The organism is Citrobacter sp. Marseille-Q5395 (assembly GCF_947057495.1).
GTDB lineage: Bacteria > Pseudomonadota > Gammaproteobacteria > Enterobacterales > Enterobacteriaceae > Citrobacter > Citrobacter murliniae.
Window position 1 is genome coordinate 115,343 of the sequence record NZ_CAMSEL010000011.1, and the last position, 57,671, is coordinate 173,013.

The window sequence follows — 57,671 nt, forward strand, 5'->3', positions numbered from 1 at the left end:
CGTCGTGGCCGTCGTTGCCACTTCCGGCAAACTGGCGTAACGACCATTAAAGGCAATAACCCGTGATGCCAGTTCAGGCTCGGCTTTGATGCTTTCAAGCGACATAATAGCCCCCTGCGAAAAGCCTATCAGTGCAGTTGCCCCAGGTGCGACGCCGCTCTGTTTTTGCCAGTAGCGAACGGTTTCGATAAATACCGGCATGATAGCGTCAACACGTTCCTGACGGTTCTCTTCCGTTACGCCCTGAACGGAAAACCATTGACGCCCGGAGGTGGCAGCATATGGCTCAGCACCGCCGATACTCACTATCAGCGCATCCGGAAACAAAGGTGCAAACCAGGATCCTATCTCTCCCATGGCAACAGGGTTATCGCCTACACCATGAAACAACAGCAGCAACTGTTGCGCGGGTTTATCGGGGCTTTGAACAACAAAATGGTCATGTTTCATGGCGATCTCCTTAACTGATGAGCGTCATTCTACGCCGCTTAATCGCAATGACCATGCCAGGAAATTGAAGAAGTTAGTGAAAAAATTACCATTGCATAATGCGATTATGTAGCCGTTGTTCGCGTTCATTATCCAGTTGCGCTAACGCCTGCGCCGCCTCTGCACGCTGAAGCAGTAACAATGCTTTACGACCAGAAACGTTCAGTCGCTCGCACAGTTGTGCGTCAGTGCATTGCTCTTGTAAACGTCCTCGCAGCGCCGGGAGAGGAAGCGTACTGTTCTGAAGCAGGCGACTCAGACAACCCAATGAGGTAAGTAGTGGCCGATGTGCAAAGGCAAATCCCGCCAGTTCTTCCCAGTCATCATCATTAAGCGTAGTTTCTTTCAGTGGGGATACCGGAATGGCCTCGTCATTCCACTGAGCCAGAATCACAGCGTCACGACGCAAGCGCAGGTTCTCCCTCTCAGCGAGACGCCTCCCCGCCTCACTGATGGGCAGTAAAGCCATTGCGGTGTAGCACCCGCTGCTGGCTTCCCGGTGGTTCCCCATACGAACCAACACAAAGCCACAACGCTGCCAGAAACGCCATAGCTCTTGCGTATAACCAAAACTGACGGAGAGGTAATCACACTGCGTGGAATAGCGATGGGCCTGCATAATCAGCTGTTGCCCTATACCTTCCCGCTGGCGCGCGGGGTGAACCGCGATACGGCTGACCCGACGTCCAGTGAGCGTCGCCGCCAGCGGATAACATCCGTGGGCAGCCAGAGACTGAGCCACCAGATTCCCTCTTGGTCGACGGTGCCCGGCAAAGACAGCCTGACTTAATTCTGCGGATAATCCTCCTTCGTCCACCAGCCAGACGGCACCAGCCACCGAGTCCGAGGCCGATGCCTGAAGAAAATGCTGACCTGGCGCATCCATCATCCGGCGAAGATCCAGCGGTGAGGTGCGATAATGCGCCCCGGAAAGCAACTGATATACCGCCAGCGGCAGATTCGGCCTGGTGCGCCAGGCATTCGCTTCAAACGTGGAAAAACGGATCTCTCCCCGAGGCGAATGCATAAAAGTTTCGTCATCGAATACCAGTGCATCGCTGACGACTTTTTCCAACGGACACCCCTGCGCCCACCGGACGGGCTGCTGTAACTCATATCGGCGCAGCGCCGGGAAACGGGCGCAGAATTTTAACAAGAACCCTCTGCCGGTTCCCTCATAACCCTGAACCGTAGTCGTTAACAACGTGCGGGGAAAACGCGAAACCAGTTGATGCAGCAACGGTGCGGGAATGGCAGCGGCCTCATCAACAACAAGCCAGTCTGCGGTTTCAGTCCCGGCTAACAGCGCATCCGGGGCCATAAAGCGGTAACGCTCACCGGCAAAGCGTGCCAGCACATCGGTTGCCGCTTTAGCGGGCGCAGTAACAATTGCCGTTCCCTTCATGCGTGAAATCAACTGCCCTGCTAAGGCTGATTTACCCCGACCACGTGCTGCAGTCACTGTTACCACACCACAGGGCATAGCCAACAGATGTTGTAAAATCGCCGCCTGCTCAGGTTGAGGCTCCCCATTCGCGGCTTGCCAGTCAGCGCGTTCAGGGAAATGTGGGCATGAAAATAACTGATTCTGCTGCCAGTGCAGAGCTTGTCTGTCGCGAGTGATGACCCGTTTGAAGTGTTCGACAAAGTGTGGCGTAGGGATGGGTTGTGCGCAGTCACTCCAGCGCAGCGAATCTACATCCGGATATGTCTGCCAGCTGTTCCAGGGGGGCGTCAGCAGCACCAGCCAGCTCCCGGCATACAGCGTACCACTTAATGCGGCAAACGCTGCGGCGTCAAACCCAGACCGCGCATCAAAGACTGCATGACGAAATTCACGTCCCAGTAACGTTTGCAACGCCTGTGGCGTACAGCCCGGCTCTGAGGGAGGCTCTGCACCAACCCACAGCCAGTCGCCGGGTAATGTATCGCGCAGCGCTAACGCCTGCTCCTGACACCAGAGTCCCTCGCCACTGATAATCAGCAAACGGCGGATCCCTTCCCGGGTCATTTGTTCAGTTAGCGCACGCAGCGCGATGTAGTCAGACATCCCTGCCTCAATATCTTACATGCCTTTACCAAAGGTATTGCATTGCGCCGGATCGCCGCTATCAAAGCCACGCTTAAACCAGGTAAGACGCTGTTCAGAGCTCCCGTGCGTAAAGCTGTCCGGCACCACCCGTCCTTGCCCCTGCTGCTGCAGGCGATCGTCGCCAATGGCCTGTGCGGCGTTCAACGCTTCTTCCAGATCACCTGATTCCAGCACACCTTGCTGTTGCATACTGTGCCCCCAGACGCCGGCAAAGCAATCCGCCTGCAGTTCCATACGCACGGAAAGTCGATTCACTTCAGCCTGTGAGGCGTTCTGTTGCATCTGGCGAATCTTTGGCTCGATACCCAGCAGTTTCTGCACATGGTGACCCACTTCATGCGCAATGACATAGCCCTGAGCAAAATCACCATCAGCGCCCAGCTTATTTTTCATGTCGTCATAGAATGAGAGGTCGATATAAACAGTACCGTCAGCCGGGCAATAAAACGGTCCCATAATGGACTGACCCACTCCGCAACCGGTACGCATGGAACCACGATACATCACCAGCCTGGGTTGCTGATAGGTACGGCCCATTTTTTCAAACTGCTGCCCCCAGGTATCTTCCGTTGTCGCCAGAATCACCGAGGTAAATTTGGCTGCTTCATCATCGTTGGGACTGATGGAGCGCGTTGATTGTTCTTGTGAAACGGGTTGGCCTGTCATTAATCCGGTGAGATCCACGCCGTAATACCCTGCCACGAGCACCACAATCAGCAGGATGATGCCGCCTTTACCACTTGGCAAACGAAAACCTGGCCCGCCCATAGAAGGACCGCCACCAGAGCTATTACGTCTGTCTTCTACATTGTCACTTTCACGACGCCCTTGCCAGCGCATAATCACCTCAACTTTTTATTCATTATGATGATGATCGTAGGCGGTTCGGAACAGGATTACCATAAGAAACAGTAATCAAATAGGTATGATTGATGAGCCGGTGAGCGATCGCCGGCTCGAAGGAGGGATCAGTCTAACTTCACGCCCAGGCGATGCGCGACGGCTTCATAGGCTTCGATCAGGCCGCCCAGACTCTGGCGGAAGCGATCTTTATCCATTTTATCCAGGGTTTCTTTATCCCACAGGCGGCTACCATCCGGAGAGAATTCATCACCCAGAACGACTTCGCCTTTATACAAGCCAAACTCAAGTTTGAAGTCGACCAGAATCAGGCCTGCGTCATCAAACATTTTCTTCAGCACGTCATTGGCCTTGTAGGTCAGCTCTTTCATACGTGCCAGATTCTCTTTGCTCACCCAACCAAAAGTTTCGCAGTAAGAATCGTTAATCATCGGGTCGTGCATTGCATCATTTTTCAGGAACAGATCAAACAGAGGCGGATTCAGTTCAATACCTTCCTCAACGCCTAAACGCTTCACCAGAGAACCTGCCGCACGGTTACGCACCACGCACTCAACCGGTACCATCTCCAGTTTTTTCACCAGACATTCGGTATCAGAAAGCAGTCGCTCCATTTGGGTAGGAATACCCGCTTCTTCCAGCTTAGTCATAATGAAATGGTTGAATTTATTGTTCACCATACCTTTACGATCAAACTGTTCAATGCGCGCGCCATCCCCTGCTGACGTATCATTGCGGAATTCGAGCACCAACAGGTCCGGGTTTTCCGTGCTGTATACGGTCTTCGCTTTACCACGATACAACTCAGCTTGCTTTTGCATCTTTATTACTCCTGGGTGTGAATTAACGATAAATATTGCGCTTTTCTGCTGACGCACACGTTTGCGTATCATATCAGAAAAAAAGGCTGGATTACTCCAGCCCTTTATTTTTACTTACTGAAAGCTGCCTGGAAGACGGCAACCAGCGCGTCGTTCTGGCTTTGCGTCAGGGTGTGTCCCTTCGGATCGATAAACTGCATACTGCTGCGGTTGTCTAAATCACCGACCTGCAGTTTGTAGTCACCGGATACCAGACCCGGATCGGTTGCGCCCAGTTCCTGCCAACCGCTGTCAGACAGTGGTTTGTAGGTCACGGCGAAACTGCCCTGAGAACGGGTGCTGTCGGTCACTTTCATGCCCACTTTCTCAAGGGCCGCCGGCAGACGTTGCCACACCACGTTGAACGGTCCACGAACGACCAACATCGGTAACCCGGTGTCATCGGCAGCACTCTGGACATCCATAGTTGCTGCAGAGCGGTTCTGCGCGGCATTCGCAGCATCGGTGGCGTTCTTATCCAGACCCGCAGAAATGACGTTCATCATCTCAGCACTATAGCGCTGCATTGACGCCGCATCTGCGACTGGCTTACCGGCCTGTTCGAGGTTAACCAGCTTCACCGTCACCGCTTGCTGATAGCCCTGCGGTTTAACCGAGATTTGATAACGTCCACGGTACTGTTCGTCTTCATCCAGACGGTTCCAGTCAACCCAATCGGTAGTCAGCGTCTGGCTGGCATCATCGCGTTTGGTGATAGTGTAATTTTTAGACTGAATCACGCTGACAACCTGCGGCCACAGAGTGTTGGCACGGCCATTTTCCACCAACAATGTTGCCGTATCACCCGCAATCTGGGTACGTGCGCCACTGACTAATGCTAACGGCTGAGCCGGTGGGCGAATATCCAGCGCTTTACCTACGGCACCACTGCCGTTAGTAACCGGGATATTATAGTCACCTGCGGTTATCGGCAGAATCATCCCAGCTGGCGCGTGAAGCTCAGCAAGCGGTGCAGCCTCCAGATAGGATTCGTCACCGCTCACCTGGCGCTTATAGCGCGAATCAGAACTACAGGCCGCGAGCAACATAACAAGCGAAACACCCGCAACCTTGACCAGGCGCGACTTTTGTACTGAGTAAGCCATCAAATCTCCCTAAACTTTACAGCAAACCGGCATGCTTAAGCGCCGCTTTGACGATATCACGAGCATTGTCCGTGATTGGCGTCATCGGCAGACGCAGTGTATCGGTCGCCACAAGTCCCAACTCCTTACATGCCCATTTCACCGGGATAGGATTGGGTTCGACAAATAGTTTGTTGTGTAACGGCATCAGACGCTGATTGATCACCCGCGCCTCGGCAAAGTGCCCTTCTGCCGCCAGTTTGCACATTTCAGCCATATCACGTGCCGCTACGTTAGACGTAACAGAAATCACGCCATGACCACCAAGCTGAATAAAGTCCAGCCCGGTCGCGTCATCACCGCTGAGCAGAATAAAATCGTCTGAAACCAGCTCTTTGATCTGGTGAACACGACTTAAGTTCCCTGTGGCCTCTTTGATAGCGACAATATTTTTTACTTTCGCCAGACGACCAACGGTTTCCGGCAGCATATCGCAGCCAGTACGGGACGGCACATTATACAGAATTTGCGGCAGGTCAGTATGTTCAGCGATGGCTTTGAAATGCTGGAACAGGCCTTCCTGGGTTGGGCGGTTGTAGTAAGGCGTCACCGTCAGGCAGCCGACAATACCACTGTCGTTGAAACGCTGCGTCAGACTAATGGCTTCTGCGGTCGCATTGGCGCCGGTTCCGGCAATCACCGGAATACGCCCGTCGGCCAGCTCCAGCGTCATCATTACCACGTCGCCATGCTCATCATGACTCAACGTGGCGGACTCACCGGTGGTGCCAACCGAAACGATCGCCGAGGTGCCGCTGGCGACATGATAATCAATCAGTTTTTTCAGGCTCGACCGGCAGACTTTACCTTTCTCATCCATCGGCGTAATAAGCGCGACAATACTTCCCGTGAACATGGGCCATCCTCTGTGCAAACAAGTGTCTCAATGGTACGTTTGGTACGACAATAAAAGCAAGCGACCATAGCCCTTCTGATTGTTGTATGCATGTTTTTTTTATGCTTTCCTTATGATTACCTCACCTCTCAAAGGAAGAACAGGTTTGACACCGTCATCGCAACACTATCTGGTCATTACTGCGCTGGGTGCTGATCGCCCGGGAATTGTGAACACCATCACTCGTCATGTCAGCAGTTGTGGCTGTAATATTGAAGACAGCCGACTGGCCATGCTGGGTGACGAGTTTACTTTTATTATGCTGTTATCCGGTACCTGGAATGCCATAACCCTGATTGAATCAACCTTGCCGTTGAAAGGTGCAGAGCTGGATTTATTGATTGTGATGAAGCGAACGACTGCTCGCCCCCGTCCGGCGATGCCCGCCACGGTATGGGTGCAGGTCGATGTCCCCGACTCTCCCCATCTGATAGAACGCTTTACCGCACTTTTTGACAGTCACCAAATGAATATCGCGGAACTGGTTTCTCGCACACAACCGGCTGAAAACGGAAAGTCTGCACAACTGTTTATCCAAATCACGGCACATAGTCCCGCGTCACACGATTCGGCAAATATTGAGGATGCCTTTAAAGCACTCTGTACAGAACTCAATGCGCAAGGCAGTATTAACGTCGTCAATTACTCACAGCATGATGAACAGGATGGAGTTAAGTAATGAACCCACTGAAAGCCGGTGATATCGCACCGAAATTTAGCTTGCCGGACCAAGACGGAGAACAAGTAAATTTAACCGACTTCCAGGGACAGCGTGTTCTGGTTTATTTCTACCCGAAAGCCATGACGCCGGGCTGTACCGTGCAAGCCTGTGGCTTACGCGATAACATGGATCAGTTAAAAAAAGCAGGTGTTGAAGTCCTGGGGATCAGCACCGATAAACCTGAAAAGCTTTCCCGATTTGCTGAAAAAGAAGTGCTTAACTTCACGCTCCTGTCCGATGAAGATCATCAGGTATGCGAGCAGTTCGGTGTCTGGGGTGAGAAATCGTTTATGGGAAAAACCTACGATGGCATCCATCGCATCAGCTTCCTGATTGATGCCGAGGGTAAAATCGAACACGTGTTTGATGATTTCAAAACCAGCAATCACCACGATGTGGTCATGAACTGGTTGAAAGAAAACGCCTGATGTACATTGTGCCGGATTAGGCTTTTACACCGCCATCCGGCACAACCGCTATCTACTCAAATGTACCTTTAACGCACGCTTTCTTCTCTCTCACTACCGCAACCCCCTTCGCCCAGAGGTGATAAACTTCCAGCTCGTCGTTTAGTACCAGAATATCCGCATCACATCCGACCGCCAGACGGCCTTTATGCTCAAACCCAAGGAACTCCGCTACTGTGCGTGTCAGCGGACGTAGCGCCAGCTCCAACGGTATGGCATGAACCTTCACCAATTGGCGCACCGTATCAGCAAGTGATTCGAATCCGGCTACACCAATCCCCGTCAGATTACCGTGTTCATCAAATTCCGGCTGGCTGCCATTACCATCTGAACTCAGGGTAATACGCGACAGTGGAACTTCATGGCGCAGCGCGGTAGCAATAGCCATTGCCGGGGAGACAGGCTCATCAATACTGCTGGTGATGTCGATATAACCGCCTTTGCGGGCATACTCTAACGCGGCCTGAAACAGCGGCTCCGCACGGTTAACATGCGTTGGCAACAGCTTGGTGACAGGTACATCACTGCTGTTCAGAATGTCATACAACGGCTCCAGCATGCGCGGACTGTCACCCATATGGAATACGCTGATCCCTGGTTTTTGTCCCAGCAATCCGCCTACGCGCGACTGAGCCGCCATATTCGCCAGCACTGCTGTATTCGGGGCAGATGATCGATGGTCGGAAACTGCACATTTCACCCCAATCACTTTATCGATCAATGCCACATCGCGTTCAATACTGCCGGTAATAGTCGGCGAAGGTAAAGAGTAAGCGCCGGTTAGCATCCAGGCGCTGATGCCTTCATACTCCAGAGCTCGGGTTTTAGCCAACAGCGACTCCGGGTGGCGGGTGATGCCGTCAGTTCCCAGTAATCCCACAACCGAAGTAATACCTGCTTCAACCAGGCGCGACAGACGCACCTCCGGCGTGCGGGTATGTGGCCCAGCTTCCCCGCCGCCACCGATCAGATGGACGTGCTGATCGATAAACCCCGGACAAACAATAGCACCATCAAGATTGATACACTGGCAGCCAGGAAAATCTTCTGCAGCGATTGTGGGCGCAACAGCAACAATTTTGCCATCAGAAACCAGTATATCCTGTAGTCCCAGATCTTCAGGTGCGTAAACGTGTCCACGTTGGAACAGCGTCAGATTAAGAATCGAACAGTTCATAACCTTCCTTGTCATGCAGCAACCTGCATAATTCAAATAGAGAATATGGATACCCGGCGGCATTGCGCCGCTACAGCATCCTGATTAGGATTCGTCAATCGTCTGACCATCCGGCCAGGCATGAACTACCGCTTTAATTAGCGTCGCCAGCGGAATAGCAAAGAATACGCCCCAAAAGCCCCACAGACCGCCGAAAATAACCACTGACAGAATAATCACCAACGGATGCAGATTTACAGCCTCGGAGAAAAGTACAGGGACCAGCAGATTGCCATCCAGCGCCTGGATTATCAGGTACACGGCAAAACAGCTCCAGAATTCGGTCCCGAGACCAAACTGGAACAGTGCCACACCAACCACCGGAATCGTCACCACAAAGGCGCCGATATACGGGATCAGGACTGAGAACCCGACCAGCACCGCCAATAGCAGAGAATAGTTGAGGCCAAACAGCAGGAAGCCAAGCCAGGTCGCAACCCCCACCACCACCATTTCGAGCACTTTGCCACGAATGTAGTTAGTGATTTGCTGATTCATCTCTTTCCAGACCTGCCCCGCCAGCCCGCGATTACGCGGCAACACCCGACGCACAGCATTCAGCATCTGCCCTTTATCTTTCACCAGGAAGAACACCATCAACGGCACGAGAACCAGATAAACCGCCAGTGTCAGTAATCCGACCAGGGAGGCCACAGAATATTTCACCACCGAGTCGCCCATCGTGAGCATCCGCGAGCGCATATTCTCCGCCATCGCATCAATAATGCCAGCGTCCATCAGCGCCGGATAACGTCGTGGTAAGGTTGCGGCAAAGTCAGAAAGCTTATTCAGCATGCCGGGCATATCACGTATCAGATAAATCCCCTGCTGCCACGCGACAGGCATCACCACGAACGCCATCAGTAGCAAGATACCGACAAACACCACCAGCACAATGGATGTCGCCCAGGGTCGGGAACAGCCGATATTTTCCAGACGCACTGTCGGCCATTCAAGCAGGTAAGCCAGCACAATCGCGACCAGCAGCGGTGCTAACAGACCGCTAAAGAAAAAAAGAATACCAAAACCGGCAACCAGGATAACCAACAAGGCAATAGCCTCTGGGTCGCTAAAGCGGCGGCGATACCATTGCATCAGCATTTCGAGCATAAAACCCTTCCATGAACCTCAATAGCGGGATTGCGATCCCGAATTGTATCGAAATGTCACAAAAAAGACTTCGCTTTTTATGACTCATTCCGCAAAGTGAAAAGACATTCTTCCTGGGTGTTCATCGCAGGATTTCGCAGTTACACTCCGAATGCTGCCGGAGTGTGAACGATACTTCGCAGCACGGGTCAAAATGGCTATCTCCATGAATACAGGACAGAGGTTATGTTCAGGCAGTTGAAAAAAAACCTGGTTGCTACCCTCATTGCTGCACTAACTATCGGTCAGGTCGCGCCCGCATTTGCTGATACTGCGGACACGTTACCCGATATGGGGACCTCAGCAGGGAGCACACTCTCCATCGGTCAGGAAATGCAGATGGGCGACTATTACGTGCGCCAACTGCGCGGCAGTGCGCCGTTAATTAACGACCCGCTGCTGACCCAATATATTAATACTCTGGGGATGCGCCTGGTATCCCACGCAGACTCAGTAAAAACCCCGTTCCATTTCTTTTTGATTAATAACGACGAAATTAACGCCTTTGCTTTTTTTGGCGGCAACGTTGTTCTGCACTCCGCACTCTTTCGCTATTCCGATAACGAAAGCCAACTGGCCTCGGTAATGGCGCACGAAATCTCCCACGTCACGCAGCGCCACCTGGCGCGCGCCATGGAAGATCAAAAACGTACCGCCCCGCTGACATGGGTAGGCGCACTGGGTTCAATTTTATTAGCAATGGCCAGTCCGCAGGCGGGGATGGCAGCCCTTACCGGCACCCTGGCGGGAACGCGTCAGGGGATGATCAGCTTCACCCAACAGAATGAACAGGAAGCGGATCGTATTGGTATTCAGGTACTGCAGCGCTCAGGTTTTGATCCGCAGGCAATGCCAACGTTCCTGGAGAAACTGCTCGACCAGGCTCGTTACTCCACACGTCCACCTGAAATTCTGCTGACTCACCCCCTGCCAGAAAGTCGTCTGGCGGATGCACGTAACCGAGCTAACCAGATGCGTCCAGCCGTGGTGCAATCGTCTGAAGAATTTTATCTGGCAAAAGCACGAACCCTGGGGATGTATAATTCTGGCCGCAACCAGCTAACCAGCGACCTGCTGGACAACTGGTCGAAAGGCAATGTCCGTGAACAACGGGCTGCACAATATGGTCGGGCGCTACAGGCGATGGAAGCCAGTAAATATGACGAGGCGCGTAAAGCGCTGCAGCCTCTGCTGGCTGCAGACCCTAACAATGCCTGGTATCTCGACCTGGCTACGGATATCGATCTCGGTCAGAAGAAAACCAGCGATGCCATTAATCGCCTGAAAAATGCGCGCGACCTGCGCGTAAATCCGGTATTGCAACTCAACCTGGCGAATGCGTATTTACAGGGCGGACAAGCCAAAGAGGCCGCAACCATCCTCAATCGTTATACGTTTAACAATAAAGATGACGCTAACGGCTGGGATTTGTTAGCACAAACGGAAGCCACCCTGAATAACCGCGATCAGGAGCTGGCGGCACGTGCGGAAGGCTATGCCCTGGCGGGGCGCCTTGACCAGGCCATCTCTATGCTCAGCAGTGCAAGCTCGCAGGTGAAACTGGGAAGCCAGCAACAGGCCAGATACGACGCCCGTATCGACCAGCTACGCCAGTTGCAAGAGCGATTTAAACCGTATACGAAGATGTAACAGGAAACCACAATGTCAGACGCGATTAAAATCTACCATAACCCACGCTGCTCAAAGAGCCGCGAAACGCTGGAGTTACTGAAGTCCAACGGTGTAGAACCGGAAGTGGTGCTTTATCTGGAGACACCTGCTGACGCAGCAACCCTGCGTGAACTGCTGCAGATGCTGGGAATGTCCAGCGCTCGCGAATTAATGCGCCAGAAAGAAGATCTCTACAAATCACTTAACCTGGCGGACAGTAGTTTGAGTGAAGATGCGTTGATTGAGGCGATGGTGAAAAACCCGAAATTGATGGAGCGCCCGATTGTGGTGGCAAACGGTCAGGCGAGAATTGGTCGTCCGCCGGAGCAGGTACTGGAAATCATCGATTAACATCAAATAACACCGCAGCTTTTCCGGTTGCGGTGCTTACAGTTTTAAAATCTCTTTGACGAACGGAATAGTTAGTTTGCGCTGAGCGGTGATCGATGCGTGGTCGAGTTGATCCAGTGTCATAAACAAAGTGCGCATTTCCCGATCCAGTCGTTTTAACAGAAAGCGCCCCACATCTTCCGGAAGTTCGAACCCGCGTAATCTGGCACGTAGTTGCAAAGCCTGAAGCTTGTCTTCATCCGAGAGCGGCTGCAGCTTATAGATTTGTCCCCAGTCCAGGCGCGAAGCAAGATCCGGTAGTCCCAGATTCAGCTGTCTTGGCGGGCGATCGCCGGTGATCAGCAGCCGGGTTTTCCCTGACTCAAGAATACGGTTGTAGAGATCAAAAATAGCCATTTCCCACAGGGAGTCCCCGGCAACGCATTCGATGTTATCAATACACACCAGTGACAGATGCTCCATACCGTCAAGCACTTCCGGTACGAACCAGGTACGTTTGTCCAGTGGTACATAACCTACCGCATCGCCGCGCTGAGACAACTCGGCGCATGCTGCATGCAGCAAATGGCTACGGCCCGCGCCTTCGCGCGACCAGAGATAGATATACCCGCTATGTTCCTGACGCAGCACGTTTTGCAGTGCAGCCAGTAGAGAGGAGTTATCCCCCGGCCAGAAACTCGCGAAAGTTTCATCGTCAGGAAGATAAAGTGGCAGAGAGAGCTGTGCCGGTGTGTTCAGAGATACCTCAACCCAGGATTTCATAAAATCGCGTTGAGTTTACCACAGAAATACGTCGTGATAGAACCGGGCAGCGTCGCTGCCCGGTCAAAGACTTAGTGTTGCGGGGTGTCTTCTGCATCTTTGGCGTCGAGGACAACTTCCTCCGGACGCAGCAAGCTAATCGCTTTGAAGATCAGGCTCAGGCATACGCCGACAATGGTCGCCAGTGCCATCCCTTTCAGTTCAGCGGCACCAATGTGAACCTTTGCACCACTCACGCCGATGATCAAAATAACCGACGTCAGGATCAGGTTTTGCGCTTTGTTGTAATCAACTTTAGATTCGATCAACACGCGAATACCAGATGCGCCGATAACTCCGTACAGCAGCAGCGACACACCGCCCATCACCGGTAGCGGGATAATCTGAATCGCGGCAGCCAGTTTACCGACGCAGGAGAGCAGAATGGCAAAAATAGCCGCACCGCCAATAACCCAGGTACTGTATACACGGGTAATGGCCATCACGCCGATGTTTTCGCCGTAAGTGGTGTTAGGCGTGGATCCAAAGAAACCGGAGATCACCGTCGACAGACCGTTGGCGAACATCGAGCGATGCAGTCCAGGATCGCGAATCAAATCTTTTTTCACGATATTGGCCGTTACCACCAAATGCCCTACGTGTTCAGCAATAACTACCAGTGCCGCAGGCAGGATGGTCAGAATGGCAACCCATTCAAAGCGTGGTGTGTAGAAGGTCGGCAGAGCAAACCAGTGAGCCTGAGCAATCGGCGTGGTATCCACAACGCCCATCACAAAGGAGAGCGCATAACCCGCCAGTACACCAATCAGAATGGGGATAATGGCCATAAAGCCACGGAACAGTACTGAACCAAAAACAGTTACCGCCAGCGTTACCATAGAGATGATAATTGTTTTGGAATCTGGCATTTGCCCCTCTGCAGGAAGCAAACCAGCCATACCAGCTGCAACGCCAGCCAGTTCCAGACCGATAACGGCAACGATTGCGCCCATGGCCGCAGGCGGGAACATCACATCCAGCCAGCCGGTCCCTGCTTTCTTAACGATGAAAGAAACCAGGCAGAACAGAACGCCGCACATAATAAAACCACCGAGCGCCACTTCATACCCAAGCGGTAGCAACAGCAATACCGGAGAAATAAACGCGAAGCTGGACCCCAGATAGGCAGGAATTTTGCCTTTACAAATGAAGAGATACAGCAGTGTACCAATACCGTTAAACAGCAGGACAGTTGCCGGGTTGATATGAAACAGGACAGGCACCAGTACCGTTGCACCAAACATGGCGAACAGGTGCTGCAAACTAAGCGGGATCGTCTGTAAAAGCGGCGGTCTTTCACTCACCCCGATAGCACGGCGCGTCATAGTGTTTTCCTCTGAGTGTTGTTTGTTATTAGTGATTAGGTTGTTTTATTCAAAAAAAAGCCGACTCTTAAAGTCGGCTTCTTTTTATTTATTCATTTACTTAGTACCAAAAATCTTATCGCCAGCATCGCCGAGTCCCGGAATAATGTATCCTTGCTCGTTCAGCCCCTGGTCGATAGATGCGGTATATAGCTCAACATCCGGGTGCGCTTTTTCCAGTGCCGCGATACCTTCCGGTGCGGCTACCAGCACCAGTACTTTAATGCTGCTGCAGCCCGCATTTTTCAGCAGGTCGATGGTGGCGATAACGGAACCGCCAGTGGCCAGCATCGGGTCGACGATCAGCGCCATACGCTCATCAATATTAGAAACCAGCTTCTGGAAGTACGGTACCGGCTCCAGAGTCTCTTCGTTACGGTACATGCCAACTACGCTGATACGCGCACTCGGAACGTTTTCCAGTACGCCTTCCATCATACCCAGGCCCGCACGCAGGATTGGTACAACAGTGATTTTTTTACCTTTAATTTGGTCTACTTCAACCGGGCCATTCCAGCCTTCGATGGTTACCTTTTCGGTTTCCAGACCAGCGGTTGCTTCATAGGTCAGCAGGCTGCCAACTTCCGAGGCGAGTTCACGAAAGCGTTTAGTGCTGATGTCATTTTCACGCATCAGTCCCAGCTTGTGTTTGACGAGTGGGTGTTTGACTTCCACGATCTTCATACTCTTCTCCTTTCCTCAGACGAGTGGCAACCACAAAAAAAATCGCCGGATTATACCGCTTTTCCTCTCTGGCGCAACACTGCATACGCTTGATATGGATCAACCAAAGTCATTTGCGTTCGGGAGATGAGTATAAAACAAGGCCACAGTCTTGACGGAAAATAGTATCAATGTATTGAATTATATAAGCATTATCTTCTGGTCTGTATGACGTATTGAAGCCACAAAAAAGATTTTCTGAATATTGTTCATCAGACTCACCCCCGTTAACACGTATCCGGCATCGTCGGGTTGCGGTTTATTGTGCTATTGAAAAGGTCAAACGCTGAAAAAAACAGCAGAAAAAAGTCGTTGCAGAGCAGGCTCGCAAACGTTTGCTTTCCCTGTTAGAATTGCGCCGAATTTAATTGCTACCGCAAGTTAACGCGTGGGGACCCAAGCAGTGACCGATAAAACCTCTCTTAGCTATAAAGATGCCGGTGTTGATATTGACGCAGGTAATGCTCTGGTTGATCGAATCAAAGGCGTAGTGAAGAAAACTCGTCGCCCGGAAGTTATGGGTGGATTGGGTGGCTTCGGCGCGCTGTGCGCATTGCCGCAAAAATATCGTGAACCTGTACTGGTTTCCGGCACTGATGGCGTAGGTACAAAACTGCGTCTGGCAATGGATCTAAAACGCCATGACACCATTGGTATTGACCTGGTGGCGATGTGCGTTAACGACCTCGTGGTTCAGGGCGCTGAACCGCTGTTTTTCCTCGATTACTACGCTACCGGCAAACTGGATGTGGATACCGCTGCCAGCGTGATTAACGGTATTGCTGAAGGATGTCTGCAGTCTGGTTGTGCGCTGGTCGGCGGGGAAACCGCTGAAATGCCGGGGATGTATCACGGCGAAGATTACGACGTGGCCGGCTTCTGCGTTGGGGTAGTAGAGAAATCAGAAATTATCGACGGTTCAAAAGTAGCTGATGGCGATGTGCTGATTGCACTCGGCTCCAGCGGCCCACACTCCAACGGTTATTCCCTGGTGCGTAAAATCGTGGAAGTCAGCGGTTGTGACCCGGAAACGACCGAACTGGAAGGAAAACCACTGGCCGACCACTTACTGGCGCCGACACGCATCTATGTGAAATCCATTCTGGAACTGATCGAGAAGGTCGATGTGCATGCTATCGCACACCTGACCGGCGGCGGTTTCTGGGAAAATATTCCGCGCGTACTGCCAGATAACACGCAGGCGGTCATCGACGAATCCTCATGGCAATGGCCAGCCGTCTTCAACTGGCTGCAAACCGCAGGTAACGTCAGCCAGCACGAGATGTATCGTACCTTCAACTGCGGCGTAGGTATGGTCATTGCCTTGCCGGAAACTGAAGTGGAAAAAGCACTCGCCCTGCTGAATGAGAAAGGTGAAAACGCTTGGAGAATCGGTATCATCAAAGCTTCTGATTCCGAACAGCGTGTGGTTATTGAATGAAAAACATCGTGGTGCTCATTTCCGGCAACGGAAGCAATTTGCAGGCGATAATTGACGCCTGCAAACAGAAAAAAATCAATGGCACCATACGTGCAGTATTTAGTAACAAGGCCGACGCGTTCGGCCTTGAACGTGCACGAGAGGCAAATATTCCGGCACATTCGCTGGAAGCAGGCCAGTTTGCCAGCCGAGAAGCATTCGATCGGGAACTGATAAAAGAGATAGATGCTTATGCACCGGATGTGGTGGTGCTGGCCGGATATATGCGCATCCTCAGCCCGGCATTTGTCGATCACTATGCCGGACGTTTGCTGAATATCCACCCTTCCCTGTTACCTAAATATCCCGGCCTGCATACCCACCGTCAGGTGCTGGAAAACGGTGATGAAGAACATGGAACCTCCGTTCATTTCGTGACCGATGAACTCGACGGTGGCCCGGTTATTCTGCAAGCGAAGGTTCCGGTTTTTGACGGTGACAGCGAAGATGATGTTACTGCCCGCGTTCAGGCGCAGGAACACGCCATTTATCCGCTGGTGGTGAGCTGGTTTACCGACGGTCGCCTGAAAATGCGCGATAACGCGGCCTGGCTGGACGGCAATCGCCTTTCACCACAAGGCTATGCCGCTGACGAATAAAAGTCCCCCACATGGCCGGATAAGACGCAATGATGTCACCATCCGGCCATGAAGCCCCAGCTTGCCCGATGGCGCATCTACTCTTCCCCTTTCTCTTTGCTACCAGACGGTTTATTGTCATACTTTTCTGGCACAGTTGGACATCTGAGAGCAAAGCTCGCCATAATAAATCGGTAGTGTCCCGTGAATGAAACGGAGTAAAAGTGGTAATGGGTCAGGAAAAGCTATACATCGAGAAAGAACTCAGCTGGTTAGCGTTCAATGAACGTGTACTCCAGGAAGCTGCTGATAAATCAAACCCGTTGATTGAACGGATGCGTTTCTTAGGCATCTATTCCAATAATCTTGACGAGTTTTACAAAGTTCGTTTTGCCGAACTGAAGCGCCGTATCATTATTAGCGAAGAACAGGGTTCAAACTCCCACTCCCGCCATCTGTTAGGCAAAATCCAGGCCCGCGTATTGAAAGCCGATCAGGAATTTGACGGCCTGTACAATGAATTACTGCTGGAGATGGCGCGCAACCAGATCTTCTTAATCAATGAACGCCAGTTATCAGTGAATCAACAGAGCTGGTTACGCCATTACTTCAAGCAATACCTTCGCCAGCACATCACGCCGATCCTGATTAACCGCGAGACAGATTTAGTTCAGTTTTTGAAAGACGACTATACCTATCTGGCCGTGGAGATTATTCGCGGCGATACCATTCGTTATGCTCTGCTGGAAATTCCGTCCGACAAGGTTCCCCGCTTTGTGAATTTGCCGCCGGAAACGCCGCGCCGCCGCAAACCAATGATTTTGCTGGATAACATCTTACGTTATTGCTTGGATGATATTTTCAAAGGGTTCTTTGATTACGATGCGCTGAATGCCTATTCGATGAAAATGACCCGCGATGCCGAATACGATTTGGTGCACGAGATGGAATCCAGCCTGATGGAACTCATGTCATCCAGTCTGAAGCAGCGTCTGACCGCAGAACCCGTGCGCTTTGTGTATCAACGCGATATGCCGAATGCGCTGGTTGAGGTTCTGCGTGAAAAACTGACCATTTCTCGCTATGACTCGATAGTTCCCGGTGGTCGTTACCATAACTTCAAAGACTTTATTAACTTCCCTAACGTTGGCAAAGCCAATCTGGTGAACAAACCGCTGCCCCGGCTGCGCCATATCTGGTTTGATAACGAGAAATTTCGTAACGGCTTTGACGCGATCCGTGAACGCGATGTTCTGCTTTATTATCCGTACCACACTTTTGAGCACGTACTTGAATTACTGCGACAGGCCTCCTTCGACCCGAGCGTGCTGGCGATAAAAATTAACATCTATCGCGTGGCAAAAGACTCTCGCATCATCGACGCGATGATTCATGCCGCTCACAACAGTAAAAAAGTCACCGTGGTGGTGGAATTGCAGGCGCGTTTTGATGAAGAAGCTAACATTCACTGGGCCAAGCGTCTTACCGAAGCAGGCGTACATGTTATCTTCTCCGCGCCAGGGCTGAAAATTCACGCCAAGCTATTCCTGATCTCACGTAAAGAAGGCGATGAAGTCGTGCGCTACGCGCATATCGGGACGGGTAACTTCAACGAAAAAACGGCACGATTGTATACCGACTACTCTTTACTGACTGCCGATTCGCGCATTACCAACGAAGTCCGCCGGGTATTTAACTTTATTGAAAATCCGTATCGTCCGGTAACTTTCGATTACCTGCTGGTTTCCCCGCAAAACTCACGACGTCTGCTGTACGGAATGATCGATAAAGAGATTGCCAATGCACAGCAAGGTAAGCCTTCCGGCATCACGTTAAAACTGAATAACCTGGTTGATAAAGGCCTGGTTGACCGCCTCTATGCGGCATCAGGCTCAGGTGTGCAGGTCAATTTGTTGATCCGCGGTATGTGCTCCCTGATCCCGAATCTGGAAGGTATCAGTGACAATATTCGCGTCATCAGTATCGTTGACCGCTACCTTGAACACGACCGGGTCTATATATTCGAAAACGGCGGTGATAAACAGGTTTACCTCTCCTCCGCAGACTGGATGACGAGAAACATCGATTATCGTATCGAAGTTGCCACACCGCTTCTCGATCCACGCCTTAAGCAACGCGTGCTGGATATTATAGAGATCCTGTTCAGCGATACGGTGAAAGCCCGTTACATTGATAAAGAACTAAGTAATCGCTACGTGCCACGTGGAAACCGCCGTAAGGTTCAGTCACAATTGGCGATTTATGACTACATCAAATCACTCGAGCAACCTGACACTAGCCTAAATAATTCAAGTTGTGGGAAGGCGGCAAATGAGAGAGTCCCCGGGAGCTTACGCCGGTAAGTGACTGGGGTGTACGAAAGCAGCCAACACAAACACAACTTGAAGTATGACGGATAAACGCTATGCCAATACACGACAAGTCACCACGACCGCAGGAGTTTGCTGCGGTCGACCTTGGTTCAAATAGTTTTCATATGGTCATTGCCCGGGTGGTCGATGGTGCGATGCAAATTATCGGACGCCTGAAACAACGCGTACATCTGGCAGATGGGCTCGGCGAAGACAACAAGCTGAGCGAAGAGGCGATGGAGCGCGGATTAAGCTGTCTGTCATTATTCGCGGAACGTCTGCAGGGCTTTCCACCATCAAGCGTATGCATTGTGGGAACTCACACTTTGCGCCAGGCGCTGAATGCGACTGATTTTCTGAAGCGAGCAGAAAAGGTCATCCCCTACCCGATTGAAATTATCTCCGGTAACGAAGAAGCCCGACTGATATTTATGGGCGTTGAGCACACACAGCCGGAGAAAGGTCGCAAGCTGGTTATCGACATCGGCGGCGGTTCGACTGAACTGGTTATTGGGGAAGACTTCGAGCCGAAACTCGTCGAAAGCCGCCGTATGGGCTGCGTCAGTTTTGCTCAAATGTATTTCCCTGGCGGCACAATCAGCCGGGAAAATTTCCAGCGCGCGCGCATGGCGGCCGCGCAAAAACTTGAAACGTTAACCTGGCAGTTTCGTATTCAGGGCTGGAACGTGGCGCTGGGAGCCTCAGGCACGATCAAAGCGGCGCACGAAGTGCTGCTGGAAATGGGTGAAAAAGATGGTTTTATCACCCCCGAACGTCTGGACATGCTGACCAGCGAAGTGCTGAGACATTCCTCATTCGAAGCGCTCAGTATGCCTGGGTTATCCGAGGACAGAAAAGCTGTTTTTGTACCGGGCCTGGCTATCCTGTGTGGCGTTTTTGATGCGCTGGGTATCCGTGAACTTCGACTTTCTGATGGCGCACTGCGTGAAGGCGTGTTGTATGAGATGGAAGGACGTTTTCGCCATCAGGATGTACGTAGCCGCACCGCCAGCAGCCTGGCGAACCAGTACAATATCGACAGCGAACAAGCTCGTCGCGTGCTGGAAACCACCATGCAGATGTACGACCAGTGGCATGCACAGCAGCCCAAACTGGCCCATCCGCAACTGGAAGCATTGCTCAGATGGGCAGCCATGCTGCACGAGGTTGGGCTGAACATCAATCACAGTGGCCTGCACCGTCACTCGGCTTACATTCTGCAAAACAGCGACTTGCCGGGTTTCAACCAGGAACAGCAGTTGATGATGGCGACGTTAGTTCGCTACCATCGTAAAGCCGTAAAGCTGGATGATTTACCACGCTTTACGTTGTTCAAGAAGAAACAGTTTCTGCCGTTGATCCAACTATTACGACTGGGTGTATTGCTGAATAATCAGCGTCAGGCGACTACAACGCCGCCGACACTTACGCTGGTAACTGACGAAAATCACTGGACATTACGCTTCCCGCACGACTGGTTCAGCCAGAACGCGCTCGTCCTGCTAGATCTGGAAAAGGAGCAGCAGTACTGGGAAGCCGTAACAGGCTGGCGTCTTAAGATCGAGGAAGAAAGCTCACCCGATATCGCAGCGTGAATTTTCAGCAGGTGTCAGCGCGTCTGACACCTGTTCCTCCAGAATCTCATTCAGCGGCAACGGTTTGCCAATCAGATAGCCCTGCATGTAATCAATGCCCAGAGAAATCACAGCGCTGCGAAGCTCTTCGGTTTCGACATACTCCGCAACCACCATCATTCTTTTCATCCGCGCCAGATGACAAATCGAAGCAACAATTTGGTAATCAAGGCTGTTCGAGACAATATTACGAATGAAGCTGCCGTCAATCTTCAGGATATCGGCACTCACGTCTTTAAGCCGCGCATAGCTGGCATAACCAGTACCAAAGTCATCAATCGCAATCTGACACCCCAATACCTGTAATTGCAGCAATGTTGCCTGGGCCTGTTCCGCATTGGTTAGGGCGTTACTTTCCGTTATCTCAAAAACCAGTTGCCACGCTTCAATCTGATATTTCTCCAGCAATTTAGCGATATCGGATGGAAGGCGGGCACGACACACTGATGTTGGAGACAAATTGATAGCAAAACGACGGGCTGGAATGCTTTCCCGATTTTGAGCCATAAATTTCAGTGTGTTTTCAATTACCCAAAGGTCAATACTGGATGACAGCCCAAACTCATGAGCTGCGGGTAAAAAACAATCAGGAGGAATGGTTTCCCCCTCCTCCCCCTTAAGCCGTAGCAAGATTTCATGATACATATCACCGCGTACACCCAAAATCGGCTGCGCCATCAGGAAAAAGTGATCATGCTCCAGCGCCTGCTGAAGTCGGTTCATCATTGCTACTTTATCTTTCAGGTCTCGCTGCAAATTCATGGCACCACGTCGCTGCAAATTTTCAGGCGCATTGGTGACAAGGGAGAAATCGGCAATGGTACTCAGTTCGCCTAATAGCAGGTAGATATGACTGACCGGAGAGCGTACATAACAGTAGCTCATCCCGACCTGCGGCTGTAGAGCCATACCATCCCAGATAAAGCGGAATTGCTTAATATGCTTATCAAGTGCCTCAATACGTCGCTGGTGTGATTCGGTAGTAAGACGCAAAACAAGGTCGTGTCCGGACATCTGGTATACACATTCATCGGGTGCCAGTTGTTCGGTGATCCAGTGAGAAAGCTTCTGCTTGTACTGGATGCGGAGCATAACGCCATAGTTTTTCCCGAGTAGCTCTAACCCCGGCACGCGCAAATAGCAGAGTGCTGACCATGGCGTACTCTTTAACGCCCGATTTAAAGCTCGAAGATTAGGGATATGTACTACAGGATCCAGATAAGCAAGACGGCGGGCCCGAGCGCTGACAATTCGCTGACGTGTCGCCAGCACTGCCATGTAACATACGATAAAAGAAAAAACCAGGTAGCTCGAGGAGGTGATCGCAAGCTGTGTATCGTAGCCGGGATACCAAGGCATATAGCGCTGATAATAATGAATTGCGGCAATCAGTATTACAGCCCAAGCTAACGAAATAAATCTATAACCGTAACGCATTGCCCCCCACAACATAACAGGCAATAAGAGCGACAGGGTATAATTCGTGCTAAATATTGAGCTATTATCATTTAATGGCATACACAGCAATACCATTAACGCAGCCAATATTATCAACCAGATAGCGAACTCTTTTTTTGATACTTTAGTATCAAATTGCAGCTTTAACTGAGAAAAATAGCTACGCAAATACAGTGGATTACGCGCAGTTCGGATAATAAAATAACACATTGGAACACCGATGAGATTCCCCACCAGCAATGCCTGATAGTTAATGAGTGTCGTAATATTAAAAGGCATAACTCCCATCATGCCAGATTTACTTTCATACACGCCAACAAACGCAGCAAACTGAAAGAGTATCAGGAATAACGTAGCCGGGCAGAAAACCTGCCAAAACATGCGCGGGAGCATCAGATGAGAGTCACCATGAGCAACATTGTTGCGTCGTGGGGAAAACACCCGATACCCACCCCAACTGAGTACAACTGTGATTATAAAGTGCGTGATAATTGAAAACGTTTCAGACAGACCTAACTGTGAATATTTAGACCAGAAAATAGCAATGATAATTCCCGGCAATGCTGCCAGGCCAAAAAATAGCATCAGACTAATCATCAGTGCTAAAGGCAGATAAAAAAGGACAATATTACCGGTACTAATATGTGCGTAAGTATTTGCTGAGCTCAATAAAGGCAGCAGCAAGGAAGGTAAGATGAGAGGTAATGCCCACCATTTATCTCTAATGCGAATATAGTTTTTATTGAGTTTCATAGATGCTCAGTAGGATCCTTCACATCCTGAAGGAGTTTCAGACAGGTATCCCACCTGACTTTAAAAAATGATGTTTAGTTCATCACAGCGGCCCTCAATTTTAGTTATCGCTTACGGATGGCATTTGATATGTATCAAAAAAAATATCCCTCATTAATCATTTATTACTTTTTTTCTTTTTTATTTTCGTTAATTCATTATTAATGCAAATAATAAAATTATGTTCCATAACATAAAAAGATAAAACAACCGATGCGTTTTTACATTTTACATAATGATGAATTGACCATTCCCTCACAGTGTGCCTTAATGTAAGTATCGCCCACACTGTTGGGTACATTTGAAGGAACCTTTTGTGAGTCAGGCTACCAGTATGCGAAAACGACATCGATTTAACAGTCGCATGATCCGTATCATATTGCTTATCAGTTTTCTCTTCTTCTTCGGACGCTTCGTCTACTCTGCCATCGGTGCCTGGCATCATCACCAGGATAAAAAAGAAGCGCAACAGTCTTCACTCTCCGTAGAAACGCCTGCTCAACGCTAACTTTTGTTGACTGCCCCCGTGAGAAAATTGGCGGCTTAATACCGCCTGAACACTTTTTTGTTACGCCTTTCAGCCTCAACCAGCACCAGACGTCAGCGTTACTAAATGCTCACCCCCTGTGAATCTACTCCTCATATTTCGATGTGGCGTTGCTCTTACGACGGCAACGAAGCCGTGCTGAAATTAAAAAGCCCTCTGTAAAAACAGAGGGCTTTAAGCGTGTTACTACCTGTTCAGAATCAGGTAAAAGTAGGTGTTATTCCCACTCAATCGTAGCTGGCGGCTTACCGCTAATGTCATACACTACGCGGGAAATACCGTTCACTTCGTTGATGATACGGTTGGAAACACGGCCTAAGAAATCATACGGCAGGTGCGCCCAGTGAGCGGTCATAAAGTCGATAGTTTCAACAGCACGCAGGGAAACAACCCAGTCGTACTTACGGCCATCGCCCATAACGCCAACCGAACGAACCGGCAGGAACACAGTGAACGCCTGGCTTACCTTGTTGTACAGGTCAGCTTTGTGCAGCTCTTCAATGAAGATAGCATCCGCACGACGCAGCAGGTCGCAGTACTCTTTCTTCACTTCGCCCAGTACGCGCACGCCCAGACCTGGCCCCGGGAACGGGTGACGGTACAGCATGTCGTACGGCAGACCCAGCTCCAGACCAATCTTACGCACTTCGTCTTTGAACAGCTCTTTCAGCGGTTCAACGAGGCCCATTTTCATCTCTTTCGGCAAACCGCCCACGTTGTGGTGAGATTTGATAACGTGTGCTTTACCGGTTGCAGAAGCGGCAGATTCAATCACGTCAGGGTAGATTGTCCCCTGCGCCAGCCACTTCACGTCTTCCAGACGCAGGGCTTCTTCGTCAAACACTTCGACGAATACGCGACCGATGATTTTACGTTTAGCTTCTGGATCGTTCTCGCCTTTCAGCGCGCTCAGGAAGCGTTCTTCTGCCGGGACGTGAACGATATTCAGACCAAAGTGGTCACCAAACATGTCCATCACCTGCTCAGCTTCATTCAGGCGCAGCAGGCCGTTATCAACAAATACGCAGGTCAGGTTCTTACCGATTGCACGGTGCAACAGCATTGCGGTAACGGAGGAGTCAACACCGCCGGACAGGCCGAGGATCACTTTATCGTCGCCAACCTGCTCACGAATACGGGCAACGGCGTCATCAATGATTTTTGCCGGCGTCCACAGAGCTTCACACTGGCAGATGTCGCGAACAAAACGCTCCAGCATACGCAGGCCCTGACGAGTGTGGGTAACTTCCGGGTGGAACTGCACGCCGTAAAAACGTTTTTCTTCGTTTGCCATAATAGCGAACGGACAGGTTTCAGTGCTGGCAACGGTGACGAAGTCAGAAGGAATTGCCGTCACTTTATCGCCGTGGCTCATCCACACGTCCAGCAGCGGTTTGCCGTCTGCTGTCAGGGAGTCTTCGATGCCGTGGATCAGGGCACTGTCGGTTTTCACTTCCACCTGCGCATAGCCGAACTCACGCTCGGTTGAGCTTTCTACATGACCGCCAAGCTGCATCGCCATGGTCTGCATACCGTAACAGACACCAAATACCGGTACACCAGCTTCGAACACGTACTGCGGCGCGCGCGGACTGTTGTCTTCGGTAGTGCTCTCAGGCCCGCCAGAAAGAATAATACCGCTTGGGTTGAATTCGCGAATTTGTGCTTCCGTAACATCCCATGCCCACAGTTCACAGTAGACGCCCAGTTCACGTACGCGACGAGCCACCAACTGAGTGTATTGCGATCCGAAATCCAGGATGAGAATGCGATGTTTATGAATATTGTCTGTCATTGACGCTAATTCCGAGGCAAGTGAAACAAATTCGCCTGGCATATAGCCAGGCGCGGAAACATATCAGGAGCCCATGCGGTAGTTAGGGGACTCTTTGGTGATGGTCACATCGTGAACGTGACTTTCCTGAATACCGGCACCACTGATGCGTACAAATTCTGCTTTAGTGCGCAGCTCGTCGATAGTACCACAACCGGTCAGGCCCATACAGGAGCGCAGGCCGCCCATCTGCTGGTGGATGATCTCTTTCAGGCGGCCTTTATAGGCTACGCGACCTTCGATACCTTCCGGAACCAGTTTGTCAGCGGCGTTATCGCTCTGGAAATAACGGTCGGAAGACCCTTTGGACATCGCACCCAGAGAACCCATACCACGGTAAGATTTGTAAGAACGGCCCTGGTACAGTTCAATCTCGCCCGGAGATTCTTCAGTACCTGCCAGCATGGATCCAACCATGACAGCAGCAGCACCAGCGGCGATAGCTTTGGCGATATCGCCAGAGAAACGGATACCGCCGTCGGCGATAACCGGAATACCAGTGCCTTCCAGCGCTTCAACCGCGTCAGAAACCGCAGTAATCTGCGGAACACCTACGCCGGTAACAATACGAGTAGTACAGATAGAGCCAGGACCGATCCCTACCTTCACTGCGCTTACGCCAGCCTCTGCCAGGGCGCGTGCACCTGCGCCAGTCGCTACGTTACCGCCGATGATTTGCAGATTCGGGTATTTGGCACGCGTTTCGCGAATACGCTGCAACACACCTTCAGAATGGCCGTGAGAGGAGTCAATCAGCAGAACGTCAACGCCCGCGGCAACCAGCGCGTCAACACGCTCTTCGTTACCTGCGCCAGCACCTACTGCAGCACCTACACGCAGACGACCATGCTCATCTTTACAGGCGTTAGGTTTACGCTCAGCTTTCTGGAAATCTTTTACGGTGATCATGCCAATCAGGTGGAAACCATCGTCAACAACCAACGCTTTCTCAACGCGTTTTTCGTGCATTTTGGCAAATACAACATCACGCGCTTCACCTTCGCGCACAGTCACCAGACGCTCTTTCGGCGTCATGTAAACACTAACTGGCTGGTTGAGGTCGGTTACAAAACGCACGTCGCGACCGGTAATGATACCGACAAGTTCGTTATCTTCAGTCACAACCGGGTAGCCCGCAAAACCGTTACGCTCAGTCAGTTCTTTCACTTCGCGCAGAGTTGTGGTTGGCAATACAGTCTGAGGATCAGTCACTACGCCTGATTCATGTTTCTTCACACGGCGAACTTCTTCCGCCTGGCGCTCAATGGACATGTTTTTGTGGATAAAACCGATGCCGCCTTCCTGTGCCAGTGCAATTGCAAGGCGCGCTTCAGTCACGGTATCCATGGCTGCGGAGAGCATAGGAATATTCAGACGAATGGTTTTCGTCAGCTGCGTGCTGAGATCAGCAGTATTCGGCAGAACGGTGGAATGAGCGGGAACGAGGAGGACGTCGTCAAACGTCAGGGCTTCTTTGGCAATACGTAGCATGGGCAATATCTCGACCAGAGTGGTTAATAAATATTGCCGTGGCATTATACAGAGCGTAACCGATTGCATCCACACTTTTTTGCAAAAAAACCTTGCGATCCCCTGTGGGCGGGTTACTATCGATTGAATAACCTGCTGATTTAGAATTTGATCCCGCTCACATGTTATCCTCCCAGACCTCTTCAATTTTTACCGTAAGTCGCCTTAACCAGACGGTGCGTCTGCTGCTCGAGCAAGAAATGGGGCAGGTATGGATCAGCGGCGAAATATCTAACTTTACCCAGCCCTCATCAGGTCACTGGTACTTCACCTTAAAAGACGATGGTGCCCAGGTACGCTGTGCGATGTTCCGCAACAGCAACCGCCGTGTAACCTTTCGCCCGCAGCACGGACAGCAGGTGCTGGTTCGCGCCAACATTACGTTGTATGAACCGCGCGGCGACTATCAGATTATTGTTGAAAGCATGCAGCCTGCGGGTGAAGGCTTGTTACAGCAAAAATATGAGCAACTCAAAGCCAAACTTCAGGCTGAAGGGCTGTTCGATCAGCAGCATAAGCAACCTCTGCCCTCTCCGGCCCATTGCGTCGGCGTGATCACCTCGAAAACCGGGGCCGCATTGCACGATATTCTCCACGTGTTGAAACGACGCGATCCTTCCCTGCCCGTTATCATCTATCCGACTGCCGTTCAGGGTGATGAAGCGCCTGCTCAAATTGTTCGCGCCATTGAACTGGCGAATGCGCGTAGCGAGTGCGACGTATTGATCGTTGGTCGGGGCGGCGGTTCGCTGGAAGATTTATGGAGCTTTAACGACGAACGTGTAGCACGGGCAATTTTTGCCAGCCGCATTCCGGTAGTCAGCGCCGTCGGCCATGAAACCGATGTAACCATCGCCGATTTTGTTGGTGACCTGCGTGCGCCAACGCCGTCAGCCGCTGCCGAAGTGGTAAGCCGCAACCAGCAGGAATTACTACGCCAGGTGCAGTCCGCACAACAGCGTCTGGAAATGGCGATGGATTATTTTCTCGCTAATCGCAGTCGTCGCTTTACCCAGATTCATCACCGCTTACAGCAACAACACCCTCAGCTACGCCTGGCACGTCAGCAAACCACGCTGGATCGCCTGCAAAAACGCATGAGTTTTGCGCTGGAAAACCAGCTCAAACGTGCCAGTCAGCAACAGCAGCGACTGGCACAGCGACTGAACCAGCAAAACCCGCAGCCGCGTATTCATCGCGGGCAGACGCGTATCCAACAGCTCGAGTATCGTCTGGCAGAGCTCGTCCGCGCACAAATGAGTGCAACACGCGAACGTTTTGGCAATGCGGTAACACATCTGGAAGCCGTCAGCCCACTGGCAACGCTGGCGCGAGGATACAGTGTCACTACCGCAACGGACGGAAAGGCTCTGACAAAAGCGAAGCAGGTAAAACCCGGCGAAACGCTCACAACACGCCTTAGCGATGGCTGGGTGGAAAGCGAGGTGAAAAAAATCACCCCGCTCAAAAAACCACGTTCGCGCAAAGTAAGCTAAATTCACTGACCGTAAACGTTACTGTATGCAGGTGGCGAAACCTTTGTCCGTTGCCGGATGAACAATGCAGTTCTCCGTCCCGTTGGATTCATTGTATCCACAGAAGTAACTCGAACTCGTCGTATTAGATAAATAGAGATAGCTCGGCGTTGTTGGCCAGCCAGTGCTACTCATCTGGTTGTGCAAGGCGTTCAAGTCGTTGATATCAGGTGCATCGCTCAAGCTGCCACATTGCGCAGCCAAATCGTACTGACCGGTATTGTGGGTATAGGCCAGCACCCAGTGCTCATTATCCAGATTCAGGCTGAGCGGTGCGGTAAAGCCTGAGCGCATTTCAGACGTCAGTAATGGCCGATGCAACTGTTTGCCATTTACTGTAACCGTATCCGGCATGTGTCCCCAGAAATTTGCCGACGCTACGTTCGGGCTGGTGACCACGGTAAAAATGGCGTCCAGCGTCGCGTTAATACTGGCGTTATTATCGAGCGTAACTTTCAGCGTCGTTTTATACCCCGGCGTATTGTTCTGCTTAATCGTAAAGGTCGCCGTACCGTCTGCTCCGGTAGTACCTTTTACTGAGTTACCGCTGTCGGCAAGTGTAACCGCAGCACCGGATGGCGGCTGAACGGTGAGATCATCCATCGCATCTACGTCGCCGTACAGCGTTTCTCCCACATTCCGGGGCAAGGCATCACCACGCGTCAGAGTAAAGGCGACATTTGGCACCGTTTTCCCGGCACTATCTTTCACCGTTACGGTGACGGGCAGAGCGTCTCCTTTTTTCGCTTTCGCAGCCTGAGTACCTGTATCAAACGCCGTCGAGGTCAGTTCAATCATTTCCGCTTTAGGATGTGGATCCACCAGACAAAGAATCAGGTTTGTGATTGTCGTACTGACATCCTGTCGCCACTTACCGTCAATGAAACTGATAGACTGGTTATCCCATTTACTTCCCGATTGCACCTGGTCATACGCCCACCAGTTAGCCCCAGAGAGAAGCGGCAACCCCAGGTCTGTTTCTATCTTCGAGTTCGGGTGATCGTTATACAAAACCTGTAGTTCACTGCGCAGCGGCTGATACTCCTCGTTACACCCTGACTGGCTGCTGTCTGATTTATTGACTCCCGACGGCTTCACCCAATCCTCACGATTAATAGTGATAAAGGATGCCCCCGACAGTTCAGCTTTGAGCTGCGGACGTCGGAACTTCACGCCAGCGCTACTGGTGAACGTTTCCGGCATATGGCCCCAGAAGTTCGCTTCTGGGGTGTCCGGGCTTGTGAGCGTGGTAAAAACGGCGCTTAGTGTTTGCGATGCAGTACTTCCATCATCCAGTGTCGCCTGCAGTGGTATTCTGACACCCTGCCCCCTGCCAGTCTGGTAAACGTCCAGCATGACGGTACCGTCGGGGCCGGAAACACCGTAAAAATTATCATCGGTCATCAACCCCCCACCCTGACTGGCATTATCTGTGACCCAAATCAGCACTGACTGATAATCATGCCATTCAATGCCCTGGCGGTTTACCGTTACGCCATGATTAATCATGAAGGGCGCATTTCCCAAAAGGTTGCCCTTACTGTCACGCGTGGTCACCTTAAAGATTGCGCGCTCATGGTTGTCTGGTTCATCGGTTTTGACTTTAACCACATCGTAGCCGTCAATTTTAACCGTATCACTCGAAGTCAGCTCAACCTTTGCCACCATCAAATTAGCTGTGGTCTGGCAGGTCATATATCTCATGTCACTTGCAGACAGGACGGTACTGGTTGCATTACTGAGCTGGACGCTTTTGTATCGTCGATCCCCTGAATTTGCGGGATTCGCAGAGCTGGAGCCATAGTTTTTCAGGACAGGCCAGCCATCAACCTCATGCCCTCTCCAGCTACCTGATAAACCTGACAGCGAATCCACATTGGGAATATATGCCGCCCCGCAGCCACCATTGCTGCTCTTCTCCGCCTGCGCTTCGGTAAACAGCGCCCAGATTTCGTTATCTTCCTCCGGCCCTTTACGTTTATTGCCGGGATTACCCGTAAGTTCAGCAAATAAGATTGGGCGCTTAAAAGTTATACCGTCTGCCACTAACGTTTGCGGCATATGGCCCCACATTTTCGCTTTACTGGTATCCGGGCTGGTGGGCACGGTGAAAATAGTATCTATGGAGGCTTTTTTGGTCGGATCAGAGTAAAGCGTAGCAGTGATAGCCGTTTTGGTGCCGTGGGTGTCTGGCCGGGTAATAGTAAGAATTTTGCTGCCATCATTGCCAGTTATGCTGGTGTAGAGCGTTGCAACATCGTTCAGCGAAGTTCCTTCCACCACCACCGGAGCAACAATGCCGTCACCGCTACCGGCAATGTGTTTTTCATTGGATCGGGTATATCCATCGCCACGATTAAGGGTAAATGGCATATCCGGCATCGGATTGCCTGCCGCATCTTTTATCGTCACCTTCACCTGTAACGTTTCGCCCTTTTTTAGCTTCGCGGCGTTCAGTGAACTACTCCACTGCGCCTGATCCACCACCTCCAGGGTGATGTTCTGAGCAGAGGGATTCGCGGTGGTCAGACAGCTCATATAGACGGGTGAGCTGTTGTTATTTACCAGCGTGCCGTTGTTCAGCCAGGTGGCGTAGAGATGCGGTACTTTATCGGCTGGTGTGCTACTCCAGTATTCCTCGCGTTGGGTCGGCCAGCCGTGTACGGCCTGAATGGCGTTATTGCTGTTGGCATCGTATAGCGCGGCCAGCTGCGTTCTGCCCGGTACCTTATTCGGTTCGCAACCGCCTGCAGAGATATCGTCGATATCTGCCTGCGCAACACGCGCCCAGATTTCATTATTTTCGGTTAGCGAACTCTGCTCGCCTGCCACTTCTGAGGCTAATTTCGGGCGTTCAAAGGTCAGGGAGCCGACATGAATGGTGTCATCCATATGCCCCCACATTTGCGCGCCGGAAACATCCGGGCTGGTTGGGACGGTAAAAACGACGGAGTAATTAACGGTATTCGGCAGGGAGGAATTGACCGGCATAACGGTAAGCGGTGTTCTTAAACCCACCCCCTGCGGCTGTTCAATTTCTATCGTAGCGATCCCCTGCGCATCTGTGGAGCCGGAATAGACTGTTGATGTCTCCCCGGTACCGTACTGTGTGCCGTTCACGGTGATAACACCACTGGTCGGATCGGTGTAGCCTGACGCCTGACCAGCCCGATCAAGCCCCATTCCTTTGGTAATCGTAAAAGCCGCATTAGGGACTGGCGCATTATTGGCAGCATTGACGGTATGCACCGTCATAGTGATTTTTTCACCGACCTTCGCTTTGGCAAGTTTTGAGTCCGGCGCAGTATCTTTGTCGGTATCGACGACCACTTTCGCTATCAGCTCGTCGGCAGAACAGGTGAGGTAGTTTGGCTTAAGCCCTGAATAGGAATCGACCGCCCCGCTCCCCAGGTCAACGGAGACATGCGTGTCAGGTTGCGCCACGGCCGTCAGATAATCCTGCTTTGCCGTCGGCCAGCCGTGTTCGGTACTGATGGTGTTTTCCTGGTGGTCTGCATATAAGCTTTCCAGAGAGCGTTGTTCAGGAATATGTCCGGCACCGCATTCTGTCTCCATGCTGGTGCCTTGATCAAACAGCGCCCAGTCCTCGTTATTTTCACGCACCGAACCGACTTCGTTAGTCGTTTCATCCACCAAACGTGGGCGTTTGTAGAGATGACCCGCTTCCATAATCCCATTGCTCATATGTCCCCACATTCGGGCATATGAGCTGTCCGGGCTGGTGACGACGGTGAAGATCACGTCTTTTACGTCCGTGGCGGTAAAGTTGCTGCGCATCTTCGCCCTGATATGCGTTTTTACCCCAGCGCCACCGGCGTTCGTCAGCAGCACAGTCGCCTGGCCATTGACGTCGGTCATCCCCTCATAGTTGTGCTCGTCCATCTTCCGCAAATTACTGTCGCCCGTGAGCTGTACCGGGTGAATCTCCCAGTCCGGACTGGTTTCGCCCTTGCGGTTGACGCCATCATCCAGATGCAGCGAGAAGTAGTAGTATGACAGCGGCTGATTGTTATCTTTCTTATCGGTAATGGACAGACGCATGGCAACCTGTTCGCCCACCTGCACTTTCGTCGCCTGTAGACTCTTATCATACTGTTCCAGCGTCAGCGTAAGCTCCGGCTCGACATCAGGCTCCGTTTTATCCACGCAGCTCACGATAAACTTTGTGCTGTCCGGCTTTTGCGCTTCGCTGCGGTCAGACACGTCTGCCGCATGATGCTGCCCGGTAATACCAGCCAGAGATGACCAGTAGTAGTTACCCTGCATCGGCCAGCCTGCGACTTCCTGAATGGAGGTTAGAACCACCGTTGCCAGCGCGCCGAACTGGCGCATCCCTGGCAGAATAGCGCAGTGTTTATCAGCCCCGCTCCAGATAAATGTCGACCAGGTTTCGTTGTGATCCTCAACCGTACCGTCTTCATTGCTCACTTCAGCCGCCAGTTTCGGGCGGGTAAAGGTGTACTGCTGCGTCGTCAATGTGTCTTCCATATGGCCCCACATGTTAGCCTGCGATACATCGGGGCTGGTAAGGACGGTGAAGATCACTGCAGTTTCGCTGGTCTGTGCGATCCCCGGCAAATGGACAGTCAGAGATGTTTTAACCCCCGGACCATTCTGCTGCGTCACCTTCACCATCGCCACACCACTGGCATTGGTAGTGCCATGATATTCCGTCTCGGAGGTGGTCAGCTCCGTGGTCTCCAGCATTACCGGCCCGGCATTGTTCACCACACCCTGACGGTTTTTTGCATCACCGCGCTTGATGATAAATGGAATATTGCCCGCGGGATTTCCCTGGCAATCTTTCGTGGTGACGATCAACGTAATGGCATCACCGACTTTGGCTTTCGCAGCGTTAAGCGTGTCGTCATAGCCAGCAACGTTCACGGTAACCAGATCGCCCTGCGCTGGCGCAATATTCAACGTCACCAGCTTTTCGCTGAGTACAACCGGACCTTGATTTGGTGTACCGGTCAACGTGAACAGATCCAGTGAGGGTAAGCTTTCATTCGGATCAAACTGTGGGATCGCTGCCAGTTTATGTCCTGCCAGATTTTGTGCACAGAAGGAACGATCCGGCCGGGGTTGCGGGTTGAGCGGTACATCCGGCGTAGCGGCTTCAGTCCAGACCAGTGAAACAGCGGGCAGAGTCTGATTTGCCCAACGTAGCATGGGTGGACTACCGAAGATGTCGCCCTCCGTATCGCGCGGGTTAATAAGCACCATACTGGTAGCTGTTGCATCCACGCTAAAGTCCCTGGGCATTGCATCAAAAGCGACCGCGTGCTCTGTGGTGGGATCAAGTTGGACGCTGCCCTGATAGACCGGCACGCTGGCACTATCGGCAAAGGGGCTGGTGCCGTTGATCACCCCGGTTGAAATCCCTGGTTGTATCCATTGCCCTCCTTTTAACGCCGCCTGTGAAGGGAATATCACCGCAGGAGTAAGCAACAAAAAAATCATCCATTTAGCAAGCTTCTGATACCCATCCATGAGTAAAAACCACCTTTTCATCATCTTTTTTCAATACGTTTTGATTAGAGGCTTTCGCTAAGCAAAACGTATGGAAAATGCCATCCCATAAGGGATGACATTTATTGATGTTACTTGCGCTGGAAATCGATAGACAAACCGTAGCCCTGAACACCGTCGTTGCCAATGGTGATGCCATCTCCGGTATAATCGAAAGCTGCCTTCGCTTCGGCATTGGTAAGCGGAATAACCAGATCCTGGTTGTTGTTGCCTGGATTGACCAACCCACCCGCTGTACCCAACTGCAAGCTGGTGCCGGTGAACCGCCAGCGATAGTTATACTGGTTGGTAACCTCTTCGCCCGTATCGTATTTATCAGGCGTTCCCCCCGCTTTATCTTTCCACAGCAGGACCTTATAGGTGGTATTGGTTTTAAGTTTGGTGGTTGTGCCAAGCAGATTGGTGGTTGAGCCGGTTTCATAGATAACAGCATGCACTGCATCATCAAATACCGGGCCCTCTGGGATATCATCGCTGTCCGATCCCCCCCCCGTATTGGCTGACAAATCGTTCAGCAAAATCTCCTGTGCCACATTAGGATCGCCGGTGGTTGTTGTCGGTGTTATTTTGATACCGATATAGCGATCTGCATCCGCGTCTACAATCGTGTAGCTATCGCTGCCTTTCGAACCGATCTCCTGAGGATCTGCACCAGACTGATCGCTGTAACTCATCCACTGCACGGTTGCTTTTGTCGCTGTGTTATTGTTATCCAGGTCACCCTGCTCATCGCCAATGGCCCAGTTTATCGTCACTTTGTCGCCGACATGGAACTGCCTGTCACCTTCAGAGCTGACTGTACGACTGCCGCGATCAACAGTAACAGTGACATGCGCTTTATCAGTATCGGCAATATCTGTCGCGCTTCGGGTGATCCACGGCACCGTCCCTTGAATGCTCCCGGTATTCTCTGTCACTGACTGCCATTGCCCGGCTTTCAGTTGCCCATCTGCCGCTATCGCTGGCACTGCACAATAACCCGCTAAAGCCAATGCCAGCGCGACTTTGGTCAAATGCTGTTTTGTTTCCTGCTGCATATTTACTCTCCTTAGTTAAACTTCAGCTGCTGGCCGATCGGCCATTACGCCCATTTCATCTCTTGCGATACATGACGCGCAGCCCATAGCCTTGCACCCCATCACCGGCCCCCGCACCAAACATCTGTGCTGCCTCTCGATTGCTGGCAGGAATAACCATATCTTTATTATCGGTATTAGCCTGGGCTCCCGTTTCACCATGCGCGCTCTGTCCGGTGAATTGCCAACGGTAGTCATATTGCGCCATTTCGTTGTCGCTTAATTTTTCTGACTGCTGGAAGTGACTATCTTTGTTGGCATCGCGCCAAAGAATAAAACGGTAGGTACTATCGAGAAGAAGAGGCTCTTTACTGCCGATTAAATTCACAGGTTTAGCCGCGCCAATCCGATAAATAAGCGCATTTAATTCCCCTGAGCCGGCATCAAAAAACGTCACATTGATATAGTTACTGTCGTTGTAAGGCTGTGCTTTAACTTTCCAGCGGAAAGTACCCGCCAGCGTACTGGCCAGCGTGAGAGTACCTTTCTCTTTATCTTGTGCCGCAATAAATACACAGAGCGTTTCACCTGGACAGGATTTCTTCGCCAGGCTGATTTTTTTATCGTTCGCGTCATACAGTTCCGGACTAAGGTTATCATCCGGCAAAGGATTCCCCTTGCTGTCAGTGCCATCACCAAAACTGTCGGTAACGTCAAGATCAACCACTACGCCATCGACACCATCTGCCTGAGCACGGGCATCATGGTTGTGATTGTTCTCATCCGGTACGCTGGAAATATTATTGACGATAAGTTCGATTTTGCGATCCTGTTGAACGGTTATGTCAACCACGCCGGAGTTTTGTCGGTTGCCCTTTTCATCTTCCAGCGTCAACCGTACTCGCCAGGTATTGATCCTCTGCTGTTCCGCTTCGTCAGAACTGTACTGCCAGGCAGGCAGCGTCAAATTCCAGTGGTTATTGTTACCTTCGGTGATCGCCTCTTCTTTGATGACTGGCATAACCAACGTACGCGCGGCGTTGTTTTTCGCTTGCCAGGATGCAGCTATGATTTTGTAGTGATGGCTAATAAGCGCGTTGATCGTCCATTTGCATTTCTCCAGCCCGATGGCTTCTTCCGGGGAATCCTTAATCACACACTCCGGATGCGCATTAGTTGCATCAGCTTTCAGCCATAGCGTGACGTCTAGTGGTGCTTTCTCACGATATTCCAGCACAATAAAATTGTTACGTTCGACAAAATCATGACGGCTCCCCTTTAGCGAATGCGATGCTTTCACATTGTCTGCATTGAGTTGATCTTTTAGAGGCACGCCGAACTGGTAGCTCAGTGCAGCATTGATGGCGAGATCGTTGTTGTCACCCGTACCGGCTTTGTAATCCGTACTGATGGTCAGTAATGGAACAGGCTGATAGTTCAGGCCCAGCGTAATAGCCTGAGGATCCTTTTCTAAATTGTCGCTCCCGAAAAGGGCAACTTCATTACCGTAGTACTGCTCATAAACAATGTTGCCGCCAAACTGAGGATACGCGGGCAGCCAGGCTTCTGCGCGAACATCCCAGCCACGCGCCGGTCGCTCTTCATAGAAATCCAAATCTTCAGAATCTTTCCAGTCTGAAAGCGGGTGATAATAATTTCCGGAGAGTTTTAAATAATCTGCCCATGCTTCTGCGCCTAAACCAAGTCGACGATGCCCACGGGTAAAATCATAATCATAAAATATATTTGCACCCAGCAGCCATTCATTTAAATCATGTCTTACACCAAACCCCATATTTCCAATAGTACGATCATCTTTTCGCTGGGTTGAAAATTGACTGAAATAAACAGTACGCCGGGTCTCATACCAGGGAACGAAATAATCGATTGAAGAACCGTCCAGATCACCGCCTTCTCCAACAGACAAATTGGTTCGCACCTTACCATAAGGAGACATCAGCCCCTCAAGAGAGGATTGAGCCGTTGAGGTTATCTGCCCTTGCAGATAGCTTCTGGCCTGCGACTCCAGTGCTTCAGGAGTAAGGTTCGTAAATCCCTGTGTCGCAGACCCCATGACATAGTCGGCACTTTGCTCTTTAAGTGAACTTTTTTTGTGTTCTTGTTCTTCCTGCGTGGATTCACTTGCCAAATCGGGAAATGAATTATCAGAAGAGGACTCACCCTTGTTCGCAGATGTCTCCGGTACTGCATATGCCGCACCAGAAATGAGCATAAAAATAATAAAGCGCATCCATTGCACCATAATATATCCCTATGAATTAAGGCTTCCATTATTAATATGAAATTAATCAGCCTCATTAATATTATATTATGGAACTACGAAAACATGCACTTCAGAAAACCTAAATTAATTCTTAAAAATAACTAAACACGTTTTTTAAGATTATATTCATCCTTGTCCCGAAATATTCATAAAATGAATATTTCGGGACATAATGACATCTGATTAAAATCATTCAGTCAACGTGCAATAAACTCCACACGTTTTTTAGAGATGAGCCCATGGCCATTCTGGCAAAAATAATCCACTGCACCGCAGGCTTTTAGTACCTGGAGTGGCTGATGGCACTCCGGGCAATGCGCCTCCAGTTGGACATCTTTATTGCAGCGCTCACAGTGTGCCACACCGTTTTGTGGTTCCAGTTGAGCATGACAATCCGGGCAGTTAATCGACATGGAGACTCCTTACAGGGAATTCATTATTGCTTTGATATTAACACGATACACTTAATGTGGCCCACGCAACTGTTGCTGCAACGTTAGCAAGTGCTCGACTTCTTCAAGCCTGCGTTGTGTCGTGCGCCCCACCTCTTGCGGGCTGCGTTCAAACAGACTTTGCGCCCCCAGAATGTGCTCTGCCAGGCAATGAGCGTAAATCGTACCTGGAAGACTCCAGCGCAGCACAGTGTCACCATCAATAAGTTCAAGTGCATCTTCTACGCCACGTCGGTCATAGCTGATGATTCGTCCATCACTTAAATGAAGTCGCAAACCTTTTTGTCCACCAGCCGGACCCGCGTATTTGTTTAGCCAGATATCCAGCGCAATACCGCTAATTTGCCCCTGGAGATGAGCCTCTCCCTCTGCGGTGTGCAGATCGCCCTGGCTAATATCACGTCCAGGACGGTCTTTGGCCTTCATAACTTGCAACGTGATGTCGTCATTTCCCCCCAGGTAACGCACTGTTTCACGCAGCATCGCCAGCACATGCGTACCAATATCCAGTATCACGCCATCCGGATGGCGAAGTTCGCGTGTATCCGGCTCACCAGTAGCAAAGTTGAGCGCTATTGGCTCCCCTGTTGCGTTAAATCCACTCGGCTCCTGCAAAAAACCTTCGATTCTGACGATGTCGGAAAAACGAGAGATAAGAGCCTGCGGGCGGTTATCACCGCGCCACTGCGGATCGAGTTTCCCCAATGCCAGTTGCATCGCGCCGGTGCGTGCCATCCAGTGATCGAGCGCCAACACACGAGACGCGACGCCGGGCACCGCAAGTAACGTTTTCAGTTTTTCTATTTGAGGAAGCGTAGCGACAATCGGTTTTTCGACCACTATGCGTGATATGGGTGAGGCCAGCGCCAGTTCAAGAACTTCAAGATGGTGAAGGGATGCGGTCGTGACAAACAACGTATCAAGAGGCTGGGTTAAAAGTTCAGCGAGTGACGAGCAGCGTGTCACACCTTCTGGCTGCTTTACAGGTTGCACATCAAATCCGAGACAACTGGCTGAATTCCCGAAGAGGTTTCGTATTGTGGGCAAATATGCCGTTTCAACCACTGCGCCAAGCCCAACAAACCCTAACAGCATGTACTCACCTCATCGATTGAATTGCCGGGGCATAACACCTGCCCCGACAAAGTTGAGGTTTTATCAGGTGTTGGTTGCCGGTTTAGTCTGCACATTCTCCAGCATGCGGCGTACCGGAACAATGAGAACAATCAGTACTGCGGCACAGATAAGCAGCGCAATGGAGCAGCGCGCAAACAGATCCGGCAGCATATCTAGCTGATCGGCCTTCACGTGACCACCAATCAGGCCCGCCGCCAGGTTACCCAGCGCACTGGCGCAGAACCACAGTCCCATCATCTGACCACGCATTCTTTCTGGTGCCAGCAGCGTCATAGTAGCCAGACCAATCGGACTCAGGCACAGTTCGCCGAGAGTCAGCATCAGGATACTGCCCACCAGCCAGAAAGGTGAAACGCCCGCACCGCCGTTACTCAGCACGTTTTCCGCCGCCATCATCATCAGACCAAAGCCCGCCGCAGCACAGAGAATGCCAATAACGAATTTGGTGATACTGCTCGGGCGAATGTTCATGCTGGCCAGCTTCGGCCACGCCCAGCTGAACACGGGTGCCAGCAGGATGATAAACAGCGCATTGATCGACTGGAACCAGACTGCCGGGATTTCAAAATCGCCAATCATACGGTTAGTGTAGTCGTTGGCGAACAGGTTGAATGAGGTTGGCTTTTGCTCGAACGCCGACCAGAAGAATGCAGCAGAAATCAGCAGAATAAAGCAAACCAGCAGTCTGGCACGCTCTTTACGGTTCAATCCGGCAAAGAAGAACAGGTAGATAAAGTAGAGGGCAACGGATGCCGCAATCACGTACACCAGCATGCTGGCTACTGCGACCGGGTTAATCACAATCACGCCCTGGGCGATCAACGTAACAACAATTGCCACACCTGCTGCCAGTGCCAGCAACCACGCGCCCACACCTTTTCTCTTCACCACCGGACTGTTCCAGGTGGAATCCAGTCCGACTTCACTGTCGTAACGTGTCATTGCTGGCACAGCAAAGATACGGAAGATGAGCAATGCTACCAGCATCCCTATCCCGCCAATACCAAAGCCCCAGTGCCAGCCATGGCTTTTAATCAGCCAGCCGGAGATCAATGGAGCAATGAAGGAGCCTATGTTGATGCCCATGTAGAACAGTGAAAAACCGCCGTCACGTCGCGCATCGCCTTTTTTGTACAGCGTACCGACCATAACAGAGATACAGGTCTTGAACAGGCCGGAGCCGAGCACGATGAACATCAGGCCGATAAAGAACAGGTTGTCACCCATTACGGCTGAGAGCGCAATCGACAGGTGGCCAAGCGCAATCAGGATAGAACCATACCAGACTGCTTTCTGCTGACCGAGCCAGTTGTCCGCCAGCCACCCGCCAGGCAACGCGGCGAGATACATGGTGCCGGCAAAGATACCGACAATCGCTGAGGCATTTTCACGTGCCAGCCCCATGCCGCCATCATAAACGGTGGCGGCCATAAACAGGATCAGTAGCGGACGAATACCGTAAAACGAAAAACGTTCCCACATCTCAGTGAAGAACAGTGAGCCGAGCGGATAAGGATGACCGAGGAACGTTCGGCTTTCTTTTTGATTAACAGAGGATTGCATAATTCTCCCGAAAAGGTATGTCGTTGTGCTTATAAACACCGCGATGTACGCCAGCCAGTTACTTATCTGGCCGATTTTTTACATGCGGTGAAGAATAATTTAACCATTTGATAACCTGATGCTAGTTTTGTCTAGTACCAACCCCAGGACTTTAAGATGAAAATTCGACAATTGTCTACTTTCTTAGATTTAAACTTGGCGAATGAAGAATAGTGTTTGACATCGCGTAGACAAAAATACGCTTTAAAAAAACAAAAAAAAACCGCGACGAGCGCGGTTTTTTCGAACTCAGCAAATATTATTTGCTTTTCTTAATGTGCTTAATCAAACGCTTACGTTTACGCATCTGGGTTGGGGTCAGTGTATTACGTTTGTTCGCAAACGGGTTTTCCCCTTCTTTGAACTGAATACGGATCGGCGTCCCCATCACTTCCAGTGACTTACGGAAATAGTTCATCAGATAGCGTTTGTAAGAATCTGGCAGATCTTTCACCTGGTTGCCATGAATCACCACAATCGGCGGGTTATAACCACCGGCGTGAGCATATTTCAGCTTCACACGACGTCCACGTACCAGAGGTGGCTGATGATCTTCTGCCGCCATGGTCATGATGCGAGTCAGCATTGCGGTACTGACGCGACGCGTTGAGCTGTCATACGCTTCACGTACGGATTCAAACAGGTTACCCACACCGCTACCGTGTAGCGCAGAGATGAAGTGTACGCGCGCAAAATCGATAAAACCCAGACGGAAGTCCAGCGTCTCTTTTACCTGCTCTTTCACTTCCTGCGTCAGGCCGTCCCATTTGTTGACGACAATGACAAGTGAGCGCCCACTATTGAGGATAAAGCCGAGCAGCGACAAGTCCTGGTCAGAGATACCTTCGCGTGCGTCAATCACCAACATCACTACGTTGGCGTCTTCAATCGCCTGCAGCGTCTTGATAACGGAGAACTTTTCTACCGCTTCAGTAATTTTACCGCGCTTACGAACACCCGCGGTGTCAATCAGCACATATTCACGACCATCACGTTCCATCGGGATATAAATACTGTCGCGCGTCGTTCCCGGCATGTCGTAAACCACAACGCGGTCTTCGCCCAGAATACGGTTAGTAAGTGTGGACTTACCTACGTTAGGACGGCCAACAATCGCCAGTTTAATCGGCAAATCTTGCGGGTTGAAATCATCTTCTGGCTCCTCTTCACCGTTTTCTTCAGCTTCGAGTTTTGCCCAGTACTCCGCATCTTCATCGACTTCTTCCTGAGGAGCTACGTCATCCATCCACGGCAGCAGAACATGTTCCAGCAGACTGAGAACACCACGACCATGGGAAGCCGCGATCGGGTGGATTTCACCCAGGCCCAGCGAATAGAAATCGACAACCGCCTGGTCCGGATCGAGCCCGTCAGTCTTATTGGCGACGAGGAAAGTGGGTTTCTGGCGGGAACGCAGATGTTTGGCAATGGCTTCGTCTGCCGGCATCAGTCCAGCACGAGCATCCACCATGAACAGCACAACGTCAGCTTCTTCAATAGCCAACAATGACTGTTCAGCCATTCGGGTTTCGACACCGTCTTCAGTGCCGTCAATACCGCCGGTATCAATACAGATAAACTCGCGGCCTTCAATTTCCGCACGACCGTACTTACGGTCACGAGTCAGACCCGGGAAATCCGCAACCAGCGCATCTCGGGTGCGAGTTAGACGGTTAAATAACGTGGATTTGCCAACGTTAGGGCGCCCGACAAGCGCGACCACAGGTACCATGTTTAAAGCCTCATTTAAAAAATCATCAGACAACGGACGCATTTTTGCGCCGTTGTTAAAAACAGTAAAACGGCCCCTGCACCAGGAGCCGTTTTTCAAAGCGAGCGGCCGGGACGATTAACGCGTAATGGAATACAGCGTACCGTCTTTCGCCTGGATGAGCAGTTTACCATCAGCCGAAACGGGTTCGGTCAGGAAGCCTGAGCTATCAACTTTCTGCTGGGCCACAAAACGACCGTCATCAACGTTAATCCAGTGCAGATAGCCTTCGCTATCACCCACGACTAAGTTGCCATTGTACAGCACCGGAGACGTCAGCAGACGGTGCAGCAGATCGCTTTGCGTCCACAGCGTTACGCCGCCGTCAGTAGTTAACGCCAGCACGCGGTCATTCTGATCAACCAGATAGATACGGTTTCCATCAACGATGAAGTCATTCACTGACCCCAGTTCGCGTTTCCACATAATCTGACCGCTGCGCAGATCAAGCGCCGTCAGGTTACCATTATAAGCCAGGGCGTAAACAACGCCATTGACGATAACCGGCGTGGTATCAACGTCACTCAGACGATCGATTTCAGTTGGACCCGTTGCCTGAGAAATACGCTGCTGCCAAATCATCTGACCTTGCTGCATCAGCACGGCACTCACACGACCGTTATCCCCACCCACAATGGCTGCGCCAAAAGCGGTTGCTGGGGCTGATTCGCCGCGTAAAGAAAGGGAAGGCATATCCAGGTTAACGGTCCATTTAATGGCACCATCCGCTTCATTTAACGCCTGTAGTTGACCATTGCTGGTATGAATCAGCACCACGCCATCGCTGACAACCGGACGAGACAGGGCTTCACCGGCGACTTTCGTCTGCCACGCCGAAGTACCATCGCTGGTATTCAATGCGTAAACCTGTGCTTTTTCGCTACCGATATAAACATGACCACCGGATACCGTCACACCACCGGAAAGCTGTGCTGACGTTCTGGAGAACCAGCCGTCTTTCTCCGCCAGATTGACGGACCAGACTTCTTTACCATCGGCCGCGTTCAATGCTTTAACTACACCAGTACGATCGGCAGCATAAACGACGTCATCCGCCAGCGCAGGATGAAGATTAGAATAGAAATCACCAATACCGTTGCCTACAGAGGTGCTCCAGGCTGTAGACGGAGTAAACTGATTTTCGACCACCGGTAATGGGGACATCTTAACGACATCTTCTTCGCCACTAAACAGTGAACAGCCGCTCAATAGGGTAACGGAAAGCAGCCCTGGCAGAAGTAATTTACGCAATTGCATCGGGTCCCTCTCAGATGGACAAATTATTGATTTTCATCTGCATCATTTCGCTCAGAGCAGGAGAGGCATCGCTTTTCACGCCAGCTTCCCATGCGCTACGCGCACCTTGTTTATCGCCTTTGCTCAGCAACGCTTCACCACGCAGATCGGCCACGATAGCCACCCACCCTTCGCCTTTAACAGCATCGAGTGTTTTCAGCGCAGTATCGGCTTGTTTAAGCTGAACCTGCACGCGTGCAAGACGCAGATTAATCACCGCTTTGAGATTCTCATCGCTGGTGGCCGCCAGTCCTTGTTGCAATTGGGTAGCGGCTTTCTCAAGTTCATTTTGGTCAACAAACTGCTGCGCAAGTTCCATTGAAGCTAACGCGCCGTATGTATTTTTGTTCTCCGCGGCAAACTTCTCTGCTGCAGGAATACTATCCGGTTTACCTGCGCTTACCGCAGTCACCGTATTTTGATATGCCAGAGAAGCAGAGCGTGCGGACTCCGTCTGATGGCTGGTCCAGTAACGCCAGCCGACCAGCGCGCCAACCCCTAAAATTACCCCAACAGCCAGTGCTTTGCCGTTTTCAGCAAAGAAGCGTTTAACCGCATCAACCTGGTCGTTTTCGTTCTCGTAAATTTCCACGCTGTCCTTCTCCTTAGCCCAGTAAAGTGCGCAAATGCGTGGCAACGCTATCCTGCGCTACTGCCGTTTGCTCACCAGAGCGCAAATCCTTCACTACAACAGTACCGTCAGCCACCTCGGACTCACCCAGTACCAGTGCAACGCGGGCGCCCCACTTATCGGCGCGGGCAAACTGTTTCTTAAAGTTGCCGCCACCGTGGTTGGTCATCAGTTTCACACCGGGAACTTCATCACGCAGACGTTCAGCCAGCGTCATTGCCGCCGACTGTGTATCCACGCCCGAAGCGACCAGGTATATATCGACAACAGGGGAAGCAATAAATTCCGGATTAACTGCCTGAACTAACAAAACAAGTCGTTCCAGACCCATGGCAAAACCCACTGCCGGAGTCGCACGTCCGCCAAGTTGCTCTACCAGGCCATCATAACGTCCACCCGCACACACGGTACCCTGCGAACCCAGGCTGCTGGTTACCCATTCAAACACGGTGCGGTTGTAGTAGTCGAGGCCACGAACCAGGCGCTGGTTAACGGTGTAGGCAATTCCAGCAGATTCAAGCAGCTTGCACAGACCCGCGAAATGCTCGCGAGAGTCGTCATCCAGGTAGTCACCCAGTGCAGGAGCATCATTAAGCAGGGCCTGTACTTCAGGGTTTTTAGAGTCCAGCACGCGCAGCGGATTGGTATACATGCGACGCTTACAGTCTTCGTCCAGCTTTTCTTTATGCTGCTCCAGGTAGGCCACCAGTGCATCGCGGTAATTTGCACGCGCTTCGAGTGAACCGATAGAGTTCAGCTCCAGGCTAACATGCTCGGATATACCCAGCGCGCGCCACCAGCGAGCTGTCAGCATAATCAGCTCTGCATCGATGTCCGGACCTTGCAGGCCAAACACTTCGACACCCAACTGATGGAATTGGCGATAGCGTCCTTTTTGCGGACGTTCGTGACGGAACATCGGCCCGATGTACCACAGACGCTGTTCCTGATTGTACAGGAGACCATGTTCGATGCCGGCGCGTACGCAGCCCGCGGTTCCTTCAGGACGCAGAGTCAGGCTGTCGCCATTACGGTCCTCAAAGGTATACATCTCTTTTTCAACCACGTCGGTAACTTCACCGATCGCGCGTTTGAATAACGGGGTCTGCTCTACAATCGGCAAGCGGATTTCACTGTAACCGTAGCTACCGAGCACGTTTTTGAGTGTGCCTTCAATGCGCTGCCAGATGGCGGTTTCGCCAGGCAGATAATCGTTCATGCCGCGAATGGCTTGAATGTTTTTTGCCACGTTTATTCTCTTTATGAATATAAAAATGAACCCTCAACGCTAACCCGAATACTACGGGCGCCATGCGGGTTCAATCATACACGGGAAGCACGCCGCTTCCCATCACGTTATTATTTTTCAACCTGCTGCACATCAATTCGACGCGTTTCATCCAGGATGCTGGCTTTGGCACGAATGCGGGCTTCAAGCTGCGTAATCATATCGTCGTTATCGATACGATCCTTACGCACGCCGTCTTCATACAGGCCGCTTTTCTTGTTGCCGCCGGTCACGCCCAGCGTCGAAACCAGTGCTTCACCAGGTCCATTTACCACACAACCGATAATCGAAACATCCATTGGCGTGATGATATCTTCCAGACGTTGCTCCAGCGCGTTAACCGTACCAATGACGTCAAATTCCTGACGGGAACAGGTTGGACAGGCGATAAAGTTGATCCCGCGCGCGCGGATGCGCAGCGATTTCAGAATATCGAATCCCACTTTGATCTCTTCGACCGGATCGGCTGCCAGAGAGACTCGCAGCGTGTCGCCGATCCCTTCGGACAACAACAATCCAAGTCCGATCGCAGATTTAACCGAACCACTGCGCGCGCCACCGGCTTCGGTGATCCCAAGATGCAACGGCTGATCGATCTGTTTCGCCAGCAGACGATAGGATTCTACCGCGAGGAAAACGTCCGAAGCTTTAACGCTGACCTTGAACTGGTCGAAGTTCAGACGATCGAGATGATCCACATGACGCATAGCTGATTCCAGCAACGCCTGCGGCGTAGGTTCGCCGTATTTTTCCTGTAGATCTTTTTCCAGCGATCCGGCATTTACGCCAATACGGATAGGAATATTTTTATCACGAGCGCAATCCACCACCATGCGGATACGCTCTTCGTTACCAATATTGCCAGGGTTGATACGCAAGCAATCGACGCCGTATTCCGCCACCTTCAGCGCAATGCGATAGTCGAAGTGAATATCGGCAACCAGCGGGACAGATACCTGCTGTTTGATGAGCTTGAACGCTTCGGCGGCATCCATTGTCGGTACTGAGACACGAACAATGTCAGCGCCTACGCGTTCCAGCGCTTTGATTTGATTGACCGTCGCCGCCACATCAGTGGTGCGTGTGTTCGTCATAGACTGTACGGCGATGGGTGCGCCATCGCCAATCGGCACATTCCCAACGTAAATGCGTGTCGATTTTCTACGTTGAATTGGAGCCTGGTTATGCATTAAAAAATCTCCCGCATTGCCGTCTGTTACTGAGCCGGTGATTGTTCGGCATTAACGGTCAGACGCGCAACCTGGTTAGTTCTGATAAAACGACTCAGGTCGACAGGTTTACCCTGATACTGAATCTGCACTGCTGCCGGAGCACCAATTTTCAGTTTGTACGGTGCCTGGCCGGTAAGATTTAAATTGCCATCTTTACGCTGCATGCCGCTAAACAGTTTTTTACCGGTCGCGTCCGTAACTTCCAGCCAGCAGTCGGCGGTAAAGTTCATTACCAGGGCATTAGCATCAGCAGCAGGTGTTGTGACACCCGCCTGATCAGTAGGCAACGGCGCAGCTGTATCTGGCGCAGCAGGGGCTGTGGTCGCAGTATCAACATTCGCCTGAGAAGGTGCCACAACAGCATTTTGCGAAGCATCTGTAGCAGGTGCTGGTGTCGTAGCAGCATCAGGCGTTTGCGCTGAACCGGCTACTGCACTCTCTTCCTGAGCCGGGGTATTATCCTGGCTTGCTGCTGCGCTGGTATCCAGCGGCACGCTTTGTGCATTATCTTTACCGGCATTCAACTCAGCAGAAGACTGATCGGCCATCGTGGTGATCTCTTCCTGCTGCGCTTTATGGTTCTGCCACCACCAGGCACCTGTCAGTCCTACAACGACGAACAGCACCAGCCAGGTAAAGGTCATTAACCAACCGTCACGTTTTTTACGACGTTTACCCAGCGAAAAGCTTTGCATCGGGGCAACTTTGGCTGGGCGAATCGGAGCCTGTTTTTCCAGCCCTGGCAACAGTTCTTCTTCAGGAATATGCACCAGACGCGCATAGGAACGGATATATCCACGCAGGAATGTTGAAGCAAGATCGGCTGGCGCCTTATCTTCTTCAATATCACGTACCGTGGAAACCTTCAGGCAAAGTCGCTCCGCGACTGCCTGCTGGCTGAATCCGAGTTGTTCACGGGCATTGCGCAGACGAACGCCGGTGGTTAGTGCTTCATTTTTGTCGTGCGTGGCTTCAGTATTCATTCGCTACAGCTGCGTAAATTGGGGTTCTGATGCCGGTGAGTCACAATGCTCACCCACACCGCGAAACATCTGGTCAGTTAACCTTAGTCTGACAGTATAAAACGGTCTGACTATCAATGACAAAACAGCGTAAACCTGAGGGCTAAACTCTTGTTGCGCCGCTACATACTGCCTTAAAGTCGACAAAAACGCACCGTTATTATTGTCGAGGCAGCGACAACAAAGAACCTCATGTACTTATATCGCACTACGGCACATTAATTATACCGTAGTGCGCTCAACATCAAACGGTCTTGATATCGATAGACTCACCCTGCATACGCTTACGCAGAGTACGCTTGGTGCGGTCAATAACATCACCCGCCAGCTGACCACAGGCTGCATCAATGTCGTCACCACGTGTTTTACGCACAATGGTCGTGAAACCATAGCTCATCAACACTTTGGAGAAACGATCGATACGGCTATTGGAGCTACGGCCATACGGCGCGCCAGGGAACGGGTTCCATGGGATCAGGTTGATCTTACACGGCGTATCTTTCAGCAATTCGGCAAGCTGATGGGCATGTTCGGTACCATCGTTGATGTGATCCAACATCACATACTCAATCGTAACGCGCCCCTGGTTCGCATTGGATTTCTCCAGATAACGACGCACAGCCCCCAGGAACGTTTCAATATTGTATTTTTTGTTGATCGGCACAATCTCGTCACGAATTTCATCGTTCGGCGCATGCAAAGAGATCGCCAGCGCAACGTCAATCATATCACCCAGCTTATCCAGCGCAGGTACAACGCCTGAAGTAGACAGCGTCACGCGGCGTTTTGACAGGCCAAAACCGAAGTCATCAAGCATGATTTCCATTGCCGGTACCACGTTAGTCAGATTGAGCAGCGGTTCACCCATGCCCATCATCACTACGTTGGTAATCGGGCGCACGCCCGTCGCTTTCACCGCCCCGACGATCTTCGCCGCGCGCCAGACCTGACCAATGATTTCCGATACTCGCAGGTTGCGGTTAAAGCCTTGCTGAGCCGTAGAGCAGAATTTGCACTCTAACGCACAACCAACCTGTGAAGAAACACACAGGGTAGCGCGGTCATCTTCCGGGATGTAGACCGTTTCAACGCGCTGATCGCCAACCGCAATGGCCCATTTGATGGTGCCATCAGACGAACGTTGTTCTTCAACAACTTCAGGCGCACGAATTTCAGCCACTTCTTTCAGCTTGTTACGCAGCACTTTATTGATGTCAGTCATATCATCAAAGTTGTCGCTGCAATAGTGGTACATCCATTTCATGACCTGATCGGCACGAAACGGCTTTTCGCCCATCTCTTTGAAGAATTCGCGCATCTGCTGACGGTTCAGATCCAGCAGGTTAATTTTTCCATTTTTATTTGGAACCGCAGCAATGGCGACTTCAGAGGTGTTAACTAATTCAGACATAATATTTTCCGGCCTCGTTGTTACACGTTATGGCCCGTGGAGGGTTAAAAAGAAACGCCCCGGCAAGCGGTCTGCTCTTCCGGGGCGTTGCATTGTACAAAGTCTGGCGCAGGGATGCCACGTTTGCACGAAGCATTAGCGAAAATAATATGTAAACGAACCCGTTAAATTAACGAGTACGAGCGCACACTTCGCCTTCACCGAAGAAATAAGCGATTTCGCGCGCGGCAGATTCTACCGAGTCGGAACCGTGAGTGCCGTTCTCGGTGAAACTGTCAGCGTAGTCCGCACGCAGGGTACCCGCCAGCGCATTCGCCGGATTGGTAGCGCCCAGCAGATCACGATGACGCTGAACGGCGTTCTCGCTTTCCAGCACGGAAACAACAATTGGACCAGAGGTCATGAATTCAACCAGACCGTCAAAGAACGGCTTACCGTCGTGCTCGGCATAGAAACCACGAGCCTGCTCAACGGTCAGGTGCAGCATTTTAGTACCGACAATTTTGAACCCTGCAGCTTCAAAGCGCGCAAAGATGTTCCCAATAACGTTTTTTGCCACCGCATTTGGTTTGATGATGGAAAAAGTACGTTCAATAGCCATGATTACCTCTGAAAAAAGATGTTTTGTTGTGGTTTACCTGGCGCGGATTATAAAGAGCATCCCGGCGGTTGACTATTGACGAAGGTAACATTTCTTTAAAATAAGATGAATTTTAGCAACAACCGCTATCAAACGAGCCTATTGCAAAGAAAATCTCACCGCCGTAACCTGCCCGCCATCATCCATGACCAGCAACTGATATTCCCCTTTAACCGCCAACCGCAAGGTAAGAGAGCGTCCTCGCTCCTCCAGTCGCTCGCCGTTAAGAAACCACCAGCGCTCACCTGCTCCACCGCTGATATACACCGGTACTGAGACTTCCGGTGAACCGGGTAAGCGCTTCACAATCGCGCCATCACGCACACCTGTCAACTGGAGCGGTAACAGAGCGTCCTGTCCCAGCGGAGGACAAATTGATGAAACTGGCGGTAGCCGCGCAGTACGGCGTTCAGAAGGTGGTAGCCAGGATTCCAGTGGTAAAGGCCAGACGATTAACGTTTGTTCATGCGCCTGTTCGCAATCCGCAGCCACTCGTTTTCCCGCCTCATCTAACCAGACTGGAAAACGGATACCACTGACCCCTTCCTGCTCAGGTAATAACAGCGTGGGCGGTTGGCTGCCATCCAGTAGCCAGGTGGCTAAACGACGACGACAGTTGCTATCACTGGCTGGAAGCGATTGCCCCCCAGGCCAGCACACCACACCACGGCTGACAGAATCTGGACGTGGATCTTCAGGCTGATTCGCCCCGCGCGCCAGCAGCAGATTATTAACCTGATTCAGCAAAGGCACAGCACTGGCAAAACCGAATTGCCCGACCACCGGAGTACCATCCGGTCTGCCAGTCCAGATACCCATCACATATCGAACGTTAACACCAATCGCCCACGCATCGCGATAGCCGTAGCTGGTACCGGTTTTCCATGCCAGCGGCACAACTCTGCTGAGGGCATTATCCGGTAACGGCTGGGCTTCATCCGCCATAATCCGACGAATGATCCATGCCGCCCCCGGTGACATCAGCGGACGTTCCAGCAGTGGGTCGTCTGGTTGCAAGCGCAATGTCCCCGCTTTGCCATGCCGGGCAAATACGCTGTACGCCGCCGCCATGTCCTCAAGCCTTGCACCTGCGCCTCCCAGGATCAACGAAAGATTCGGCGCCGCTCCGGTTGGTAAGTACAACGGTAAACCGACATTACGCAATTTAGCGGCAAATCGCTTCGGGCCATAGGCTTCAAGCACCTGGACGGCAGGTAAATTCAGCGAACGTACCAACGCCTCGCTCATGCTCACTGGGCCATGAAAACCGCTGTCAAAATTACCGGGACGATAATCTCCTGTACGTCGCGGTACGTCCTGCAACAGGGAAGCCGGATGAATCAGTCCCTCATCCAACGCCAGACCATAGACAAAGGGTTTAAGCACCGAGCCTGGCGAGCGAATCGCATTCACCATATCCACATGACCAAAGCGAGCGTCGTCATTCATATCCACTGACCCCACCCAGCCACGGACGCTCATATCGGTATGATCAACGACAATCATTGCCAGCGAACTGCGCGCCGGAAGCCGTCCTTTCCAGTTTTGCGCCAGTTCTTCCAGTTGGCGTTGCAGTCCTGCATCCAGCGTGGTCACAATTTTGTCACGCTGACTTTTGCCCAACATCATGCGCGAGAATAATGGTGCTAATTGCGGCATCTGTCTTGGTGCCAGCCAGACCGGTTCTTCACGGGATTCCTGCACCTGCTTAGCTGACCAGATACCCTGCGTCGCCATGCGCTCGAGCACTTTATTGCGCGCGGCTTCGGCACGATCCGGCCAACGATCGGGGCGCAGACGACTTGGTGCCTGTGGCAGAACAGCCAGTAAAGCAGCGTCGGAGTAACTCAGTTGCGCAGGTGATTTGCCAAGATACGCCCAGCTTGCCGCGCCGACCCCCTGAAGCGTGCCGCCAAACGGCGCACGGTTCAGATACAGTGTCAGAATGTCATTTTTGGAGAGATGCCACTCAAGCTGGAGTGCGCGCCAGAGTTGGCGAAACTTGCCGCCAAAGGTGCGCGGATGAGGATCGAGCAGCCTGGCCACCTGCATGGTGAGCGTGCTGCCACCAGAAATCACTCGCCCCGACGAGAGATCTTGCCAGGCAGCGCGGAGCACTGAAAACGGATTGACGCCGGGATGTTTCCAGAACCAGCGATCTTCATAGTTGATCAACGCCTCAAGGTAACGGGGCGATACTTCATCAATGGTTACCGGATAACGCCAGATACCCTCAGCGTCGGCAAAGCGCCACAGCGGCGTACCGTCATGTGCCACCACCACGCGTGCCGGGTTGACCTCAGTGAGCGGCAGTGGCCAGATTTTGTCTGCACCCCAGACAACTGCCGCCATCAAAAGCGGTGCGGCTGCCAGCCAAAGCCAGCGGCCGCGTTTGCCAACCCAGCGCATCATTTACGGTCTGACAATCAGTGGTCCCTCTGCCGTACCGGTGGCTCGCCATTGCGGAACATACATCGATTCCACCTGCGGGACGGGAACCTGATACGTTCCCGGCGTTACCGCTCGCGCCAGATACACCAACGTGACCGGTTGCCCTTCGTTGACAGCCACTGCAGCGACAAAGCGATCGTCACGGAATTCAACGTGCTGGATATCCGCCTGCTGCATCTGATTAAGCAGATTCTGCACTTCGCTTGCGCTGTCCTGCAGACTCGCGCTGCCGTTAGCCAGATTCTGGTTTTCCAGCTCCAGTCCGGCAGGCAGTAAATCAACCACCAGTGCATCCGGTACATTCTGGTTAGCTTTCACCGTCAGCCATACCAGCACCAGTTCCCCACTACGCAACGTCGAGAGTGATTTACTTTGTCCATCCGTACCCAGCACCTGACGCTCAATACTCAGCACATTGCTTGCCGGCAGCGGTGAAGTTTGCGGATAACCACTCACATCCAGGCGCAGCCACAGCGGCAGATTCCCCGTATTGGTTACCGTCAGGGTGGATAACTGGTCGGCATCCAGATTATGGGTTTTCGATTTTTCACCTGCCAACGGTTGTTCAGAGAGCGAGGTCTGCGCCTGCCAGGTTCCCGGCAGATCCTGTAGGGTACGCGCGGCCAGGAACAGCGCGTTATTCTCCTGAGTTGAGAGCCAACGCTGACCAAAGGCCTGTTCCGACAACGTATTCAACAACGTGTTCTGCACATCAGGTTTAAGCTTATTCTCTTCCAGCAATGCCAGCATCAGTGCATTATCACGAAGCTGACTGCCGTAATCCGCCATCCACTGTTGTGCATCGCGACGCGGAGTATTCAGCGCCAGCGTCAACGCCTGTTCACTGCGATTCGCATCACCCATGTTTTTCAGCGCAATCCCCAGTTGCAGCAACGGTAAACCGGAAGCGGCCTGAGCACGACGCTCCCAAATCTCACGCAGTGCGCCAAGCGGTGCTTTTTGCTGACGAGCCAGTACCAGCGCGGCGTATGCCTGCACGGCAAATTTGCTTGCCGGTGTATCGTCGGTGTAGCGAATCGACATCATGCCCGGATCCTGCAAATAGCGCAGCAGTCGTTCGTTACCCCGGTTAATCACTTCTGCCGGAACGCTGTAGCCTTGTTCGTTAGCGCGAACGAGGAAATCCATCACATACGCGCTCAGCCAGTACTCTTCAGGACCGTTCTTGTCCCACAGAGCAAAACCTCCGTTGTCACGCTGCATTTGCAGTAACCGGGAAATACCAATCTCAACCGCTGCACGACGCTTCTCATCACTATCGCCAGCAATCCCTAACGCCTTCAGTTGCGCGGCATTGGTATACAAAGACGGGAATAATCCGCTTGCCGTTTGCTCCAGGCAACCGTACGGATAGGCTTTTAGTTCACGGATGTAGCGTGCCAGATTTAGCGGCGGCTTACCGCTGAACAGTAGTTGCCCCTGCATGGTTACAGGGGAAAAATTGATCAGTTCCTCCCCCGGGATCTGCCACGTTTCACCAGGTTGCAGCGCCACGCCATTATTGATGGTCTGCGCCGGGAATGCCGGACGAACACCAATCTTCCACTGCTTATGCTGAGCCGGGAGCGTTTCTCCTGGCAACACCAGACCACTGATAACCGCCTGAATATCGCCATCGCCAAACCCTTCCAGCGCCCGCACCGGGATAAACAACGTAGTACGCACTCCCGGGGCAAGATTCACCGGCGCAGGGGCCTGACCAATCAGCTCCAGTAATCCACTGGCGGTAAGCTTGATATTCAGCGTCTGCGGCCTGTCAGTCAGGTTAGTCACATCCAGCGTCAGGCGCGAACTATCGCCTCCGGCTAAAAAGCGCGGCATATTCAGTTCGGCAATGGCCGGCGCGGCGACAATCACTTTACTTTCGCTACTGCCAAAATCATCCGCCGTCCAGGCCTGGGCCATCACCCGCAGTTCACCGTTAAAATCACCAATCGGCAACGTCACCGTGCCTTCACCCTGATCGTTGAGTATTACCGGCAACGCCTGTTGTGCCACGATATTTATGTGATTGACCGGCGGTTTACCGCCACGTTTTAACTCATCGCCATCGCCACCAAAACGCAGCGCCGCCAGACGGCCCTGCCCTTCGATCACCTGACCATAAATATCGTAAATATCCGCCCCATAGCGTTTCTGCCCGAAAAACGCCTGCCATGGATCCGGCGTGGTGTAGTCCGTAATATTCAACACTCCGCTGTCCACCGCAGAAACCAGTACGTTAACTTGTTTTGGCACTGCACCGTTTTTAACACTGGCCTTCACTTTAACGGTCAGAGGCTGATTTGGACGCATTTTGGCAGGGTTATCCAGCGTCAAATCAAGACGGCGGTTTTCATCACCCAACGGCAGATGCAGCAATCCGACTGCGCGTTTTGGTGTTGCAGAACGCGATTTGTCACCAGGACGAATCACCAGTGCACTGAGATAAAGGTCGTGTCGATTCCAGGTTTTATCGACCGGGATAGAGAGATCCAGTCCATCAGCAGGTACATCTATCTCTTGCCACCACAGTGGCCCCTCGCTGGATTCCACCATCGCGTAGCCTTTGCCAGCGGTTGGCGCAGCGATGTGTAACTTAATGGTATCGCCAGGACGATAGTTGGGTTTATCCAGTTTCAGCGTTACGCGATCGGGACGCACCGCACCGCTACCATCGCTGTTATCCTGCCAGCTGTATCCGGCCCAGAAGCGCACGCTGCTCACCGTATCGTTCGGCGCTTTGACCTCCAGACGGTAAGCCCCCCACTCAACCGGGAAGCTAACCTTACCGGTTTCATCGGCCTTAAGATCCAGCGTCTGTTCACCTTCAACCAGATCCTTTTGATCAAATTGTGATTGCCACCCCTCGCCTTCTGACCAGTTCCAGTAGTAATCCCGGCGTTCACGAATCAAACGAACCTGTAAACCTGAAACGGCTTTTTTCGATCCCTGGGCATCAGCATACACAACATCAAAAGCTGCATTGCTGTCTTCATCAACAATGGGCTGATTAACGGTGGTATCCGTACGGTAGTCATATACAGATTTCGCTGCGAATTGTGGCCTGATGCCCGGCAGAATATCGGCAGGCCAGACAGACTGTTCGACCCGGCGCGTCACCGGACGACCGCCCGACTCCAGCAAACTCGCCTGCAAAATAACCTGTAGAGGGGAGTGCGCTTCTTGCCACTGGCTATTCGTTACCACTTCACCACGACCGTTTTCATCCAGCGTGAGCTGAACTTCATCCAGGCTGCGGGAGAGGTTTTCTTCGGCAATATTACCAAACTGGAATCCTGGCAATGCCGGCACCGCCTCACGCAGTGGCCGCAGGAAAAGCTGTCCCTGCAAGGCATTGCCATTCGCTGGCGCACCGTACAGATAGTAACCAACAACCGAGAACTTCACGTCGTCAGTCGGCGCTATCGGCATCTTGCTGGCGGTGAGATTGAGCGCCATCCGCTCTGGCATAAAATCTTCGACGTGGAAATCCCACATCCGCGCATGGTTATCCCCGGTGTTTGCCCGGATATGCCACATTCCGGTTGGCGCGCTACTGTCCAGCGGCCAGCTCAGACGGTAAAGACCGTTCTCTGGCTGGCTGACTACGGTGCGTAACACCTGTCCATCGGGTTTTATCACTTCCAGTTTAATCGGTTGATCGGGCAACGTTTTGCCGTCGCTGTCGCGCAGCAATCCATTAAGTATCACCGTTTCACCAGGACGATAAAGATCGCGCGGGCCGAACATGAAGAACTGTTTGCTGTATCCCGGCGCGCCCGCAATATCAAATTCAGCCAAATCCAGAGCGGGCAACTTCAGATCCAACAGCGTGGTTTGCCCGTCTTTGCGCGCCAGCAGTAACGCCGCTTCTTTATCGGTCTCAAGCTTAACGTGTCCCTGTGCATCAGTGGTCGCCTGCGCCAGCGTCTGCCCTTTCTCATTCAGCAAGGTGACATCAATTCCCTGCTGGGAAGCTCCATTTTCCAGGCTCTGGGTAAAGACATCCAATTGGTTGTGGTAACGGTGTGCGGAAACACCAATGTCGCTGAGGGTGAACAGCGTGGCGGCATTGCTGTAGTTGTAATGCCCGGCCTGATTCATCACCGCAACGTAAACGCCTGCCTGCTGCAACGGTTTGATATCGCCCAGCGGCAACAACAGCTTCTCACGGGTATTGCGCGCAGGATTGAGGTCAAAGCGCCCGGTATAGACCAGTTCGGCCATCTTCAGAAGATTGTCGGACTCCCAGTTGGACAGGGAGTTGCGGTATTCCCACTGGCTGATAAACGCACCGAGCGACTCCGGCTTCACGCGAAAGAAGTTCACGTCCACACTATCGACATTCAGCGCCATCACCGGCAGCCCTTCGATAACTTTACCCGGCAACAGAGAACCACGACTGGCAAATCCTACGCTCGGCTGGACGTCGCGCGTGGTGATGTTTTTTTCATAATCGATGCCAAATGTTGCTTTATTCAGCGCCAGCAAATTACGCTCAATGGTCACCATCAGTTCGCGGTTAGGTTCCAGATGACGTAAACGCAATTCTTTCAGATTTGGCGCCAGTTCCCAGGCACCATCTACTTTGCCGTTTTTCTTATCAACAACGTGCACGACACGGGAAAAATCCTGCTCTGGATCGAGCGGAATGGAGAAGGTCAGCACCAACGTCGCCGCACCGTCTAACTGAACTTCAGAGGCATCGAGCAGCGTCAGCGCCTTACCCTGACTTTGCTGCGTCAGTTTCTGTAACTGGGCCTTATCTTTTGCCGGGGCGGTTTGCGGGGCTGGTGCATCATTTTTCCCGTCCGTCGGCGGCTTATCGTTATTATCACACCCCACCAGCGCCAACATCAGCATACAGGCCGCTACGCGTATATATTTCATTTTTCATCCCTGGCCGTAGTGGCCTGTTAGCTACGTAGAACAACTATTATGCGTGAGATTTCAGGTTGTGGAAGCCAGTAACTCGTCCGCGTAGTCTAAATTTTCGTGATTAATGTGGATCCGCCTGACAAATCAGCCTCTTTTACTTGTCCCTTTCAGGTAAACATCCGACAATTTGCCGAAACTTGGTAAAAATGGAGATGCCTATGACCACCGCCTTCTTTGTCGCTGCCGACTGGCTTATAGAACATATTGACGATCCGGAAATACAAATTCTTGATGCCCGTATGGCACCGCCAGGACAGGAAGATCGCGATGTTGGCGAAGAGTATCGTTCTGGCCATATTCCCGGCGCGATCTTTTTTGATATCGAAGCACTCTCCGACCATACATCACCGTTACCGCATATGATGCCGCGCCCGGAAGC

The 57,671-nt window shown here is 51.8% G+C and carries 40 protein-coding genes and 1 pseudogene (2 of these 41 running past the window's edge); 11 read left to right on the forward strand and 30 right to left on the reverse strand.

Translation table 11 applies throughout. The annotated features are described in order from the left end of the window. From ypfH to dapA, 6 genes are all read right to left on the reverse strand, one after another. On the reverse strand, window positions 1–450 hold the 5' portion of the coding sequence (gene ypfH, locus OH663_RS14390; RefSeq protein WP_200010297.1) for an esterase. Its footprint begins 249 nt before the window's first position; the window shows 450 of its 699 coding nt (coding positions 1–450); it begins with the start codon at window positions 448–450; the stop codon falls past the left edge of the window. An 85-nt stretch (window positions 451–535) separates the two neighbouring features. Then, a complete protein-coding gene (locus tag OH663_RS14395) occupies window positions 536–2,539 on the reverse strand; it encodes a tRNA(Met) cytidine acetyltransferase TmcA (protein ID WP_200010298.1) in 2,004 nt (667 codons plus the stop codon). Between the two features lie 15 nt (window positions 2,540–2,554). Beyond that, window positions 2,555–3,421 (reverse strand): KPN_02809 family neutral zinc metallopeptidase, encoded by an 867-nt coding sequence (gene ypfJ, locus OH663_RS14400; protein WP_045446047.1) that lies wholly within the window; start codon window positions 3,419–3,421, stop codon window positions 2,555–2,557. Between the two features lie 128 nt (window positions 3,422–3,549). Next, window positions 3,550–4,263, reverse strand: coding sequence for a phosphoribosylaminoimidazolesuccinocarboxamide synthase (purC, locus tag OH663_RS14405; protein WP_045446050.1), 714 nt, complete (start codon window positions 4,261–4,263; stop codon window positions 3,550–3,552). Between the two features lie 110 nt (window positions 4,264–4,373). Beyond that, window positions 4,374–5,408, reverse strand: a complete 1,035-nt coding sequence (gene bamC / locus OH663_RS14410; protein WP_200010299.1) for an outer membrane protein assembly factor BamC — start codon at window positions 5,406–5,408, stop codon at window positions 4,374–4,376. A 16-nt stretch (window positions 5,409–5,424) separates the two neighbouring features. Further along, window positions 5,425–6,303 carry a 4-hydroxy-tetrahydrodipicolinate synthase gene (gene dapA, locus OH663_RS14415; RefSeq protein WP_045446056.1) on the reverse strand — a complete coding sequence of 293 codons (879 nt, stop codon included), beginning with the start codon at window positions 6,301–6,303 and terminating at the stop codon, window positions 5,425–5,427. Between the two features lie 145 nt (window positions 6,304–6,448). Here dapA and OH663_RS14420 point away from each other — a divergent pair, with 145 nt between their 5' ends. Together OH663_RS14420 and bcp are read left to right on the forward strand one after the other, a co-directional pair. Further along, window positions 6,449–7,021 carry a glycine cleavage system transcriptional repressor gene (locus OH663_RS14420; RefSeq protein ID WP_197086121.1) on the forward strand — a complete coding sequence of 191 codons (573 nt, stop codon included), beginning with the start codon at window positions 6,449–6,451 and terminating at the stop codon, window positions 7,019–7,021. Then, complete coding sequence (gene bcp, locus OH663_RS14425) at window positions 7,021–7,491, forward strand: thioredoxin-dependent thiol peroxidase (RefSeq protein WP_006683508.1); 471 nt, start codon at window positions 7,021–7,023, stop codon at window positions 7,489–7,491. The genes OH663_RS14420 and bcp overlap by 1 nt, the downstream gene beginning before the upstream one ends. A 52-nt stretch (window positions 7,492–7,543) precedes the next feature. Here bcp and iadA read toward each other — a convergent pair whose 3' ends face one another. Together iadA and OH663_RS14435 are read right to left on the reverse strand one after the other, a co-directional pair. Then, a complete protein-coding gene (gene iadA / locus OH663_RS14430; protein WP_048220839.1) occupies window positions 7,544–8,707 on the reverse strand; it encodes a beta-aspartyl-peptidase in 1,164 nt (387 codons plus the stop codon). 84 nt (window positions 8,708–8,791) lie between these two features. After that, entirely contained in the window at window positions 8,792–9,856 is a 1,065-nt protein-coding gene (locus OH663_RS14435; protein ID WP_045446065.1) for an AI-2E family transporter, read from the reverse strand. 225 nt (window positions 9,857–10,081) lie between these two features. On the opposite strand from OH663_RS14435, the gene bepA reads away from it, so the two are divergent. Both bepA and arsC read left to right on the forward strand, forming a co-directional pair. Beyond that, window positions 10,082–11,545 carry a beta-barrel assembly-enhancing protease gene (bepA, locus tag OH663_RS14440; protein WP_200010300.1) on the forward strand — a complete coding sequence of 488 codons (1,464 nt, stop codon included), beginning with the start codon at window positions 10,082–10,084 and terminating at the stop codon, window positions 11,543–11,545. A gap of 12 nt (window positions 11,546–11,557) precedes the next feature. After that, window positions 11,558–11,917 carry an arsenate reductase (glutaredoxin) gene (gene arsC / locus OH663_RS14445; RefSeq protein WP_200010302.1) on the forward strand — a complete coding sequence of 120 codons (360 nt, stop codon included), beginning with the start codon at window positions 11,558–11,560 and terminating at the stop codon, window positions 11,915–11,917. Between the two features lie 36 nt (window positions 11,918–11,953). On the opposite strand, the gene OH663_RS14450 is transcribed toward arsC, so the two are convergent. The 3 genes from OH663_RS14450 to upp form a co-directional block, all read right to left on the reverse strand. Further along, window positions 11,954–12,655 carry a DnaA inactivator Hda gene (locus OH663_RS14450; RefSeq protein WP_223307030.1) on the reverse strand — a complete coding sequence of 234 codons (702 nt, stop codon included), beginning with the start codon at window positions 12,653–12,655 and terminating at the stop codon, window positions 11,954–11,956. 95 nt (window positions 12,656–12,750) lie between these two features. Next, window positions 12,751–14,043 carry a uracil permease gene (gene uraA / locus OH663_RS14455; protein ID WP_045446077.1) on the reverse strand — a complete coding sequence of 431 codons (1,293 nt, stop codon included), beginning with the start codon at window positions 14,041–14,043 and terminating at the stop codon, window positions 12,751–12,753. 96 nt (window positions 14,044–14,139) lie between these two features. Then, a complete protein-coding gene (upp, locus tag OH663_RS14460) occupies window positions 14,140–14,766 on the reverse strand; it encodes a uracil phosphoribosyltransferase (RefSeq protein WP_045446080.1) in 627 nt (208 codons plus the stop codon). Window positions 14,767–15,208: 442 nt separating this feature from the next. Between upp and purM the strand changes: the two genes are divergently transcribed. The 4 genes and pseudogenes from purM to ppx all read left to right on the forward strand — a co-directional run bounded on the left by purM (window position 15,209) and on the right by ppx (window position 20,830). Further along, entirely contained in the window at window positions 15,209–16,246 is a 1,038-nt protein-coding gene (gene purM / locus OH663_RS14465; protein ID WP_045446083.1) for a phosphoribosylformylglycinamidine cyclo-ligase, read from the forward strand. Further along, window positions 16,243–16,884, forward strand: coding sequence for a phosphoribosylglycinamide formyltransferase (purN, locus tag OH663_RS14470; protein ID WP_200010303.1), 642 nt, complete (start codon window positions 16,243–16,245; stop codon window positions 16,882–16,884). The genes purM and purN overlap by 4 nt, the downstream gene beginning before the upstream one ends. Before the next feature lie 209 nt (window positions 16,885–17,093). Then, window positions 17,094–19,157 (forward strand): annotated as a pseudogene (gene ppk1 / locus OH663_RS14475) (polyphosphate kinase 1); the annotation flags it as partial. A 131-nt stretch (window positions 19,158–19,288) separates the two neighbouring features. Continuing rightward, window positions 19,289–20,830 (forward strand): exopolyphosphatase, encoded by a 1,542-nt coding sequence (ppx, locus tag OH663_RS14480; RefSeq protein ID WP_045446089.1) that lies wholly within the window; start codon window positions 19,289–19,291, stop codon window positions 20,828–20,830. Here ppx and OH663_RS14485 read toward each other — a convergent pair. Continuing rightward, window positions 20,810–23,080, reverse strand: a complete 2,271-nt coding sequence (locus OH663_RS14485; RefSeq protein WP_200010304.1) for a bifunctional diguanylate cyclase/phosphodiesterase — start codon at window positions 23,078–23,080, stop codon at window positions 20,810–20,812. The two genes, ppx and OH663_RS14485, sit on opposite strands and share 21 nt — an antisense overlap. 355 nt (window positions 23,081–23,435) lie before the next feature. Here OH663_RS14485 and OH663_RS14490 point away from each other — a divergent pair, with 355 nt between their 5' ends. Continuing rightward, on the forward strand, window positions 23,436–23,627 hold the full coding sequence (locus OH663_RS14490; protein ID WP_048220835.1) for a YfgG family protein: 192 nt from the start codon (window positions 23,436–23,438) through the stop codon (window positions 23,625–23,627). Between the two features lie 256 nt (window positions 23,628–23,883). Here OH663_RS14490 and guaA read toward each other — a convergent pair whose 3' ends face one another. After that, complete coding sequence (gene guaA, locus OH663_RS14495) at window positions 23,884–25,461, reverse strand: glutamine-hydrolyzing GMP synthase (protein ID WP_045446095.1); 1,578 nt, start codon at window positions 25,459–25,461, stop codon at window positions 23,884–23,886. Between the two features lie 63 nt (window positions 25,462–25,524). After that, on the reverse strand, window positions 25,525–26,991 hold the full coding sequence (guaB, locus tag OH663_RS14500) for an IMP dehydrogenase (protein WP_045446098.1): 1,467 nt from the start codon (window positions 26,989–26,991) through the stop codon (window positions 25,525–25,527). A gap of 161 nt (window positions 26,992–27,152) precedes the next feature. Here guaB and xseA point away from each other — a divergent pair, with 161 nt between their 5' ends. Beyond that, window positions 27,153–28,526: an exodeoxyribonuclease VII large subunit gene (xseA, locus tag OH663_RS14505; protein ID WP_200010305.1), complete on the forward strand. Its 1,374-nt coding sequence runs from the start codon at window positions 27,153–27,155 to the stop codon at window positions 28,524–28,526. Window positions 28,527–28,544: 18 nt separating this feature from the next. Here xseA and OH663_RS14510 read toward each other — a convergent pair whose 3' ends face one another. From OH663_RS14510 to OH663_RS14585, 16 genes are all read right to left on the reverse strand, one after another. Continuing rightward, on the reverse strand, window positions 28,545–34,079 hold the full coding sequence (locus tag OH663_RS14510; protein ID WP_200010306.1) for an adhesion domain-containing protein: 5,535 nt from the start codon (window positions 34,077–34,079) through the stop codon (window positions 28,545–28,547). 110 nt (window positions 34,080–34,189) lie between these two features. Further along, on the reverse strand, window positions 34,190–35,155 hold the full coding sequence (locus OH663_RS14515) for a SinI family autotransporter-associated protein (protein WP_045446108.1): 966 nt from the start codon (window positions 35,153–35,155) through the stop codon (window positions 34,190–34,192). A 55-nt stretch (window positions 35,156–35,210) separates the two neighbouring features. Further along, window positions 35,211–37,397, reverse strand: coding sequence for an intimin-like inverse autotransporter SinH (gene sinH / locus OH663_RS14520; RefSeq protein WP_200010308.1), 2,187 nt, complete (start codon window positions 37,395–37,397; stop codon window positions 35,211–35,213). A 218-nt stretch (window positions 37,398–37,615) separates the two neighbouring features. Beyond that, complete coding sequence (locus tag OH663_RS14525) at window positions 37,616–37,831, reverse strand: zinc ribbon domain-containing protein (RefSeq protein ID WP_045446115.1); 216 nt, start codon at window positions 37,829–37,831, stop codon at window positions 37,616–37,618. Window positions 37,832–37,882: 51 nt separating this feature from the next. Next, entirely contained in the window at window positions 37,883–38,965 is a 1,083-nt protein-coding gene (locus OH663_RS14530) for a Gfo/Idh/MocA family oxidoreductase (RefSeq protein WP_200010310.1), read from the reverse strand. Window positions 38,966–39,028: 63 nt separating this feature from the next. Further along, window positions 39,029–40,570: a peptide MFS transporter gene (locus OH663_RS14535; protein ID WP_045446122.1), complete on the reverse strand. Its 1,542-nt coding sequence runs from the start codon at window positions 40,568–40,570 to the stop codon at window positions 39,029–39,031. Between the two features lie 298 nt (window positions 40,571–40,868). Further along, complete coding sequence (der, locus tag OH663_RS14540; RefSeq protein ID WP_045449743.1) at window positions 40,869–42,341, reverse strand: ribosome biogenesis GTPase Der; 1,473 nt, start codon at window positions 42,339–42,341, stop codon at window positions 40,869–40,871. A gap of 117 nt (window positions 42,342–42,458) precedes the next feature. Continuing rightward, entirely contained in the window at window positions 42,459–43,637 is a 1,179-nt protein-coding gene (gene bamB, locus OH663_RS14545; RefSeq protein WP_200010312.1) for an outer membrane protein assembly factor BamB, read from the reverse strand. A 10-nt stretch (window positions 43,638–43,647) separates the two neighbouring features. Continuing rightward, the gene (locus tag OH663_RS14550; protein ID WP_045446128.1) at window positions 43,648–44,268 is read right to left on the reverse strand and encodes a YfgM family protein; all 621 of its coding nucleotides are present in this window, start codon (window positions 44,266–44,268) and stop codon (window positions 43,648–43,650) included. A gap of 13 nt (window positions 44,269–44,281) precedes the next feature. Further along, window positions 44,282–45,556 carry a histidine--tRNA ligase gene (hisS, locus tag OH663_RS14555; protein ID WP_045446131.1) on the reverse strand — a complete coding sequence of 425 codons (1,275 nt, stop codon included), beginning with the start codon at window positions 45,554–45,556 and terminating at the stop codon, window positions 44,282–44,284. 110 nt (window positions 45,557–45,666) lie between these two features. Beyond that, window positions 45,667–46,785 (reverse strand): flavodoxin-dependent (E)-4-hydroxy-3-methylbut-2-enyl-diphosphate synthase, encoded by a 1,119-nt coding sequence (gene ispG, locus OH663_RS14560; RefSeq protein ID WP_048220829.1) that lies wholly within the window; start codon window positions 46,783–46,785, stop codon window positions 45,667–45,669. Window positions 46,786–46,811: 26 nt separating this feature from the next. After that, a complete protein-coding gene (gene rodZ / locus OH663_RS14565; protein ID WP_200010313.1) occupies window positions 46,812–47,810 on the reverse strand; it encodes a cytoskeleton protein RodZ in 999 nt (332 codons plus the stop codon). 283 nt (window positions 47,811–48,093) lie between these two features. Continuing rightward, entirely contained in the window at window positions 48,094–49,260 is a 1,167-nt protein-coding gene (gene rlmN / locus OH663_RS14570; protein WP_045446140.1) for a dual-specificity RNA methyltransferase RlmN, read from the reverse strand. Window positions 49,261–49,429: 169 nt separating this feature from the next. Next, window positions 49,430–49,861: a nucleoside-diphosphate kinase gene (gene ndk, locus OH663_RS14575; protein WP_045446143.1), complete on the reverse strand. Its 432-nt coding sequence runs from the start codon at window positions 49,859–49,861 to the stop codon at window positions 49,430–49,432. Between the two features lie 138 nt (window positions 49,862–49,999). Continuing rightward, window positions 50,000–52,312, reverse strand: a complete 2,313-nt coding sequence (gene pbpC / locus OH663_RS14580) for a peptidoglycan glycosyltransferase PbpC (RefSeq protein WP_200010314.1) — start codon at window positions 52,310–52,312, stop codon at window positions 50,000–50,002. After that, window positions 52,313–57,244: an alpha-2-macroglobulin family protein gene (locus OH663_RS14585; protein ID WP_200010315.1), complete on the reverse strand. Its 4,932-nt coding sequence runs from the start codon at window positions 57,242–57,244 to the stop codon at window positions 52,313–52,315. 206 nt (window positions 57,245–57,450) lie between these two features. On the opposite strand from OH663_RS14585, the gene sseA reads away from it, so the two are divergent. Next, window positions 57,451–57,671: the beginning of a 3-mercaptopyruvate sulfurtransferase gene (gene sseA, locus OH663_RS14590; RefSeq protein ID WP_045446151.1), read on the forward strand. The gene runs 622 nt beyond the window's last position; 221 of the gene's 843 nt are visible here — the first part of the coding sequence; the start codon lies at window positions 57,451–57,453; its stop codon lies beyond the right edge, outside the window.

What these genes read in the sequence shown, in the direction of transcription:
- OH663_RS14395 (WP_200010298.1), bottom strand. Translation starts at nt 2,539, where the DNA reads ATGTCTGACTACATCGCGCTGCGTGCGCTAACTGAACAAATGACCCGG.
- ypfJ (WP_045446047.1), bottom strand. Translation starts at nt 3,421, where the DNA reads ATGCGCTGGCAAGGGCGTCGTGAAAGTGACAATGTAGAAGACAGACGT.
- purC (WP_045446050.1), bottom strand. Translation starts at nt 4,263, where the DNA reads ATGCAAAAGCAAGCTGAGTTGTATCGTGGTAAAGCGAAGACCGTATAC.
- bamC (WP_200010299.1), bottom strand. Translation starts at nt 5,408, where the DNA reads ATGGCTTACTCAGTACAAAAGTCGCGCCTGGTCAAGGTTGCGGGTGTT.
- dapA (WP_045446056.1), bottom strand. Translation starts at nt 6,303, where the DNA reads ATGTTCACGGGAAGTATTGTCGCGCTTATTACGCCGATGGATGAGAAA.
- bcp (WP_006683508.1), top strand. Translation starts at nt 7,021, where the DNA reads ATGAACCCACTGAAAGCCGGTGATATCGCACCGAAATTTAGCTTGCCG.
- iadA (WP_048220839.1), bottom strand. Translation starts at nt 8,707, where the DNA reads ATGAACTGTTCGATTCTTAATCTGACGCTGTTCCAACGTGGACACGTT.
- OH663_RS14435 (WP_045446065.1), bottom strand. Translation starts at nt 9,856, where the DNA reads ATGCTCGAAATGCTGATGCAATGGTATCGCCGCCGCTTTAGCGACCCA.
- bepA (WP_200010300.1), top strand. Translation starts at nt 10,082, where the DNA reads ATGTTCAGGCAGTTGAAAAAAAACCTGGTTGCTACCCTCATTGCTGCA.
- arsC (WP_200010302.1), top strand. Translation starts at nt 11,558, where the DNA reads ATGTCAGACGCGATTAAAATCTACCATAACCCACGCTGCTCAAAGAGC.
- uraA (WP_045446077.1), bottom strand. Translation starts at nt 14,043, where the DNA reads ATGACGCGCCGTGCTATCGGGGTGAGTGAAAGACCGCCGCTTTTACAG.
- upp (WP_045446080.1), bottom strand. Translation starts at nt 14,766, where the DNA reads ATGAAGATCGTGGAAGTCAAACACCCACTCGTCAAACACAAGCTGGGA.
- purN (WP_200010303.1), top strand. Translation starts at nt 16,243, where the DNA reads ATGAAAAACATCGTGGTGCTCATTTCCGGCAACGGAAGCAATTTGCAG.
- ppx (WP_045446089.1), top strand. Translation starts at nt 19,289, where the DNA reads ATGCCAATACACGACAAGTCACCACGACCGCAGGAGTTTGCTGCGGTC.
- OH663_RS14485 (WP_200010304.1), bottom strand. Translation starts at nt 23,080, where the DNA reads ATGAAACTCAATAAAAACTATATTCGCATTAGAGATAAATGGTGGGCA.
- guaA (WP_045446095.1), bottom strand. Translation starts at nt 25,461, where the DNA reads ATGACAGACAATATTCATAAACATCGCATTCTCATCCTGGATTTCGGA.
- guaB (WP_045446098.1), bottom strand. Translation starts at nt 26,991, where the DNA reads ATGCTACGTATTGCCAAAGAAGCCCTGACGTTTGACGACGTCCTCCTC.
- xseA (WP_200010305.1), top strand. Translation starts at nt 27,153, where the DNA reads ATGTTATCCTCCCAGACCTCTTCAATTTTTACCGTAAGTCGCCTTAAC.
- OH663_RS14510 (WP_200010306.1), bottom strand. Translation starts at nt 34,079, where the DNA reads ATGGATGGGTATCAGAAGCTTGCTAAATGGATGATTTTTTTGTTGCTT.
- OH663_RS14515 (WP_045446108.1), bottom strand. Translation starts at nt 35,155, where the DNA reads ATGCAGCAGGAAACAAAACAGCATTTGACCAAAGTCGCGCTGGCATTG.
- sinH (WP_200010308.1), bottom strand. Translation starts at nt 37,397, where the DNA reads ATGGTGCAATGGATGCGCTTTATTATTTTTATGCTCATTTCTGGTGCG.
- OH663_RS14525 (WP_045446115.1), bottom strand. Translation starts at nt 37,831, where the DNA reads ATGTCGATTAACTGCCCGGATTGTCATGCTCAACTGGAACCACAAAAC.
- OH663_RS14530 (WP_200010310.1), bottom strand. Translation starts at nt 38,965, where the DNA reads ATGCTGTTAGGGTTTGTTGGGCTTGGCGCAGTGGTTGAAACGGCATAT.
- OH663_RS14535 (WP_045446122.1), bottom strand. Translation starts at nt 40,570, where the DNA reads ATGCAATCCTCTGTTAATCAAAAAGAAAGCCGAACGTTCCTCGGTCAT.
- der (WP_045449743.1), bottom strand. Translation starts at nt 42,341, where the DNA reads ATGGTACCTGTGGTCGCGCTTGTCGGGCGCCCTAACGTTGGCAAATCC.
- bamB (WP_200010312.1), bottom strand. Translation starts at nt 43,637, where the DNA reads ATGCAATTGCGTAAATTACTTCTGCCAGGGCTGCTTTCCGTTACCCTA.
- ispG (WP_048220829.1), bottom strand. Translation starts at nt 46,785, where the DNA reads ATGCATAACCAGGCTCCAATTCAACGTAGAAAATCGACACGCATTTAC.
- rodZ (WP_200010313.1), bottom strand. Translation starts at nt 47,810, where the DNA reads ATGAATACTGAAGCCACGCACGACAAAAATGAAGCACTAACCACCGGC.
- rlmN (WP_045446140.1), bottom strand. Translation starts at nt 49,260, where the DNA reads ATGTCTGAATTAGTTAACACCTCTGAAGTCGCCATTGCTGCGGTTCCA.
- ndk (WP_045446143.1), bottom strand. Translation starts at nt 49,861, where the DNA reads ATGGCTATTGAACGTACTTTTTCCATCATCAAACCAAATGCGGTGGCA.
- pbpC (WP_200010314.1), bottom strand. Translation starts at nt 52,312, where the DNA reads ATGATGCGCTGGGTTGGCAAACGCGGCCGCTGGCTTTGGCTGGCAGCC.
- OH663_RS14585 (WP_200010315.1), bottom strand. Translation starts at nt 57,244, where the DNA reads ATGAAATATATACGCGTAGCGGCCTGTATGCTGATGTTGGCGCTGGTG.